General features: G+C 43.1%; 45 protein-coding genes (2 of these 45 running past the window's edge). 20 read left to right on the top strand and 25 right to left on the bottom strand.

The features are described from left to right. The 6 genes from amrB to GJV22_RS17120 all read right to left on the bottom strand — a co-directional run. On the bottom strand, positions 1-478 hold the beginning of the coding sequence (amrB, locus tag GJV22_RS17145; protein WP_163716692.1) for an AmmeMemoRadiSam system protein B. The gene continues 1,052 nt to the left of window position 1, outside the view; the window shows 478 of its 1,530 coding nt (coding positions 1-478); it begins with the start codon at positions 476-478; the stop codon falls past the left edge of the window. A gap of 202 nt (positions 479-680) precedes the next feature. Then, positions 681-1,511, bottom strand: a complete 831-nt coding sequence (locus tag GJV22_RS17140) for a mechanosensitive ion channel family protein (protein WP_163716688.1) — start codon at positions 1,509-1,511, stop codon at positions 681-683. Positions 1,512-1,644: 133 nt separating this feature from the next. After that, positions 1,645-2,535 carry a 3-keto-disaccharide hydrolase gene (locus GJV22_RS17135; protein WP_163716684.1) on the bottom strand — a complete coding sequence of 297 codons (891 nt, stop codon included), beginning with the start codon at positions 2,533-2,535 and terminating at the stop codon, positions 1,645-1,647. Positions 2,536-2,703: 168 nt separating this feature from the next. Then, positions 2,704-5,202 carry a CoA-disulfide reductase gene (locus GJV22_RS17130; RefSeq protein WP_163716682.1) on the bottom strand — a complete coding sequence of 833 codons (2,499 nt, stop codon included), beginning with the start codon at positions 5,200-5,202 and terminating at the stop codon, positions 2,704-2,706. A gap of 199 nt (positions 5,203-5,401) precedes the next feature. Then, complete coding sequence (locus tag GJV22_RS17125; RefSeq protein ID WP_163716679.1) at positions 5,402-6,340, bottom strand: YeiH family protein; 939 nt, start codon at positions 6,338-6,340, stop codon at positions 5,402-5,404. A gap of 77 nt (positions 6,341-6,417) precedes the next feature. Continuing rightward, positions 6,418-7,305, bottom strand: a complete 888-nt coding sequence (locus GJV22_RS17120) for a LysR family transcriptional regulator (protein WP_163716676.1) — start codon at positions 7,303-7,305, stop codon at positions 6,418-6,420. 135 nt (positions 7,306-7,440) lie between these two features. On the opposite strand from GJV22_RS17120, the gene GJV22_RS17115 reads away from it, so the two are divergent. Continuing rightward, positions 7,441-8,178 carry a 1-acyl-sn-glycerol-3-phosphate acyltransferase gene (locus tag GJV22_RS17115; protein WP_163716673.1) on the top strand — a complete coding sequence of 246 codons (738 nt, stop codon included), beginning with the start codon at positions 7,441-7,443 and terminating at the stop codon, positions 8,176-8,178. Positions 8,179-8,599: 421 nt separating this feature from the next. On the opposite strand, the gene GJV22_RS17110 is transcribed toward GJV22_RS17115, so the two are convergent. Both GJV22_RS17110 and GJV22_RS17105 read right to left on the bottom strand, forming a co-directional pair. Then, the gene (locus tag GJV22_RS17110) at positions 8,600-11,083 is read right to left on the bottom strand and encodes a bifunctional UDP-N-acetylmuramoyl-tripeptide:D-alanyl-D-alanine ligase/alanine racemase (protein WP_163716670.1); all 2,484 of its coding nucleotides are present in this window, start codon (positions 11,081-11,083) and stop codon (positions 8,600-8,602) included. A 38-nt stretch (positions 11,084-11,121) separates the two neighbouring features. Then, positions 11,122-11,691, bottom strand: a complete 570-nt coding sequence (locus GJV22_RS17105) for a thymidine kinase (RefSeq protein ID WP_163716667.1) — start codon at positions 11,689-11,691, stop codon at positions 11,122-11,124. 168 nt (positions 11,692-11,859) lie between these two features. On the opposite strand from GJV22_RS17105, the gene GJV22_RS17100 reads away from it, so the two are divergent. From GJV22_RS17100 to GJV22_RS17080, 5 genes are all read left to right on the top strand, one after another. Beyond that, positions 11,860-12,711: a hypothetical protein gene (locus GJV22_RS17100; protein WP_163716665.1), complete on the top strand. Its 852-nt coding sequence runs from the start codon at positions 11,860-11,862 to the stop codon at positions 12,709-12,711. A 38-nt stretch (positions 12,712-12,749) separates the two neighbouring features. Beyond that, positions 12,750-13,427, top strand: coding sequence for a 16S rRNA (cytidine(1402)-2'-O)-methyltransferase (rsmI, locus tag GJV22_RS17095; protein WP_163716663.1), 678 nt, complete (start codon positions 12,750-12,752; stop codon positions 13,425-13,427). Next, on the top strand, positions 13,427-14,188 hold the full coding sequence (locus GJV22_RS17090) for a YjjG family noncanonical pyrimidine nucleotidase (protein WP_163716659.1): 762 nt from the start codon (positions 13,427-13,429) through the stop codon (positions 14,186-14,188). The genes rsmI and GJV22_RS17090 overlap by 1 nt, the downstream gene beginning before the upstream one ends. Positions 14,189-14,565: 377 nt before the next feature. Then, complete coding sequence (locus GJV22_RS17085) at positions 14,566-17,820, top strand: SusC/RagA family TonB-linked outer membrane protein (protein ID WP_163716656.1); 3,255 nt, start codon at positions 14,566-14,568, stop codon at positions 17,818-17,820. 18 nt (positions 17,821-17,838) lie between these two features. Then, the gene (locus GJV22_RS17080) at positions 17,839-19,284 is read left to right on the top strand and encodes a SusD/RagB family nutrient-binding outer membrane lipoprotein (RefSeq protein WP_163716652.1); all 1,446 of its coding nucleotides are present in this window, start codon (positions 17,839-17,841) and stop codon (positions 19,282-19,284) included. A gap of 462 nt (positions 19,285-19,746) precedes the next feature. Here GJV22_RS17080 and GJV22_RS17075 read toward each other — a convergent pair whose 3' ends face one another. Then, complete coding sequence (locus GJV22_RS17075; protein ID WP_163716649.1) at positions 19,747-20,451, bottom strand: hypothetical protein; 705 nt, start codon at positions 20,449-20,451, stop codon at positions 19,747-19,749. Positions 20,452-21,568: 1,117 nt separating this feature from the next. On the opposite strand from GJV22_RS17075, the gene GJV22_RS17065 reads away from it, so the two are divergent. The 3 genes from GJV22_RS17065 to GJV22_RS17055 are packed head-to-tail and all read left to right on the top strand — an operon-like array spanning position 21,569 to position 26,977. Continuing rightward, positions 21,569-24,676, top strand: coding sequence for a SusC/RagA family TonB-linked outer membrane protein (locus tag GJV22_RS17065; protein ID WP_163716645.1), 3,108 nt, complete (start codon positions 21,569-21,571; stop codon positions 24,674-24,676). A gap of 21 nt (positions 24,677-24,697) precedes the next feature. Next, positions 24,698-26,128, top strand: a complete 1,431-nt coding sequence (locus tag GJV22_RS17060) for a RagB/SusD family nutrient uptake outer membrane protein (protein WP_163716642.1) — start codon at positions 24,698-24,700, stop codon at positions 26,126-26,128. Positions 26,129-26,149: 21 nt separating this feature from the next. Beyond that, positions 26,150-26,977, top strand: coding sequence for a DUF4843 domain-containing protein (locus tag GJV22_RS17055; RefSeq protein ID WP_163716638.1), 828 nt, complete (start codon positions 26,150-26,152; stop codon positions 26,975-26,977). A 410-nt stretch (positions 26,978-27,387) separates the two neighbouring features. Here GJV22_RS17055 and GJV22_RS17050 read toward each other — a convergent pair whose 3' ends face one another. Continuing rightward, entirely contained in the window at positions 27,388-27,774 is a 387-nt protein-coding gene (locus GJV22_RS17050) for an HU family DNA-binding protein (RefSeq protein WP_163716635.1), read from the bottom strand. 501 nt (positions 27,775-28,275) lie between these two features. Here GJV22_RS17050 and GJV22_RS17045 point away from each other — a divergent pair. The 3 genes from GJV22_RS17045 to GJV22_RS17035 are packed head-to-tail and all read left to right on the top strand — an operon-like array spanning position 28,276 to position 33,671. After that, positions 28,276-31,425: a SusC/RagA family TonB-linked outer membrane protein gene (locus tag GJV22_RS17045; RefSeq protein WP_163716632.1), complete on the top strand. Its 3,150-nt coding sequence runs from the start codon at positions 28,276-28,278 to the stop codon at positions 31,423-31,425. Positions 31,426-31,443: 18 nt separating this feature from the next. After that, entirely contained in the window at positions 31,444-32,844 is a 1,401-nt protein-coding gene (locus tag GJV22_RS17040) for a SusD/RagB family nutrient-binding outer membrane lipoprotein (protein WP_163716629.1), read from the top strand. Positions 32,845-32,855: 11 nt separating this feature from the next. Further along, positions 32,856-33,671: a hypothetical protein gene (locus GJV22_RS17035; protein WP_163716627.1), complete on the top strand. Its 816-nt coding sequence runs from the start codon at positions 32,856-32,858 to the stop codon at positions 33,669-33,671. Between the two features lie 148 nt (positions 33,672-33,819). Here GJV22_RS17035 and GJV22_RS17030 read toward each other — a convergent pair whose 3' ends face one another. From GJV22_RS17030 to GJV22_RS16990, 9 genes are all read right to left on the bottom strand, one after another. After that, entirely contained in the window at positions 33,820-35,118 is a 1,299-nt protein-coding gene (locus GJV22_RS17030; RefSeq protein ID WP_205461925.1) for a hypothetical protein, read from the bottom strand. Further along, positions 35,084-36,643, bottom strand: a complete 1,560-nt coding sequence (gene dnaB, locus GJV22_RS17025; RefSeq protein WP_163716625.1) for a replicative DNA helicase — start codon at positions 36,641-36,643, stop codon at positions 35,084-35,086. Before dnaB ends, GJV22_RS17030 begins: the two co-directional genes overlap by 35 nt. A 128-nt stretch (positions 36,644-36,771) precedes the next feature. Beyond that, positions 36,772-37,749, bottom strand: a complete 978-nt coding sequence (locus GJV22_RS17020; protein WP_163716622.1) for a D-alanine--D-alanine ligase — start codon at positions 37,747-37,749, stop codon at positions 36,772-36,774. Positions 37,750-37,862: 113 nt separating this feature from the next. After that, positions 37,863-38,927 (bottom strand): RluA family pseudouridine synthase, encoded by a 1,065-nt coding sequence (locus tag GJV22_RS17015; RefSeq protein WP_163716619.1) that lies wholly within the window; start codon positions 38,925-38,927, stop codon positions 37,863-37,865. Continuing rightward, complete coding sequence (locus tag GJV22_RS17010) at positions 38,927-39,757, bottom strand: PASTA domain-containing protein (protein ID WP_163716616.1); 831 nt, start codon at positions 39,755-39,757, stop codon at positions 38,927-38,929. The genes GJV22_RS17015 and GJV22_RS17010 overlap by 1 nt, the downstream gene beginning before the upstream one ends. A 190-nt stretch (positions 39,758-39,947) precedes the next feature. Next, positions 39,948-40,106 (bottom strand): 50S ribosomal protein L34, encoded by a 159-nt coding sequence (rpmH, locus tag GJV22_RS17005; RefSeq protein ID WP_107822540.1) that lies wholly within the window; start codon positions 40,104-40,106, stop codon positions 39,948-39,950. An 89-nt stretch (positions 40,107-40,195) separates the two neighbouring features. Continuing rightward, on the bottom strand, positions 40,196-40,831 hold the full coding sequence (rsmG, locus tag GJV22_RS17000) for a 16S rRNA (guanine(527)-N(7))-methyltransferase RsmG (protein WP_163716613.1): 636 nt from the start codon (positions 40,829-40,831) through the stop codon (positions 40,196-40,198). Positions 40,832-40,888: 57 nt separating this feature from the next. Beyond that, positions 40,889-41,500: an RNA polymerase sigma factor gene (locus GJV22_RS16995; RefSeq protein WP_163716607.1), complete on the bottom strand. Its 612-nt coding sequence runs from the start codon at positions 41,498-41,500 to the stop codon at positions 40,889-40,891. After that, positions 41,491-42,624 (bottom strand): glycosyltransferase, encoded by a 1,134-nt coding sequence (locus GJV22_RS16990; RefSeq protein WP_163716605.1) that lies wholly within the window; start codon positions 42,622-42,624, stop codon positions 41,491-41,493. Before GJV22_RS16990 ends, GJV22_RS16995 begins: the two co-directional genes overlap by 10 nt. 140 nt (positions 42,625-42,764) lie before the next feature. Between GJV22_RS16990 and tgt the strand changes: the two genes are divergently transcribed. From tgt to GJV22_RS16970, 4 genes are all read left to right on the top strand, one after another. Further along, a complete protein-coding gene (tgt, locus tag GJV22_RS16985) occupies positions 42,765-43,895 on the top strand; it encodes a tRNA guanosine(34) transglycosylase Tgt (protein WP_163716600.1) in 1,131 nt (376 codons plus the stop codon). Then, entirely contained in the window at positions 43,892-44,986 is a 1,095-nt protein-coding gene (locus GJV22_RS16980; protein WP_205461924.1) for an LptF/LptG family permease, read from the top strand. Before tgt ends, GJV22_RS16980 begins: the two co-directional genes overlap by 4 nt. A 200-nt stretch (positions 44,987-45,186) precedes the next feature. After that, a complete protein-coding gene (locus GJV22_RS16975; RefSeq protein ID WP_163716599.1) occupies positions 45,187-46,731 on the top strand; it encodes an acyl-CoA carboxylase subunit beta in 1,545 nt (514 codons plus the stop codon). A 17-nt stretch (positions 46,732-46,748) separates the two neighbouring features. Further along, positions 46,749-47,069, top strand: a complete 321-nt coding sequence (locus GJV22_RS16970) for an acetyl-CoA carboxylase biotin carboxyl carrier protein subunit (RefSeq protein WP_163716596.1) — start codon at positions 46,749-46,751, stop codon at positions 47,067-47,069. A gap of 53 nt (positions 47,070-47,122) precedes the next feature. Here GJV22_RS16970 and ispE read toward each other — a convergent pair whose 3' ends face one another. From ispE to GJV22_RS16950, 4 genes are all read right to left on the bottom strand, one after another. Beyond that, on the bottom strand, positions 47,123-47,935 hold the full coding sequence (gene ispE / locus GJV22_RS16965; RefSeq protein WP_163716593.1) for a 4-(cytidine 5'-diphospho)-2-C-methyl-D-erythritol kinase: 813 nt from the start codon (positions 47,933-47,935) through the stop codon (positions 47,123-47,125). Positions 47,936-47,988: 53 nt separating this feature from the next. Further along, positions 47,989-50,853 (bottom strand): aminomethyl-transferring glycine dehydrogenase, encoded by a 2,865-nt coding sequence (gene gcvP / locus GJV22_RS16960; protein WP_163716590.1) that lies wholly within the window; start codon positions 50,851-50,853, stop codon positions 47,989-47,991. 145 nt (positions 50,854-50,998) lie between these two features. Further along, the gene (locus tag GJV22_RS16955) at positions 50,999-51,637 is read right to left on the bottom strand and encodes an MBL fold metallo-hydrolase (protein WP_163716587.1); all 639 of its coding nucleotides are present in this window, start codon (positions 51,635-51,637) and stop codon (positions 50,999-51,001) included. 66 nt (positions 51,638-51,703) lie between these two features. Further along, on the bottom strand, positions 51,704-52,354 hold the full coding sequence (locus GJV22_RS16950) for a protein-L-isoaspartate(D-aspartate) O-methyltransferase (RefSeq protein WP_163716585.1): 651 nt from the start codon (positions 52,352-52,354) through the stop codon (positions 51,704-51,706). A 188-nt stretch (positions 52,355-52,542) separates the two neighbouring features. Here GJV22_RS16950 and GJV22_RS16945 point away from each other — a divergent pair, with 188 nt between their 5' ends. Beyond that, the gene (locus tag GJV22_RS16945; protein WP_163716581.1) at positions 52,543-53,349 is read left to right on the top strand and encodes a hypothetical protein; all 807 of its coding nucleotides are present in this window, start codon (positions 52,543-52,545) and stop codon (positions 53,347-53,349) included. A 70-nt stretch (positions 53,350-53,419) separates the two neighbouring features. Next, positions 53,420-54,835: a sugar transferase gene (locus GJV22_RS16940; RefSeq protein ID WP_163716578.1), complete on the top strand. Its 1,416-nt coding sequence runs from the start codon at positions 53,420-53,422 to the stop codon at positions 54,833-54,835. A gap of 4 nt (positions 54,836-54,839) precedes the next feature. On the opposite strand, the gene thpR is transcribed toward GJV22_RS16940, so the two are convergent. Both thpR and GJV22_RS16930 read right to left on the bottom strand, forming a co-directional pair. Next, positions 54,840-55,400: an RNA 2',3'-cyclic phosphodiesterase gene (gene thpR / locus GJV22_RS16935; protein ID WP_163716575.1), complete on the bottom strand. Its 561-nt coding sequence runs from the start codon at positions 55,398-55,400 to the stop codon at positions 54,840-54,842. After that, positions 55,400-55,993 carry a DUF4294 domain-containing protein gene (locus tag GJV22_RS16930; RefSeq protein WP_163716572.1) on the bottom strand — a complete coding sequence of 198 codons (594 nt, stop codon included), beginning with the start codon at positions 55,991-55,993 and terminating at the stop codon, positions 55,400-55,402. Before GJV22_RS16930 ends, thpR begins: the two co-directional genes overlap by 1 nt. A 109-nt stretch (positions 55,994-56,102) precedes the next feature. Here GJV22_RS16930 and GJV22_RS16925 point away from each other — a divergent pair, with 109 nt between their 5' ends. Both GJV22_RS16925 and GJV22_RS16920 read left to right on the top strand, forming a co-directional pair. After that, the gene (locus GJV22_RS16925) at positions 56,103-57,374 is read left to right on the top strand and encodes an arginine deiminase (RefSeq protein WP_163716569.1); all 1,272 of its coding nucleotides are present in this window, start codon (positions 56,103-56,105) and stop codon (positions 57,372-57,374) included. An 11-nt stretch (positions 57,375-57,385) separates the two neighbouring features. After that, a protein-coding gene (locus GJV22_RS16920) for an RNA methyltransferase (protein WP_163716566.1) crosses the window boundary here: on the top strand, positions 57,386-57,671 show its 5' portion. It continues 263 nt past the right edge of the window; 286 of the gene's 549 nt are visible here — the first part of the coding sequence; the start codon lies at positions 57,386-57,388; its stop codon lies off the right edge, out of view.

Below are 57,671 nucleotides of genomic sequence, written 5' to 3'. Positions count from 1 at the left end.
TGTGCTCCTGAGTGTGCGCTTCGGGTACATATTCGAAAAACGGGTACTTGCCAATCAGCTCGTTGGCCAGATCCAGATCTACCTCGACCTTCCCCAATGGCGTTTTATAGTTCCCGTGGTTGTATATTGATGCCCCTTTAAGGTAAACATGATGACTGGTTCCCAACAGGAACACCCGATCGTAACTTTGCTCCTTATTTAGCTGAGCATAGGCCGAAGCCGCCACTTTGCCTGAAAATACATAGCCTGCATGCGGAGCAATAAGAGCGGCTACATGTTGGTTTGCAGTCCCACTTTCCGCCTCTTGAAAGAATTCGGACAATTGCGCTTTGAGCTCAAGCGGATCGGATGAATAAAACGATCCAGCCACTGCGGGTTGGCGACAGGGAATTTCTTCCTCGCTATTCTGCCCCTCAGAAACATGTGGAATGAACAACAGATTGACCACCAGACACGGTATAATAGCAGATCGGTTCATCAACTTTTGGTTTATACACTACCCTAAAGCAGCTATCTGTAGTTTACCTGCAAATTAGAAATTAAGTTCCTTTCTTGCCTGATTTTTTACTCACCGGAACTTTCGTCGCGTGGGCATGGAGCAAAATCGATAAAAGCCACGCAGATAGTTGCAAAAAAAGGGAAGCTTGTTCGGCTCCCCTCTCTCGTCATCTTATAATGTGTTAATTTGTTACTAAGCTATTTTTATCGAAGTGAATATCCATTTGTGGGAATGGAATGGTAATACCACCTTCATCTAAAGCTATTTTTCCGGCTTCATACACGTCAAAATACACCGCCCAATAATCTTCGGGTTTAGCATGAGGGCGCACAGCCAGATTAACCGAGCTATCACCCAACTCTTTTACACCGACAAACGGAGCCGGATCTTTCAATACTTTGGGATGATTGATCAAAATATTCATCAAAATCTCTTTGGCTTTTTTGATGTTCGATTCATATGAAATACCAAAAACCATATCCACCCTGATTTTTCCCTCAGTTGTAAAGTTGGTGATATCTCCATTCGAGATTGCGCCGTTAGGAATAATAATCGTCTTGCTTTCGGGCGACAACATGATGGTCACGAAAATATGAATCTCTTTTACAACTCCAAGATGGCCCTGTGCCTGAATGAGATCGCCGACTTGGTACGGTTTGAATATGAGTACCATTACACCACCGGCAAAGTTAGCCAGTGTTCCCTGAAGGGCCAGACCAACAGCTAAACCGGCAGCACCCAAAACAGCAATAAAAGAAGTCGTTTGAATGCCAATCATTCCGGCGACACTAATCAACAAGAGGGCTTTCAGACCAAGATTCGCTAAACTTGAAACAAAGCCAATCAATGACACATTTACGTTTCGGGCCGTCATCACCTTCCGCGACACTTTCGTAAACCTGTTGATGATCCATAAACCGACAACCAAAACGATGATTGCTAACACAATTTTGGGGCCGTACACAAGAATCAATTCATAGGCCTTCTCAATTAGATTTTGATAATTTTCCATTGGTGAATATTTAAATTGATGAAATTATGATTGAAAAAGATACGTGAAAATTCACAGCCAGACAAGAGGGGGCGCTTGTTTTATAAAATACAAAGCCATCCATCTCACCCGCTAAATCTTCCATTCAGCTCTCCTATTTACCTTCAAAATAAACTGAATAGCCAGAAGGAATTTCAGTAAGAGGTTCCAGTTCAATGTCCTTGAAGAAAACCTCAGCCGCTTCGCTTTGCAATTGTATTTTCCCTTTAGTTAACGGAACCGATTCTCCATCATTCACATACCGTGAGTTCTGTAAAACCATCACCACATGCCCGTTGACAACGTGCATACTTTTATCACCAAAACAAATCAATTCCAAGGCCGTCCATTCTCCCGGAGCACTCTCGTAGTTCGCCGAACGCAAACAAAAGCCATCGCGCCCCGTTCCGAGACCAATCGGCAGAAAATCCTGCGAAACATCAGCGACCGTATTCATCATTCCCTCCGGTAAAAAAGCCCGAACATCGATAGCAGAATTGGCAATGCCCCAATAATCGCCCATGTGCCCCTCCATAATCTGGAATTCCTGCGACAACATCCACGAGCGCCAGTAATCAACACCACACTCCCCTTGCGAATGATACAGCAGGCCTGAATCTCTCAGTTTATCAAGTCGCGGCTCATATTTACTGGTACCCCATCTCACTTTTAGGGTCAGGTGGTAATTTTCGAATTCCTGTTTGGTAAAAATGCACCCGTAAATCTCTCCACTGATCTGTAAAACAACTGTTCCGTTTTCTTCAATTACCGAAAAAACATCCGCCACATTTTTGTTATAGCCAATCGGTTCAATCAACTCTCCGGAAGCGTTAACCGGCTGTTGCCCGTTATAGTTGTTCTTATGTCGGTAACTTTGATAGATTTCCCATTGCGACAAATCTTTGTCGAGTAGATTGATGGTTTGACCTGATGCTGCAGTAAAAACACTCACAAATAATGCGACCAGAACAGTTGAAAAGAATTGACTCGTTAGAAAGCGTCTCATGATTCTGAAGGTTATTGGTTTAGGAATATCTTCCTAAAGTTAGTTTTCTTTGCCGAAATGACGACGCCCAAAAAAACATGCGATCAGCAGAACAACCACTTATAAACAAAAAATCGCCACTGGCGAAAAGGCACAGTGACGATCAGTATTTTGGAGTATTATTTTATACTAGATAAACAGGTTCAGATTTGATTTTTCTGCTTCTTCCAAATAAGTGGCAACGCCACCAATTTCAACGCCGTCGATCAACTCATCTTTATTCACGCCCATTACGTCCATCGACATTTGGCAGGCAATCATGCGAATGCCATTGTCGAGCGCGGTTTTGATCATATCCTCTACCGAATCGACTTTCTTGGAAAGCATGCGTTTCTTCATCATCATAGACCCCATGCCCATCATGTTCATTTTCGAAAGCTTCAGTTTTCCGGCACTCTCCGGCATCATTTTGCCAAACATATTGCCCATGAAGTCTTTCTCCACCTTCGGCTTTTCTGTCTTTTTAATCACATTCAATCCCCAGAAAGTGAAGAACAGGGTCACCTGTTTTCCCATTGAAGCGGCACCGTTTGCAATAACCATCGACGCCAAAGCGCGATCCAAATCATCACTAAAAACCACCATTGTTTTATTGGTCGGTAAATTGGCTAACGAAGCACCGTTAACAGGTGAAAGCTTCTTTTCACCTCCTTTTTCGATCACTGCCGAAATAATTCCAGCCTCGCTGTCGAGTGAAACAAGCTTGTTGCCCGTCATGTTACACCACGATTGCACATCTTTCAGGAAGCCTGGGTCGTTGGCCTTTTGCAAAAGACGTTCACCGGTTTGCAGTTTACCAATTTCGGTTTTCAACTTCAAAATCGGTCCAGGGCATTGCAGTCCACAAGCGTCAACTTCAATGGTTTTAATGTTGGCAGCGGCCGGAATCACTTCCACCTTCGGAGCCGGTTTCCCGCGGTAAATATGACTGTCGTGCCCAATATAGCTTGATTCGAAAATATCTTCGTTACTCTGCTTGCAGGTTGTGTGCTCATAAGTTTTGTAGCCGCCGCTCAGGTTGTACACCTCGCTAAAACCATTTTGCATCAGAATTCGCGAAGCAAAATAACCGCGAATCCCCACGCCGCAATAAACGATGATCTTTTTGTCGCGCGGAATTTCAGCCAAACGCTCGCGGATTTTATCGACCTCAACATTCAACGAACCTTCGATGTGCCCAAGCTCATGTTCTTCAGGAGTACGCACATCTAGCAAGCAGATATTGCGGGAATCGAGACTGCTCACCTCTTTCCAGTTGGTAATTTTCAACCGGCCGGTGATAATATTTTCAGCAACGAACCCCGCCTGATTAACCGGATCTTTTGCCGAAGAATACGGTGGTGCGTAAGCGTGTTCAATTTCCTGCAGATCGTAAATGGTTCCATTATGCATCAACACCGTTGCAATCAAATCGATGCGCTTATCAATGCCACTGTAACCAATCATTTGCGCACCATACAATTTTCCGGTTTTAGGCTGAAACAAAATTTTCAGTGTGTATGGCATGGCGCCGGGATAATACCCAGCGTGCGACGATCCGTGGATAATACTTGAAATATATTCAATCCCTTCCTTCTTCAGCGCTTTTGCCGCTAAGCCCGTTGACGCGACAGTAATGTCGAAGACTTTGGCAATGGCAGTCGCAATAGCACCTTTATAAACACGGGTATTTCCAAGTACGATATTATCCGCAACCATACGGCCTTGCTTGTTAGCAGGACCTGCCAGGTAGGTATTCACATATTTTTTAGTGATTGGGTGAGGAAAGGCAATCGCATCGCCTAGGGCATAAATATCTTCATCGTTTGTTTGCAAGTACTCGTTCACCTTGATGCCACCATTTTCAGCCAACTCCAAGCCAGCTTCGCGCACCAATTTGGTTTCAGGGCGAACCCCAATCGACAAAATCACCAATTCTGTTTCAATCTCGCGTCCCGACTGCAACACCACTTTTAAATAATCGCCAACCGGTTCAAACGCGTTCACCCCATCTTTTAAATAAAACTCTACTTTTTTGGTTTTCAAGTGTTGGTGAACTTCGGCAGCCATCTCATAATCAAGTGGTGCCATCACCTGATTAGCCATCTCCACGATGGTCACATCCATACCAAGGGCATGCAGGTTTTCGGCCATTTCCAAACCGATGAAACCGGCACCAATAACTACAGCACGACGTGGTTTGTTATCATCGCAATACGATTTAATTTTATCGGTATCGTGTACATTGCGCAAGGTAAAAATTGAAGGGTGATTAATTCCCTGAATCGGCGGTTTTACAGGCTCTGCACCCGGCGAGACAACCAGTTTGTCGTAACTTTCGGTGTACGACTCGCCTGTCTTGTGATTCAGAATATCAACTGTTTTCTCTTCCCGGTTAATTTTAACCACTTCCTGCAACACGCGAACATCAACATTCAAACGTGCTTTAAAACTCTCGGGAGTTTGTACCAACAGCTTTTCGCGCTCCTTAATGGTGTTGCCAATGTAATAAGGCAAGCCACAGTTCGCATACGAAATGTACTGTCCGCGCTCGAACATGACGATCTCTGCTTGTTCATTTAATCTTCTTAATCGGGCGGCAGCTGTTGCTCCTCCGGCAACACCACCTATAATAACATACTTTGCCATTTCTATTATCCTATTGTTTAATCACTTCATCTCTATAAATAGATATGCAAATATCTGCATATTTATTTAAAACCGAATTCGAACCTTACAAATTTAACTTCTTATTAGGAAGATTTAACATCTGGTTTTTATGAAAAAAAGATGCTGTAATCCAATATTAACGCGACTTCTGCATCTGTGATGAGAAACAAAATCAAACCTAATAGTTTACCAGGTGATGCTGAATGGCCAGGAATGAAATTGAAGCGATTGACAACCAAAGCGCAATCCCCAGCACAAAACTTTTTGTACCCGCCTGGCGAGAGTCCGCAATCGAAATATTGGACCCAATGAGTAACAACGCAACAACCATTCCGCGTTTTCCTAACCAATTCAAATGGCCGAATGTCGTATCCAATTGGGGAACAAAATGCGCAACCAGCAAGGCCAACACAAACAAACCAATAAACCAGGGAATCCGGATTTTTCCTTTTTCACTTTTACGATCGAAGACAGCAAATGCGATTGAAACGGGAATGATCCACAAAGCACGGGTAAGCTTAACGGTTGTGGCAATTTCAAGTGCTTTGGTACCGTACGATGCTCCTGCTCCGACTACTGAGCTGGTATCGTGAATGGCAATGGCCGCCCAATAACCAAAAGCTTCCTGGCTGAGGTGAAAAAAGTGACCGATAGCCGGGAAAAGCAAGAGCGCTAAGGCATTTAAAATGAATACAACGATCAACGAGAACGAAATCTGAAAGTTCCGGGCGCGAATAACCGGAGCCAAAGCAGCGATGGCACTTCCGCCGCAGATTGCCGTTCCGGCAGCAATAAGCACACTGATTTTATGATCGACTTTTAGCAGTTTTCCCAACAAAAGCCCCAGCGAAATCGTCGCAACTACCGAAATGGCTGTAAGCTCGAAACCACTTTTCGACGCCTTAACCACTTGTGTCAGGTTCATTCCAAATCCCATCAACACAATGGACGCTTGCAAAACCACCGCTGTAAAACCCGACATTCTCTCATGCTTCAACCCTAACAAGGAGAGCCCAATGCCGATAAGCAGCGCCAAAGCCGGAGACATAAACGGCATAAAACAGGCCGCCACGAAAACGAAGTAAATCAATTGGATTTTTTGTTGACTGATATGCATAGCGTATTCTTTTTATCTGCAACAAAGCTACGCCAGAACTATAACTCAGTCAAATCTTCATTTATTATTCACTATAACTACATATTATACCCGGTCAGGAAATTCCGAAACAAATCGGGCACACTTTTTTCGGGCCCTTGCCGCATAGCCAGCCTGAACTGGCGGTGAATAGCAAAATCTTTCACCTTTATTTTCACCAGCTGTTTCAATTGTAATTCTTTCTCGATTGACTTTTCGGAGACCAACGCCAGACCGTCAAAATTAAGCAGGAAGTTTTTGATCGCCTCCGTACTTCCCAGATGAATAAAAATGTTGAGTTTCTCTAAATCAATTTGTTGTTTGGAAAGGGCATGCTGAATGACCTCGAGGGTTCCCGACCCTTTCTCGCGCAATACAATCGGGATCTCCTGCAAGTCGGAAACGGTCAGTAATTTCTGTTTCGCAATCAACTGATTGGATGCGGCGACAACCACAATCTCATCGTCCATGAAATTGACGTACCGGATATTGGCCTGCGAACTGTCGTTTTCAACCAAAGCCAAATCAATTTCATTATTGAGCAGCTTTTGCTCCATATCGAAGGAGTTGCCATTGAACAGATCGAGCTTAATTTGCGGATAGCGTTGGTGAAAAGCCGCGAGCACGGCTGGAATCACATATTGCGAGATCGTTGAGCTGGCGCCAATCTGCAACAAGCCACGGTGCGCATCGTTCAGCCTTCCCAATTCAAAATCCATATCGCGGTACTGCTGCCGAATTTGCTTTAAGTGCTGATACGCCAATTTCCCGGCTTGCGTCAGGTAAATCTTGTTGCCCTTGCGGTCGAAAAGCGCAGCATTCAGTCTATTTTCCAGCTCTTTGATGTGCTTGGTTACAGCAGGCTGACTGATAAACAACTCCTCTGCCGCCTTCGAAAAACTTAACTTTTCGGCTACCGCCATAAAAACCTCATCCCTGTAATCCATTGGTATATTCGTTGACGTTTTGGATGTTTAAAACTACATATTTTCGAACAATTAATTTAACACCAATGAAATCCGGTCAATTCCGGAATTGCTTATTTTTTTGTTCTTTTGTGGTCGCAACAAAAAAAGACATTTATGAAGACCATTTTAAACTATATACTATCCCCGATTTACCTGCTGGTTTTTGGATTACTGCTGGTTATCTTTCACCCCATTCAGATCGTTTGTCGCTATTTGGGAGGTTATCCCTTGCGTAAGAAATCGGTCGATGTGTTGAATTTCTTTTTGATTTACACCCAGATGATCATGGGAGCCCGCATTCGTTTTTACGGACTGGATCGAATTCCGCAAGGTCGCCCGCTGATTATTGTATCCAATCACCAAAGCACTTTTGATATTCCGCCGATTGTGTGGGCCTTCCGCAAAAACCATCCGAAATTTGTGTCGAAACAAGAGTTGGGCAAAGGTATTCCGAGCATTTCATATAACCTTCGCCATGGCGGTTCGGCATTGATTGACCGCAAAAATGGCCGGCAATCGATTGTTGAAATCAACAAGTTGGGGAAGCATATTGAGAAGGAAAACTACAGCGCCAGCATTTTCCCCGAAGGAACCCGCAGCAAGGACGGAATGGTCAAAAAATTCCAGCACCCGGGAATCGCCTCTTTGCTGAGAGCAGCACCATCGGCCTGCATTGTTCCGTTTGTAATTGACGGCAACAGCCGCTTAATGCTGAAAGGTTATTTCCCTTTACAGGTTGGCGTGAAACTGAACTACACGGTACTTGATCCGATTGAGCCCGCAGGCCGCGACGTAAAAGAACTTACCGAAGAAATTGAATTGAAAATCAAACAACATTTAGGCCAGGCATAGTCGCCCGCTGATTCAGACAATTAGCAATTGCTTATGGGGAGGAATTGCGTTTTTTCAGCCTCTAACGGTTCTGAAACGAGCCGGATTTCGCGTGTTTCATTCAACTATGACAGCATAATTAGCCAGAAACAACGGCATCGACCAATTATGACAGCATGTTTGGCCGGCTCTGATGGAGCAAACAAGATATGACAGCATATTTCAATGACTCCGGCGATTCCAACATGATATGATATCATATTTAAATGACTCCAGCGATTCCAATAAGATATGATACCATATTTCAGCGTTTCCTACGAAATGCACCAGATATGCTGTCATATTTTAGTACCTCAATCTGAAGCAGTCGAATATGATAGCATATCCGATTCAAACAAAAAAGAATTGATTGTCGATTAAGAAGAAAAACAGTGCACCTGATTTATTCCTGCACGTAAACCCGGCGTACACGTTGAGAAATTCCGGTAAGCACTTCGTAAGGAATAGTCCCCATCCAAGCGGCGAGTTCGTTAAGCGAAATATTTTCACCCATCAATTCAACCGGGTCGCCGGCCTGTACATTGGAGCCCGTCACATCAATCATGCTCATATCCATGCAAATATTCCCAATAATCGGATACTGCTTTCCGGCAATCCACACCTTTCCAACACCATTGCTCAGTCGGCGGTCATAACCATCAGCGTAACCAACCGGAATTATGGCAACCTGCCTGGGATTGCTCACCTCACCTTTCCGGCCGTAGCCAACCGTTTCCCCTTCGGCAACCGGCTTCACTTGCGAAATAACAGTCGTCCAGCGTGCCACCGTTTCAACCTGCAACCTATCCGACTGCGCCAGTCCGTACAAGCCAATTCCGAGGCGCACCATCTCCATCTGGTAATCCGTAAAACGTTCAATTCCGGCCGAATTCAAGATATGCCGCAGCACTTTATTGGGTTGATTCGCAATTACCGGCGTGCTCAGTTTCATGAACCGCTTGTATTGCCGGGCTGTAAAATCGTCGTGCTCGGGACTATCGCTTCCAGCCAAATGCGAAAAGACCGATTGAATGCGCAAGCGTCCTTCGCGGGGAACACGAATGGCAATCGCTTCGAGTTCATCGGACGACGAAAAGCCCAAACGGTGCATTCCCGTTTCAAGTTTCAGGTGAATCGGGAAATCACTCACCGCCATACTTCGCGCAGCCCGGTCAAATTTCTCGAATACCTGTGTGGAATAAATATTGGGTTCGAGGCGATATTCCAGCATCATTTCGAAGCTGTGTTCCTCGGGATTCATCACAATAATCGGGGTGCTGATACCCGCCTGACGCAACTCCAAACCTTCGTCGGCAACCGCAACTGCCAGGTAATCGACCTGCTGAAACTCCAATGCCCGGGCAATTTCCACTGTTCCGCTGCCATACGAAAATGCCTTCACCATGATGGTTATTTTGGTATCGGGACGCAAATGAGCACGGTAGCGATTCAGGTTTTCAACCAGCGCATTCAGGTTGATTTCCAATTGGGTTTGATGGTATTTTTTCTGCAAAACCGAGGCAATCCGCTCAAAACGAAAATCGCGGGCACCCTTCAGCAGGATATGTTCATTTCTGAATTCAGATGAATCGAAAGCAGTCAAAAACGCTTCAGTCGATTGAAAAAACTTCGCTTGCCCGCCAAACAACTGCCGATGCTGGCACAAATTCGGACCAATAGCCACAAAATGATCGAGCTCGTATACGTCGAGCAAGCGCTTCACCTCTTCTGCGAGTTCCTTCCCCGAAAAGCCCGACTGCGCGATGTCTGACAAAATCAGGCAACGCGACTGCTTCCCGCTCAACGATTGACTTCTCAGAAATTGCAGCGCAATGGTCAGCGAGTTAATGTCCGAATTATAATAGTCGTTGATCAGCACACAATTGTTAATGCCCTGCTTCAATTCAAGTCGCATGGCAACGGCCTGCAACTTTTCGAAAGCCGCAAACACCGCATCGGTTCCGTAACCGGCAGCCAGGATAAAAGCCAGGCAGTGCCCGATATTCTCCAGCGACGCAGCATCGGTAAACGGCAATTGGAGCTGTTGCGCTTTCCCTTGCCAGTTAAATTGAAGTTGGGTTGAAGCGCCCTCCCGGCTAAACCGAAGGAACAAGTCGGCCTTCTCGTCGGCCGTAGACCAGGCAAAAAGCTGCTTCCCGCTTTGTCCGAAAGCCGCCTGAATCTTTTGATGAACGGCCTTCTGATCGTTGCAGTAAATAATTGTTTGGCACGAGGTGAAGAGCTTCAGTTTCTCCGCCAGCTTCTGATCTTTACCGGCAAAATTTTCCTGGTGAGCTTCACCCAAATTGGTCAAAATCCCTATTGTAGGTTGAATAACCGCGGCGAGCTTTTCCATTTCTCCGGGAAGCGAAATACCCGCTTCGAAAATCGCCAGCTCGAATTTGTCGGTCATGTTCCAAACCGAAAGCGGAACACCAACCTGTGAGTTGTAACTTTTCGGGCTGCGAATAATTTTCACCGACTCATGCAGTAAATCGTACAACCATTCCTTCAAAATGGTTTTTCCGTTACTCCCGGTAATGGCCAAAACGGGGTAGCTGAATTGCGAACGAACTGCCGCTGCTACTTGCTGAAGTGCGACCTGCGAATCGTCGACCTGTATAACTATTGCACCCGGAAACTGATCCAAACGAATTGGCTCCGACACCACAAAGCAGCGAACGCCTTTTTGATAAAGCTCGCCCAGGTACTGGTGCCCGTTATGACGAACGCCTCGCAAAGCAAAAAACAAACAGGAGTTTACATCAGCAATGGTGCGGCTATCGATGGAAATACTCTGAATCAACGGATCATTAATCGAATCGGTTGCAGCATGAATGGTTCCGCCAATCAATCCGGCAATTTCATTCAACCTAAAGTTGGCCATGGTTATTTAAATTTCGGGCAAAACCCGTTTTTACGTTTCTACTTCTTGGCGTAACAAAGCCGGCAAAGCGGTTCGTATTCATTCCTTTCTCCCAGCATCACCTGCTTTTCGTTAGGCGAAAACCGGTGCGAAAACTGCGCAATATTGCCACAACGAACACATATCGCATGCACTTTCGTTACATACTCTGCGACAGCCATCAGCTCGGGCATCGGGCCAAAAGGCTTTCCTTTAAAATCCATATCAAGCCCGGCAACAATTACGCGAACCCCCTGGTCTGCCAATTTCACACAAACCTCAACCAGGCCTTTATCAAAAAATTGCGCCTCATCGATACCGACCACTTCGTAGCCGCCCGACAACAGCAAAATAGCCGCCGAATTGTCAACCGATGTGCTTGGGATTGCATTTTCATCGTGCGAAACCACCGCGCTATCCGAATAGCGGGTATCGATCACCGGTTTGAAAATCTCCACTTTCTGGTGAGCAAATTGCGCCCGACGCATACGCCGAATCAATTCTTCGGTTTTACCCGAAAACATAGATCCGGCAATCACTTCTATGCTTCCTCCTGGTTTCCGGTGACTTAAATCTCTTTCCAAAAACATTTAATTCGATTCAATGTAGTTTTTAGTACTTTTACAAAAATAACCAAATACTTGGGTTAAACAGATTGGCAGGTCACAGACCTATTGATTATTTTTCGGGGCGATCCGGTTTCAGATCGTCTGAAATTTGAAAGAGAACAACACTTATTTTTACGTACCAAAGAAACTATGGACCGGAACAAATTACTTCATATTATACAGAAGAACCTGGCAGAGCTGAGCGAGATTAATCAGGAACTGAGTCAAAACAATCAGCTGTCGAAGTTTGAGATCGAGCTGGCACTGAACAAGTCGAAGTTGATTTTTCAGGAATATGAGTTTCTGCTTGAAATCTACCAGCGGGGAGAAAATGTCGTTGAAACTCCAGCCCAAATTGAAGTGAAACAAGCGGTAGTCGAAGAAGTAACTCAACCGAAACCGAAGGAAACAGAGCAGGCGGAAACTCCTGTAATCGAAAATAGTCCGGCTCCAATCCAGCTTGAAGAAACAGTAGAGGAAGAAACGGCAGCCGCTATCATCGAGACAGATGTGAATGAAGATCCGGTTGAGGTTGAAATCCCAAAACCGGAACCCATCGCGCAAAAGACTCCGAACCGGGAAGAACCGGTAGCTCAACCTGAAGAAGTAGTCATGGCCACAACACCGATAACTCCGCCCCGGGAAAAAGCTCCCTTAAAAACGAGCAGCACAAACGGGCATTCGGAAAAGAGAACCCTGGTTGATCAGTTTCAATCCAGATCGCTGAATGACTTATTAACGAGCACCGGCAAATTAGATCAACGCCTGGCCAGCAGCCCGATTCAAAAACTGGAGAATGCCATTGGACTGAATGATCGCTTTCAATATATTCGCGAGCTCTTTCAAAACGACAGCGACAAGTTTCGTGAAACAGTTGGTAAAATTGACAAACTTCACACCCTGGAGGATGCGATTAGCTATTTGGACGGCCAGTTCAACTGGAAGGAAAGTGAAACCAGCCTTCAGTTTCTCCATTTGGTAAAACGCCGTTTCTCGAATTAACTATTTCCAAATTTAAAACGCACCATACTATTATATATATGGCAAAACTATATTTAGTACCCACTCCCATTGGCAACTTAGATGACATGACTTTTCGTGCCATTAAAATTCTGAAAGAAGTTGACCAGATTTTTGCGGAGGATACCCGCACATCATCGAAATTATTGCACCATTTCGAGATACAGAATAAGATGAGCTCGCACCATAAGTTCAACGAACATCAAACAGCGGCGAACATCGCTAAGCGCATTGAAGCCGGTGAAAACATTGCCTTGATTTCCGATGCCGGCACACCAGGCATTAGCGATCCGGGGTTTTTATTGGTTAAAAACTGTCTGGCAATGGGAGTTGCCGTTGAATGTTTACCCGGAGCTACGGCCTTAATTCCGGCTTTGGTAAACTCAGGCTTGCCATGCGACCGGTTTTGTTTTGAAGGTTTCTTGCCCCAAAAAAAGGGACGACAAAAGAAAATTCAATCTTTACTGGAAGAAGAACGCACCATGATCTTTTACGAATCGCCCTATCGGTTACTCAAATCACTAGAGCAGTTCATCGAACATTTTGGAGAAGAGCGGCTGGTATCGGTATCGCGTGAACTTTCGAAATTGCACGAAGAGAACTACCAGGGAACTTTAAAGGAAGCGCTGGAACACTTCAAAGCCAAGCCTTCCATAAAAGGTGAAATTGTAATTGTACTGGAAGGAAAAACGAGCTAATGTCATTCACGCCCAAATACACCCACCTGTTTTTCGATCTGGACAACACCATTTGGGATTTCGACCGAAATGCCAAACTTGCCATGCGGGAAACAGTGAACCTATTGAAGCTTGATCAACAGATTGCAAGTTTTGACACATTCTATGATTCTTATGAAACGCTGAACAACAAACTTTGGGATGGCTACCGTAAACAAGAGATTCAGAAAAAAGAACTGATTACCAAAAGATTTGCGGACACACTCGCTGCGTTCGAAATCAACGAGGTCGATCCGATTGCCATGAATGACTTGTATCTGGAATGCATGAGCGAGCAAACTGCGCTTATCGAGGGAGCATTAGATGTCCTAAAAACACTCAAACAAAGAAACTTCCATCTACAAATTATCACAAACGGGTTCCGAAAAGTTCAGCTCAACAAACTCAAGAACTGTGGAATTAGCCACTTTTTTGATCACGTTTTCATTTCCGAAGATATCAGCTATCCCAAACCAGACGAACATATTTTCAAACATGCCATACGCAGCAGCAACGCCAAAAAATCAAAATGTATTATGATTGGCGACAATTGGGAAACAGATATCCTTGGTGCACGGAACTATGGAATAGATCAAATCTTTCTAACAAAAAGCTCAAAAATCAATCCTACCCCTACCCAAAAACAACCCACCAATTCATCTTCTAGCATTTTTTCACCCCAGACCCCGTATACAAATACATTTTGTATCGAAAAGTTAACAAATATTTTACTCATTGTTTGATTTACAAACAGCAGACAAAAACCGCTGCAAACATCTTATTTGAAGCTTCATAAACGCATCATTTTTTTAGTTAACCTATCGCAACTCCTTCAATACATGACATCTGTCATATTTCGTAAACCAAAAAAAGGTGGGAGTTTGCTACATCATATCTATAAATTTCTATTTTTGTATTCGTTAGTCATTTTTAACACTTGTTAAAGTTTTACCAAAAGCATAGTCAAGCGACAAAAATGACAACAACGGCAACCGACTGTTTGGGGGAATAGAGAGAGCCGTTTATATCCAAATTTCTAAAAAGGGGAATATACACTTATATTTTGCTGATCGTATTTCTGAAGAAGAATTGATGCTGTTTAATTATTAAAATTATTTCTATGAAAAAAATCGCATTATTGCTTGCAATTTTTGCAATTGGTTTGCAGTCTGTTTTGGCTCAAACTAAGGAAATTACGGGTACTGTGACCTCCGCCGACGACGGAATGACAATACCTGGTGTTTCTGTATCAGTAAAGGGGACAACCCTTGGAACGATTACCGACCTGGACGGTAAATACGTTTTGAAAGTTACGTCGGATGCTAAGGCGTTAGTATTCTCATTTGTGGGAATGCAAACTTTGGAATTACCGATTGAAGGTTCAACTGTGGATGCTACACTTGAATCTGATGTAGTTGGTATCAACGAAGTAGTTGTAACCGCCTTGGGTATTTCCAAAGAGAAAAAATCACTGGGATATTCAGTTTCTGACTTGGGGGGAGATGCTGTTTCTACAGTGAAACAACAAAACCTGGTAAGTTCACTTTCAGGTAAAGTTGCCGGTGTTCAGATTAAGCAATCGAACAACTTCGGTGGTTCTGCGAACATGACCATCCGTGGTAACTCTTCCATTTATGGAGGAAACCAGCCATTATTCGTTGTTGACGGAGTCCCAATTTCGGGTGCATCTTACAACTCGGCTGCTCAGCGTAATGGTCGTACAGCTTATGACTACGGTAATGCATTGTCAGACATCAACCCTGATGACATTGAGAACATGAGTATCCTTAAGGGCGCTGCTGCAACCGCCGTTTACGGTTCTCGTGGAGCAAACGGTGTTGTAATGATCACCACAAAAAAAGGTAAAGTACGCAAAGGTATCGGCGTAAGTATTAACTCTAGTGTTACTGTTGGTAAAATTGACAAAAACACATTCGCTGAGTACCAAAGTGAATATGGTGCTGGTTACGGTGCTTACTACGGCCCTAACGAAGACGGTTACTTTGAAGAATGGGACGTTGACGGAGACGGTGTTGACGACTTAATTGTACCGACTTATGAAGATGCTTCTTACGGATTCAAATTCGATGGAACTTCTGTTTATCAGTGGGACTCATTTGTGCCTGAGTCTGATAACTACATGAAGAAATACGAGTACAAAGCTGCTGAACATACTCCCGTTGACTTCTTTGAAACTGAGGTAGGTTTCAGCAACAACGTTGAATTAAAAGGTGGCGACGAAGACGGAACATTCCGTTTAAGCTACACCAACTTCAAAACAACCGGTATTTTACCTAACTCTGAGTTGAAACGTAACACCTTCTCTTTAAACGGTGACCAAAAGATCAACGAAAAACTGAAAGCAGGTGCTTCCGTCAACTTCTCTTTCCAGGAAACAACCGGACGTAACTCAACTGGTTACTCTGACAACTTGATGTCGCAAATGCGTCAATGGTGGGAAGTAAACGTAGATGTTAAAGCCCAGGAAGCTATCTACAAATCAACCAAGAAAAACTATTCCTGGAACCACCAGGCTTCTTACGGAGGTCCTCTTGAGACTCCATTATACTGGGATAACCCATATTGGACACGTTACGAAAACTACCAGTCTGACGAACGTAACCGTTTGTATGGTAATGCCTATTTCAACTTCACGGCTACTGATTGGATGTCAATCATGGGACGTGTATCGGTTGATACATACAATGAACTGCGTGAAGAACGCAGAGCTGTTGGTTCTGTTGCTGCAGAGTTCGGTGTATTGCGTGCTGATGAAACTTCTGGTTACCAACGTTACGAAATCGGCTTCCGCGAATTCAACTACGACTTGATGGCTAACTTCGACAAAGATCTGACTGAAGATCTCAACTTGAGTGGAACCATTGGTCTGAACGTTAGAAACGAAGTAAACAGCCGCTACCAGGCTTCTACACTAGGGGGGTTGGTTGTTCCGGGTCTTTACTCTCTGAGCAACTCAGTTAACACACCTTCTGCTCCTGTTGAAGCATTACTGAAAAAGAGAGTTTACGGTTTGTATGCTCAAGCAACATTAGGGTACAAGAATTTCTTATACTTGAACTTGACTGACCGTGTTGACAAATCATCTACTCTTCCGGTAGACAACAATACATATAACTATTACTCTGCTGCCGGTAACTTTATCTTCTCAACTTTTACCAACGACAATATGCCATGGTTAGATTTGGGTAAAGTTCGTGTAAGTTACGCAGAAGTAGGTAGTGATACTGACCCACTGAACGTATTCGACACCTATGTAAAATTGGATAACTTCGGAGATTACACCCTATTCTCTTATCCAAGTACCAAAAACAACGAAGAATTGAAGCCAGAACGTTCTAAAGAATTGGAAATCGGTTTGGAATCAAAAATGTTTAAAAACCGCATAGGATTCGACATCTCTTATTACACTAAAACAACTGAAGACATGTTGATCCCCGTTGAAGTTTCGAAAGCAACCGGTTACTCATACCGTTGGGTAAACGCTGCAACAGTTGACAACAAAGGGGTCGAAATTGGTTTATACTTGACTCCGGTAAAAGGAAAAGATTTCACTTGGGATATTAACGCCAACTGGGCTAGAAACCGCAACGAAGTTGTTGACTTGTACCAGGACGTTGATAACATCGTAATCAACTCTTACCAAGGTGGTATTACAATCAACGCTACTAAAGGAGAGCCACTGGGTACTATTAGAGGAACAGGTTATAGCTACGATGACAATGGTAACAAAATTGTAGATGCAAACGGTTACTATGTGTCTGAGTCAGACCAGATCATCGGTGATCAAAACCCAGACTGGACCGGTGGTGTTACCAACACCCTACGTTACAAAGACCTGAGCTTAAGCTTCCTGATCGACGTTCAAAAAGGTGGTGATGTCTACTCTTTGGATATGCACTACGGACAAGGTACTGGTGTATTGAAGCACACAGCTGGCTTAAACGAACTGGGTAACCCAATCCGCGACGCTGTAGCCGACGGTGGTGGTGTACTTAACGAAGGTGTTACTGCTGACGGAAGCCCAAATACTGTAAGAGCACGTGCTAATTCATACAGTGGCGCATTCTACTGGGGTAACTCTTCTCGCAACCCGGGTCAGATGACTGTTTACGATGCATCATTCGTAAAACTGAGAGAAATGGCATTGACTTATAACTTGCCAACCAACCTGGTTAAGAGTTTCGCTCAAAACGTTTCATTCTCATTGGTTGGTCGTAACCTTTGGATTATCCACAAAAACGTACCTTATGCAGACCCTGAATCAGGATTATCTTCTGGTTTGTCACAAGGGTACCTGTCAGGTTCTTACCCAACCGTAAGAAGCTTTGGTTTTAACCTGAAAATTAATTTCTAATTTTAAGCAGAAGTGAACATGAAAAAATTCATATATACAATCAGTGTCTTTTTCTTGATTGGCTTAGTTGTTAGCTGCGACCTGAACGACAAGCTTGAAGAACTGAACATCGACGAAAAGAACCCATCTGAGGTTCCAGGAGAGCCGTTATTCACGAACGGTGTGCGCAACATGTTTGACCTTATGCTGGAAACAAACGTAAACCGTAACGTTTTCAGATTGTATGCTCAATACTGGGCTCAAACAACCTACCCGGACGAAAGTCAGTACAACCAGGTAACCCGTAATATTCCTGATAACATGTGGTTGATTCTTTACCGCGATGTATTGAAAGACTTGAACGGAGCAAAATTGATCATCTCTCCTGAAGAGACTGTTACCGATGAAGCAGCAGCGATTAAAGCCAACAAACTGGCTTGTATCAAAATTGCTGAAGTATATGCTTATTCTACTCTAGTAGACATATTCGGTGACATCCCTTATACTGACGCCATGGACGCCACAAACGCATCTCCAACATACGATGATGCTGCAACAGTTTACGCTGCAGTTTTAGACTCATTGAACGCTGCAATCTCAGCAATCGATGTTGACTATGAAGGATTCTCTGGCCAGGACCCAATTTACGAAGGTGATATGGAAGGATGGTTGAAAGCTGCAAACTCATTGAAACTGAGAATGGCTTTACGTTTGGCTGATACGAACTCAAGCACTGCGGAATCATTGGCTGTAGCTGCAGCTGCTGGCGTTATCGACTCAAACGACGACAACTTCACCATCACTTATACATCTGCATCTCCAAATACACACCCGCTGTGGGTTGACCTGGTACAGAGCGGTCGTAACGACTTCGTACCTGCCAATACTTTGGTTGATGTGATGAATGATTTATCGGATCCACGCCGTCCGATCTATTTCACAGATGTTGACGGGGCTTACGATGGTGGTACCTATGGTTCAGCCAATGCCTACTCAACTTACTCTCACATTGGCGACCTATTGCTGGAACCAGCACTTCCTGGTACTTTAATTTCTTATGCTGAGACTGAATTTTTGCTGGCTGAAGCCGCTGCAAGAGGCTATGCCGTTGGTGGGACAGCAGAAGAACACTACAATGCAGGTATCGAAGCTTCAATGGGAGAATGGGGAGTTGATGACGCTGATGTGACAACTTATTTAGCAGAAGCTGATGTTGCCTATGACGCATCTGATTGGAAACAATCAATTGGTGTTCAAAAATGGCTGGCCATGTACAATCTTCCATTCGAAGGATGGACTGCCTACCGTTTGCTCGATTTCACCGGGATCCTGCAAGCTCCTGAAGATATGACATTAAGCGACATTCCTGTTCGTTTCTTGTATCCTATCGAAGAAGCAACCTTAAACGGCGCCAGCTACGATGCAGCAGCAGCGGCAATTGGTGGCGATAAAAAAACGACCAAATTATTCTGGGACGCCAACTAAGGTCCCGACGAACAGAACAAAAATTGATCGGATTAAATCAATCCGACCAGATAAAAGATAAAGAGGTAGCCTTGCGGTTACCTCTTTTATTTTTTGCTTTTGTCTCGCTCTGAAATAACGTTCCGGAAAAGTGTCATAATAGGGAAAATCAGCAATCCAGTATGTTAACACACACGCAAGGATTAATAACAATTGTACCAACGTGTTACTTTCTTATGGAGAAGAATCCGGCAATCCGAGCTAAAAACAAGCACCGGTAGCGTTAAATTCCTCTATCTTCACCTTTCTTAAACTTCTACACTGCACAACAAAGGAAGATCTGCGACCAACACACATATACCTTCACTGGTTAATTCCGACTGATCAGAACAAAAGCACTCCTTAGAGAAAAGATCACATAAAAAAGCAGCTTAGTGTTTCAATGATACACTAAGCTGCTTTTACTGTCGGCAAGGGTTTGCTCTATTGTAACGAATTGTAATAGGCAACGAGTTTTTTGAGATCCTCCGCTTTGTCTATTTTAATTTTCTCAGACTTAATAAATCCAGCAACTTCTGATTTTGAATCAGAAAAAATACTCATCACATCATTTTTATTTGAAAGTTCTGTTGCTTCCCCGCCAGGCACAGACTGTATGTAGTAGTCCGAATTCAAGGACCTAAACGAGGGACGCTTTGCAGCTTGATAACCACTTGCCGGTTTGGCATCATTGTACTTTATTTTCATTTTTTCAACCAAATATACCTTCCCGGTAGATACAACCCGGAAAAAACCATCTTTATCCTCCGCCTTAACAAAAATATCGTCACCGATCACTGCATACAACAGCGGGAAGTTCGGATTTAGCTCAATGGCCAAATCGCCTTTTTCGAATTCAATTGCGTCATTATAGATATTGTACCGCAATTTTAACCCGGCGTACTGGACACTGTCCTTAGTAACTATGTCACCAGTCACAAACTCATTATTCAGGTAAGGAGAACCGTCAACAAGCGAAAGGTCAAAACTCTCCATCGCCTTATTTCGGGCAACCTCATTGTAGAAGTTCATCACATCGCCGCTATACAATCCGAGTCCGGATCTTAAATCATCTCCGGCTCTTTCTTGCGCCGAAACAGACAATATTCCGCTAAAAGCAATTACTGTAATTAAAAAAATTGTTTTCATAGATACATTGTTTTACAAATTGCCCTTTAAGTTATTAAAAAAATTCCATTGGTTTATGTTTACACCTAAGATAACGAGTTTCTTGATTCAAAATTTATTCTCACCTAAAATTCTCCAAAACTCGCATTACTACCAATCTCAATAAGAGTTTCACGAAGCAACCTCTCCAAAAATTTGCCAATAATCAAACGTCTAATGATTTCGCCCGAACTTTGAAAACACACTGGTTAGAGACCTCTCCATCTCCCTTATCTTTCATCGCTAAGTAAACAATGCAAATGGCTTGAGTTGTTATATACAACCGTGCATGCTAATACTATTTTTAGAGGCAAAATCAGCGAAGGGAAAGATGAACGAACAGCGGTCATTACACTCTAGCCAAGTTCTGACATATCCCAATTCAGGCTAAATCAGGTATATTGACACTAGGATACCCATGTCTTTAAAAAGCTAATAATATTACTTGCCATCCTTACAACTATTATTGTTCCAATAGAACAGAAACAAGAAATTATAAGGACCGCGATTTATCCTGGAGATGAAGTTATATTTCTGATGGTTTCACCTCGACGCAAGGGTAACGATTGGTATCCCTGCTTACATCAACAGCTACATTTACCTTTACTATAATTGGTAGATTAACCGATGTTCCTGGCCGTAACAAATACCTGCTGAATGAAGCCAGTATCAATGAAGCAAATGTTGATGCTGCCTCTACAGCAATTGGTGGTGACGAACAAAGTACCAAACTTTGGTGGGCTAACTAAAGTTTAAAACTCAAAAATACAGTTAAAAGGCTGTCCATTTACGGACAGCCTTTTTTTTGCAAAAAAAATACGAATGGCTATCTAACTATGCGTTGAAGAAAATCTGGCAACAGAACTAAACAAAAGATACAAATTGATGTTTTTCATAAAATTTTACTATTGTTTACAATTTTTAACTATTTTTGATACTAACACTGCATAAAAAGGGAATTCACCTTTGGGGGAAGGTGAAATGCTCCATGAATTTTACGAAAACTTTTGATTGATTTAGGCTATTTAGACCTGAATCTGGTTCGAGATTATTAATCATTTGTAAAACAATTTTCTACACTTTAACAATTAATAATTCTATGAAAAAACTCACATTATTGCTTGCAATTTTTGCAATCGGGTTTTATGCTGCAATGGCTCAAACCCGCGAAATTACAGGTACTGTGACTTATTCAGGAGATGGTAGTTCTCTTCCTGGAGTCTCTGTCTCAGTAAAAGGGACAACAATCGGTACCATTTCGGATATTGATGGGAAATACACCATCAGGGTACCTGAAACTGCAACAATCCTTGTCTACTCTTTTATCGGTATGCAGACATTGGAGCAACCAATTACCGGCTCGGTCATGAACATATCCCTTCAACAAGAAACTGTGGGAGTAGATGAGGTGATTGTAGTTGCTTACGGTACAAAGACCAAAAGAGCATTAACCGGAGCTGTAACCAGTGTCGGCTCTGAGGTACTGGATAACCAAACTGCGATTTCACCACTTCGGGCCATTCAAGGATCTGCTCCTGGTGTAAATATCCTGACTTCAGGTGGACAACCAGGAGAAAACCCAACAATCCGTATTCGTGGTATTGGTAGTGTTAACCTGTCAAACGATCCCTTGATTGTTGTTGACGGAATTGTATTCTCCGGAAACCTCAACTCAATTACCGCCAATCAAATCGAATCGATCAACGTATTGAAAGATGCATCCGCATCTGCACTCTACGGCTCACGTGCCTCAAACGGAGTAATCCTAATCACAACGAAAAGTGGGAAATATGGTGCCAAAGAAGCGAAACTAACATTCAATGCAAAAGTCGGTTTTTCAAACCCGGCTGTCGACACATATGATCTGGTTGGCGCTGAAGATTACATGAAGTATTCGTGGGAATCGATTAAAAATACCGGTATCTACCGCAATGGGAAATCAGAAGCTGTTGCAGCATCAGATGCGACAAGCAGCTTAATTAGTACATTGAGATACAACCCATACAATGTGGCAAATCCCGTTGGAACTAACGGTCAAATTGTTGACGGAGCAGAATTGATGTGGGACACAGACTGGTACGATGAATTAACCAATGACAACGCTTTCTATAACGAATATAACTTAAGCGCTACCGGCGGATCCTCCGACATTAACTACTTCGTTAGTGGTAGTTACCTGAACCAGGATGGAGCCGTTATAGAATCGAATTTTGAACGCTATTCAGGCCGTGTAAACCTGAACGCTAAATTGAAGGACTGGTTAGAATTATCAACAAATAATTCGTTTTCAAAATCACTCCAAAATTACCCAAATCAGGCAGGGACCTCCTATACAAGTTCGTTACAATGGGTCTATGTTGTCCCCAATATTTATCCCCTTTATGCGAGAGATGCCCAAGGTAATCTAAAGCTTGACTCTGCAGGAAATCCTATTTATGACTATGGTAATGCCGGTGGAGGACAATCGATCAACGCTGTCCGACCCGCTTTAGGGGGAGAGAATGCTGTTTCTTCCAATATGATCAACGACATACTTTACACCCGATCAAACTTACTGTCTTCATCGTCTTTAAAATTCAACTTGTATGAAGGGCTTACTTTTAGAACCACTTTTGGTTATGAAAGATATCTTTATGACTCATATGAATATGATCACAACCAATATGGTTCAGCCGCATCAGTAAATGGCCGCGTATCTCAACAACGGTCAATCACGGAGTCAACAACATGGACCAATCTGTTGAATTATACAAAATCGATCAATGACCATTCTTTTAGCGTCGATTTAATTACCGAAACTTTCGATTACAAATATGACTACCTGAATGCGCAGGCAACCGGCTTTCTGCCCAATGTAAAAGTGATTTCCGGAAGTACTGTTCCTGAATCAGTTGGTGGTTACGTGAACCAGGAAAGATTAGTCAGTTACCTGGCTCGTGCTGATTACAATTATAAGTCGAAATATTACATCGACTTTAGCTTCCGCCGCGACGCTTCAACCAGATTCTCTAAAGATAACCGTTGGGGTAACTTCTTTTCGGTAGGTGGTAGCTGGATTCTTTCCGATGAAGGATTCCTTGCTGGTTCCGAAGATATCTCCTTACTTAAAATACGCAGTTCCTATGGCGAATTAGGCAACAACCAGGGAATTGGCTATTTCCCCTACTTAGAAGGCTACGATACCGGTTGGAGCAACGGCGACAACAGTGGTGTTCTTCAGGGAGGAGTTGTAGATCCCAACATTAAATGGGAAAAAACGGGACTATTCAACGTTGCATTGGACTTTGGATTCCTGAATAACCGAATTAACGGAACGATTGAATACTACAATAAAAAATCGATCGATTTGTTATTTGACAAACCATTGGCACCATCTCTGGGAGACCCTTCTATCTTTACCAACGTCGGTACGGTTCGGAACACTGGTCTCGAGTTTTTGATTAACACCGTGAATGTCCACAAAGGTGACATCTACTGGACGTCTTCATTTAATGTTTCGACGAATAAAAACAAGCTTCTAAAACTGCCACAAGAGGAGATTGTCAACGGTACAAAAAAATGGATGGTCGGTAAATCAATCTATGATTTCTTTATTCGTGAATACGCCGGCGTAAATCCTGCTGATGGAAATGCCTTATGGTACACAGATGGGGACGAAGAGGGAACCAAGGTCGTTACCGATGATTACTCTGAAGCAACTGAATACTACCAGGGATCTGCGTTGCCTGATGTTATTGGAGGTGTATCATCCTACTTCAAGTACAAAGGTTTTGATATAAATATCATGTTTAATTATAGCTTTGGTGGTCAAATTTATGATTCTTCATACGCCGGGTTAATGGGCAGCCTGGAGTCTGCCGGAGATCAACTATCCGTTGACATTGCCGATAGATGGCAGCAACCGGGAGACATTACCGATGTACCAAAATTATTGAACAGCAATAATGACTACAACGCGACTTCTACCCGTTTCTTATTTGACAATGACTATGTCCGTTTAAAAGCCCTTACCATTGGCTATAACCTACCTACATCTGTCCTTGATAAAGTCAATGTTCAAAGTCTCCGAATCTTTATGCAGGCAGACAATATCTGGACATACCAATCGCACAAAGGAATTGATCCGGAACAAAATATTGCGGGTACTACCAACAACCGTTCGAACCTGATGAAAACCATTTCATTTGGTGTCAACATTGAATTATAATCATCTATGAAAATGAGGAATATGAAAAACATAAGTAAATTTTTGATCGGAGTTTGGGTCTTGTTTGCCTTCTCCGGCTGTGAGTCATTTTTGGATGAGCCCAAACCTACTGACAGTTTGACTTCTGATGCTATCTACTCGTCCACCGAAGGAGTCGATGCCTATTTGTCTGGTATTTACCGAAATATGCGTGCTCAATACGAATACTCAACAGATGTAGCGACAACAGACGTCGGTGGTATTTACTCCATGTATTTTGCCAGAACAGTTAAAGGAAGTGATCTCATCCAAAATTCATGGTATAACTTCGACTATGAAAACGACAATAGGGAACCCACATACCGACGTGTAAGAGTTACCTGGCAGTTTCTATTCGACTTGGTGAATCATGCAAATACGCTGATTGAAGGAGTCACCAATAGTGACTTACCTGACGCGGATAAACAGATTTATATTGCTCACGGTAAAGCATTACGCGCCTATTTCTATTTCCAATTAGCACTCGAATACCAATTGTCCTATGCCGTTGCCCCAAATGCCCCCGCTCCTCCGCTTTACGATCAGGTTTCATACGAGCCTAAAGGAATGAGTACATTGGAGGAAGTGTACACACTTATTGTTTCGGACATTAATGATGCAATTGCAGGCTTACCTGATACCCGGATCAATAAATCTTACATCAATAAGTCTGTGGCTTATGGATTAAAGGCCCGGATTTTGATGGCTATGAACAAAGATTGGGACCAGGTAGAAGCTGCAGCCAATGCTGCTTACGGCGGCAACCCGGCAGCCGCATTAGCCGCCGGTGAGTATTCTGATGGATTTGATGATATTGAAGCAACCGAATGGATGTGGGGCATGGATCAACAAGCCGACCAAAGCAACTACTACTATGTAGCTCCTCATGCGTTTACCGATCACTACCACGACGCCTATTATGGCACTTATGTAGATGCCAATTTTGTCAGTGACTTCTCTGCATCTGATGTTCGTAACCTGTTTCAAAAGCTGTACGATGTACCTGAAGGTGACTTTCAGGAATGGGTAACTTCAAAATTTGTTTTCTCCTTTGAAGCAGATATTCCAATGATGCGGACACCGGAAATGATCCTCATGGAAGCTGAGGCACTGTATCACCAAAGCCAGGAAACTGAAGCTCATGACTTATTGTTTGTGCTTCAGTCAAACAGAGACCCGAATGCGGTTAAATCATCTGCTACTGGTGCTGCGCTGCTGGAAGAAATTCTGTTGGAACGCAGAAAAGAAATGTACGGTGAGAACGGAATTCAATGGTTTGACGCCAAACGCCTTCAACGCGGAATCACCAGAGGACCAAATCACCGCGTAGTCGTGAATCTGGAACCGAACGATAAGCGTTTTTACCTGAAGATTCCTAAAACAGAAATTGATTCAAATCCCAACATTGAAGAGTCTGTCAATGATGGCCGTTAAAAACATTTTATCCTTTAAGTTATGAGAAAACTAACATACATTTTGATTCTACTGACCACTGCAGCACTCTTGAACAGCTGTGCCGACGATCAGGAATTCACAAAGAATCTCAATTTTATTTCCTTTGAAGTGAATACACCAACAATAGTCGTTGAAAAAGATGGCTCCACCGATATCGATGTGCGTGTTTATACAACGCAAATGAGCGGTACTGACAGAACCTTCAACATAGAAATCGTTGAGTCAGCAACGACGGCTAATACAGAGAGCTACACAATCCCAACAACGGTTACCGTGCCGGCAAATTCAAACGTAGGCATATTACCAATAACAGTTGCCGATAACAACCTGGGAGAAGAAGCTGTGTATATTGGGCTGCAAATTGAAAGTAGTGAAGGACTGTATACGGGAAACACGGCTGAGTTGACCATACAAAAACACTGCCAGTTAGACATCAATGAATTCGTGGGAACATACTCTGGAAACACATTGGGTGACTGGGGCCCCACGCAAGTTGTTACCTCTCTGGACGGTGATGGCAATCTCCAAATTACGGGAGTCGGAGTTGCTTTTTTAACAGGCCCATGGGGTGAAGTAATTACGTCTATGGAGACCCTCCCCGTAAACCTTGACTTGGAAACAGGAGAATTCACAGTCGAAGAAGCTCCCTATATCACAACAACCTATAACGGAGCTCCACAGCCAACTTACTACTTATCCGCCCATGGATTGCTAAATGCATGTTCGGGTACCATGTATTTGTACTATGATTTCAATCAAGAAGGCTTCGGTTCATATGTCGAATATTATAATCAAGACTATTTCACAGAAATAATCTCAATTAACTAAGTGAATATCTAATGGTACATTTTGCGATTTAGTATCCAAGCTAACCGATATCGAGTTTTACGCCGACAGGAAAATACTCCGGCTAAATTACGTGAACCTACTCGGACGTTCTGCTACCAAATTCGCAAGTTAAACGACCTGGATCATACGAAAGAGGCTGTCCTAAAAATAAAATTGGGCAGCCTCTTTTTTGGGCGCATCAACGAAGTACCGTTTCTTTGGTAAAAACCCACTGCATTTCAAGATGAATTACCTTTCTCAAAAAGGCTATAGCCTTTTACCAAAGAGCTCCCATCCTTTTGGATAAAAGGATGGGAGCTCTTTAACAACTGCTCCGGGAGCTTTTTTTTCAAAAAAAGACTATGCTTTTAAAAACCGCTCATAGAGCATTTAGGGACTTACTGCTGTTCTTAGTTTAATTTTTCGTACTTGAGGTTATTCAACATCTCTTTCAGATCGATTCCGGGACGGAAGTTAACTTTCGGATCCTTGATCAATGAGCTGTGAAATCCCTCTTCCGTTTCGGCACCTTCGCTCTTAATTGCGATCTGGAACGAACCAAAATCACCAAAACGGACGATCTCTCCATTCGACAAATGTCGCTTCAGCACTTTGGTCAAATCATTTAAAACAGCCATCACATCGGTATCGCTTACCGTTGTGGAGCCCTCCGCTATTTCCTTGCCTAAATTCCGAAAGGTTAAGTCGCCCCGACTCTCAGCTTGTGCATAAAATTTAGGAGCTGCTTCCCGATCCTGTGGATTCGGTTTTGGGATAATTACATAAGTCACTGCCATTTTTAGTTCTAATTAAATTTAGTCTTACTAATATAATTAATTCGAACGTCAGTATTAAAAACGAACACCGATCAAATTAGCAGCCAACTAAATAAACGTGTATACAATCGTATATACCAATCCTAAAATGCAAACTCATACATCAATATCGATCAATTATTCCGAAAACGAAACGAACAATACTTCACAACCGGAAAGCGAAGAATAACCTAATATAAAGAGATAATGAATGATAATTTACTTCAACGACAAAAGCCCGCGTCAAAAAACTGAGTTAGCAAAGGCCAGTACTTACAATATTAACCAATAGAGACTCTTACATCTTCATTCGATCTTCGAAACTCTTAAAAGAATTTTTCTTACATTATTTACATTTATTTACATTTTTTAACTATTTTTGATAGTATCGTCTGGGGGAGACGTACTTTCTATCCAAACAAACAACGTGGTTCATATACCTGATTGTGATGAAACCTTTTACACCTAACAATCAATATTTATATGAAAAAAATCACGTTATTACTTGTAATTCTTGCAATTGGCTTGCAACCCATATGGGCGCAAACCAGAGAAATTGCAGGCGTTGTAACTTCTTCTGAAGATGGAAGTACAATACCGGGTGTTTCTGTATCGGTCAAGGGGACAACCCTGGGGACCATAACTAATCTGGATGGCAAATATGTCATCTCTACGCCTGAGGATGCTCAGATTCTGGTATTTTCGTTCGTTGGAATGCAGACTCTGGAAATTGAAATCACAGGGAATGTAATCAACGCAACATTAAGTCCGGACGTAATTGGCCTAAATGAGGTCGTCGTTACTGCGATGGGGATACAACGGGAACGAAAGGCTCTTGACTATGCAACGCAATCTGTAACATCCGAGTCCTTAACGATTGCGTCTCAGCCGAATCTATCCAACGCACTTCAAGGTAAGATTGCCGGTGTTACCGTTAGCCAGTCGAGCGGTATGCCGGGCGCTTCTTCGTACATGACAATCAGGGGTGCAACATCCCTATCCGGCAACAACCAACCACTCTTTGTTGTCGACGGAGTGCCGATTGAGTCAGGCTCCATTTTTGTAAATGCCGCAACGGTCGATCGGGTTTCCGGAACCGACGCATCAAGCCGGTCTCTGGACATTGATCCGGACGATATCGAATCTATCGAAGTACTTAAAGGTGCAACGGCGTCGGCTCTGTACGGCTTACGAGCCAGCAACGGGGTAATACTTATCACGACAAAAAGTGGGAAAGACATAAAAACCGGTAAAGGTGTAATCACTTTTTCAACTTCATTAACCGTTGACATTGTTACCAGAACACCAAGTTTACAGAGCACTTACGCTCAGGGAGCGAATGGAAACTTTAATCAGTCCACATCACTCTCCTGGGGACCTAAAATCTCAGAACTTGGGACTTATACCAACATTGCGGGACAAGAGGTACAAGGGAAAGTTTACAACAATGTCGATCCATTCTTCGAAAATGGACTCACATCAACAAATAATATAAACTTTTCAAATGGAACCGAAACGGGCAATTATTCGATCAGCTTCGGTTACACTGACCAAAACGGTGTGATTCCGACTACCGGAATGAAGAGATACACCGGAAAAATCACCGGAGATTTCGAAATCAGCGACAAACTCAAAGTAGGTGGCTCGGCCATGTTTTCAGACATGGAGGTGAATAAGCTTGCAAGTGGAAGTAACCTTTCCAACCCTCTCTTTACAACTTACTTTGCGCCCAGGAGCTTTGACCTGTGGGGAATTCCTTATGCAAAGGAAGACGACCCTTACTCTCAAATACACTACCGGTCGGCAATGGATAACCCAAGATGGTCATTAGCGCATAACAAGTTTGAAGAATTTAATGATCGTGTCATTGGGAACATCCATCTCAATTATAAGATATTAGACTACCTAAGTTTAAACTACCAACTAGGTATTGACTATGTAACTAACCATCAAAAAGAAGTTTACGAGTTAGGGGCAGGAGAGACAGGAGGTAGAACCAGTCCTCCTTCCGGAGGTCAAATTACCGATTTCGCTTACATACAGCGCCAATACAACTCAAACCTGAGCTTAATGTTCAACAAGACTATAAACGAGTTTAATGTTAGTGCAACGATCGGTAGCGAGATCTACGATGTTTACTCTCGTGAACTAAGCGTAACTGGTACCGGGTTCGACATTGGCGGATATCACAACCTGGATAATACCTCTGCTCAAACGGAATATGAATACATCTCCAAACGGAGAGTTGCAGGTATTTATGGCAGCATGTCTGTTGGTTGGAAATCGATGTTATACCTGAATGCCACTGGTCGTAACGATCGGGTATCTAACTTAGCAAGAGGTAACCGGGATTTCTTTTATCCATCTGTCGGAGTTAGTTGGCTGTTTACCGAAACATTTAAAGATCTCCAGGAAGTATTAAGCTATGGCAAGGTTAGGGCATCCTACGCACAAGTGGGACAAGCCGTCGACGATTCCTACCCAACCACCAATATATATATCAAAGGTGGTGCCGGAAGCGGCTTCCTAAGTGACGGCATTGAACTTCCGTTACAGGGGGTGAATGGATTTACACAATCAACCATATTACGCAGTCCCGCTTTAAAACCACAGAACACACGGACGCTGGAAGTAGGTGCCGAACTTAAATTTTTTAATAATCGTTTTGGTATTGACTATACCTACTTCAACTCAAATGTCGACGATCAGATATTCCAGGTTCCAATCGCCGCTTCAACCGGCTACCAGGCGGAATTTAGAAACGCCGGTAAACTGCAGAGTATTGGCCATGAAGCAATAATAAACATCAGCCCAATAAAGAATAAAGATTTCAGTTGGGACGTCATCGTCAACTTCACAAAGTACACCAACAGGGTGAAAAAACTTGCAGAAGGAGTCAGCGACATCTACCTGGGGGGCTTTACAACACCAAGTATCCGAGCGTTAGAAGGTGAAACCTATCCTTCAATTTTTGGGGTCGGATATCTCCGGGATGATAATGGAAATATTGCGCTACTTGACGATCCCGGCAATCCCTATCATGGAATGCCAATAGCAGACCAAAACTCCAAGAAAGTTGGCAATGTCCAACCAGACTTCATGATGGGCTTCATCAATACATTTAATGTCTATGGTGTAACAGTTACGGCACAGGTCGATTGGAAAAAAGGAGGACAGATGTACTCCGGGAACAATCGTTTAGGAAGGTTATATGGTATGCTGGATATTACCGAAGACAGAGAGACTCCAATGGTATTGGATGGCGTTAAAGGTTACCTGGACAGTAACGGAGATTTAGTCGTTACAGGAGACAATGATATCGCTATCCTTCGAGGACAGCAATACTGGAATGATGTTTTGGGCTCAATTGACGAAGCGCACGTTTACGAAACATCTTACGTTCGTTTCCGAGAGCTGTCAATCGGCTATACGATACCTAAAAAACTACTCAAAAACACATTCATCAATTCGATCAATGTATCCTTCATTGGCAGGAATTTAGGCTTATGGACATCTTATCCAAACTTTGACCCGGAGACAAGTACCACGGGTGCTGTTAACGGACAAGGCCTGGAATATGTAGCTTTTCCTCAAGCATCCAGCTTTGGAGGCAAATTTGTTTTCACATTTTAAAAACACAAAGCAAAAAGTATGAAAATTAAATATCTTTTAATCACATTGATGGGATTGTTTATCTATTCATCATGCTCTGAGGACAAAATGGATGAAATAGGTACAAACCCGAATAGTCCCACCGAGGTACCAATCAAACTTTTGATATCACAAGCAACTCTAACAACTGCTTTTGAAACCTTTGGGGTGGATCTAGCATGGTACTCATCCGTCTTTTGCGAACAGACAACAGGCGTACATGGGCAACTTGAAACAGCAGATAAACGAACCGGTATTAATTCGACGATTGGAAATAACAGTTGGAATGGGATATACTCCGGAACCTTAAACGATCTGAAAATAATTATCGCACAAGGTTCTGAAGGTGGTAGCGAAGAAGGTTATTGGACTGCCGTTGGAATTGCGAAAACGTTAACCGCACTCAACTACAGCGTACTAACCGACCTGTGGGGAGATATTCCATATACAGAGGCGTTGATGGGATCTGAAAACCGGACTCCTGTATTTGACAGTCAGGAATCTGTTTACGGAAACTTAATCACACTCCTGGATGCGGCCATTGTCGATTTAGGAAAAACATCATCGGGAACCCCGGGAAGTTCAGATTTTTTCTACGAAGGAGAATCCAGCCAATGGATAAAAGCTTCTTATGCAATTAAAGCCAGGCTGGAAAATCACCTTAGCAATATAGACTCGCAGGGCTCTGCAACAAAAACATTAGCTGCGTTATCTAATGCTTTCACAAGTGCTGACGACAATATGGTTTTTTCGAGTTACACAACTGATGCAACAGGAGAAAACCCATGGTTCCAGGAAGAGAACGATCGTAAACATCATGCCGTCAGCAATACAATTTTCTCACTTATGGACGGACTAAGTGACCCAAGAATACCTATATTCTTTGGCCAGATTGGTGGTCAGTATGTACCTGCCCCAAATGGAACTGCAGAAAACGACCAGGGAGGTACAATCTATTCCCGCCCTAGTTCAACCTATCTACAGGCAGACACACCACAGCCAATTGTCACCTACGATGAACTAAAATTCATCGAGGCGGAAGCAAACCTAAGACTCAGCAATACAACTGAAGCCTACGATGCTTATTTAATTGCTATAGAGGAAGCGCTCAACAGAGAAAATGTAGCTGCCGATGATATCGCCACTTATTTAGCTCAGAGCAATGTTGCTGTTGGTGCATCGAATTTGACGTTGGAAACAATTATAAAGCAAAAGTACATTTCGCTTTGGCTTTTCAACCCAATTGAAGCTTACAATGACTATCGGAGAACCAGATTCCCAACATTGCAAAATACAGTCGGACCTGCTCCTGAAAGATTCCCTTATCCAAATGATGAGGTTTCTTCCAATCCGAATACTCCAGATATTAGTTATACTCAAAAAACTTGGTGGGCTAAATAATTCGATAGACTATGAAAAATTTAAATCTAATTATATCAATATTGTCGCTCTTCATAATCACGTCATGTTTTGACAACGAAGAGGATATACTAAATCCTGCTGCGAAAAAGGAAGGACAGATACCAACGATATCGAACGTCAATCCTGGTGTTTTTGACTCTAACGATCTGCAGAACACTTACGTGGAATTTCAAGTTAGTGTAGATGATGCAAATGCAATTGAACAGGCGATCGTACAGGTATCTTATAATGAGCAATTCGAACGTGTCACATTTGATACATTTAATACATTCCCTGCAACAATAAGAGTTACTCTGGCAGACGTTGCAGCATCGCTGGGTTTAAGCTTGTCCGAAGTCCAATTAGGAGACCTGTTTACGATTGAAATTTTGACTGTATCCAACGGAGTGACAACAAGATCCAGTGCAAATGTCAATGCCTCAGTTGTATGTGCCTATAACCCAACTGCTGTAAGCGGAAGTTATCACTCTGTAAGTGCCGATTGGGCTTCTGAGGGCGATATCACCATTACTGTTGATGAAGATGATCCGTTTATTGTTTACGTCAGTGGTCTTGAGGAAATGGAAGGACTCGTAGAAGACCAAGGCCCACTAAAAATGGTAATCAATCCAGTCGACTATAGCATATCTGTTGATAGACAGGTATTGGCTTCTTCTCTGGATCCATGGGGATTATCATACACTAACCTTGCCTATGAGGGATCGGGTACTCTCAACACGTGCACCGGAACTTATGAGATGCTATTTGAGATCTCTGTAGATCAAGGGTCATGGGGCACAAATGCCTTTACTTTTACACCTAACTAGAAGAATAAGTCTTTCTTAGGTAAATTCCAAAATTGTTAATTACTAATCATACGAAAAGAGACAGTCACCACATGACTGTCTCTTTTCGTAGTACTTAAACAGCGATTAAACATAGTCAGTCTGATTAATACTCCAGAATACCCGCTCACTAAGTCTTTTGTTTCTTCTTCTTAGCCGCGGGAAAAAGGACATTATTCAGAATAAGGCGATAGCCCGGTGAATTGGGATATAAGTTGAGATCCGTTGGCGGGTCGCCAACCAGGTGTCGATAGTCTTCAGGGTCGTGACCGCCATAAAAAGTCCAAAATCCTTTACCCGACTCGCCGTGGATGTAACGAGCCTCACCGGCAGGTTTATTTTCACCCAATATCAACACATTCGACTTTATATATTGGCTGTTAAAGGCTGTTGTTTGTCCCATAAATCCGCGGATAACCCGCTGATGATCCTGCGTAAGCATCGTCGGAACCGGATCCCATTTTGCGGAGAAATCGAAAAGCGTAAAAAAGTCCTGATTTTGAGAAACACGACGCGTTGTGGTCACATCAATATTCGAGAAACGATAAACGTACGGGTTCATTTCAAGCGCAAAATCCTTGAAAGCAAGCGTTTCATTATAGTCTAACTTATCGTTGGCATCTTTATCCGCCGGATCACCATCAAACATCACATCGCAAATATCGATGCCATGCGCTGCCATGGCAATATCGTAAGTATCGGTAGCGGCACACATGGCAAACAGGAAACCTCCCCGATTGACATAGCTACGGATATTTTGAGCAACCACCCTTTTCATCTCCGACACCTTCACAAATCCATTTCGCAGAGCAGCTTCTTTGTTGGTACGTACCTCTTCCTGGTACCAGGGCATACTTCTGTAATTCGCATAAAACTTACCGAATTGCCCCGTAAAATCTTCATGATGAAGGTGAAGCCAATCGTAGTCGACCAACTTACCAGTCAAAATCTCATCGTCATAAATCAGATCGTACTTGATTTCGGCATACGTTAAAACCATGGTCACAGCATCGTCCCATGGCTGCTTGTTTTTGGGTGAATAGACCGCGATTTTGGGTGCTTTTTGCATGCTCACGGCATCCTGGTTGACATCGGGTCTGGAGATATCAGTGAGAATTAGGTTGGCTTTAGCATCGGCAATTTTCTCCACACTAACACCGCGAATCACGCATTCCGACTCGATTTCAGGTGCATACTGAATCAGAAAACTCCCCCCCCGATAGTTGAGCAGCCATTTTACTTCGATGGCTTTCTCGAGTGTCCAATAGGCAATTCCATATGCTTTCAAGTGATTTTTCTGCTGGTCATCCATCGGGACCAGCAAGTACAAAGCCTGCGTTTGCTTAACTAAAATTAAGCTAAAAAAAAGAAATAGGACAGTAATACTTAGCCTGTTAAAACGGGGCGTCGTTTGAGTCTGGTTTGCCATAATTCATACTGTTCTCTGTTTCGAAACCGATATTTGCAGGCATTCCTATATCACCAGGATCGTTATTCATTTTCGAACTGAAGGTCTGACCAAAGTTGCCTCCGCCAATTTCTTCGGGGATCGTACTTTCCAGGTCACAGAATTTAACCTGTTGTTTCTTAAATGCCAACTGCACATCGCCAACAGATCCGTTACGGTGCTTCGCGATAATGATTTCGGCAACACCCAGAAGCGAGTTTCCGTTTTCATCTTCGGTAATACCATAATACTCGGGACGGTGAATAAACAACACCAAGTCGGCATCCTGCTCAATCGCTCCCGATTCACGAAGGTCGGATAACTGCGGGCGTTTCCCTTCGCGGTTTTCAACGGCGCGGCTCAACTGCGACAGTGCCAAAATCGGAACATCCAACTCCTTAGCAATCGCTTTCAATGAGCGCGAAATCATACTTACTTCCTGCTCACGACTTCCGCGACCGGCGTCTCCGGCTGTCATCAACTGAAGGTAGTCAACAATAACGACTCCGATATTGTGCTGCATCTTTAAACGACGACATTTCGCGCGAAATTCAAAGATCGACAATGCCGGGGTATCATCAATAAACATGGGAGCATCTTCCAAAACTTTCAGTTTCCGGTTGAAGTTTTCCCACTCCCAATCAGCCAACCGGCCGTTCTTAATTTTTTCAGACCCCAACTCTGTTTCCGCGGCGATCAAACGATTGACCAGCTGAACCGATGCCATCTCCAGGGAGAACACAGCAACCGGAGCTCTATGATCGACCGCCATGTTTCTGGCCATCGATAATACGAACGCCGTTTTACCCATCGCCGGACGTGCTGCGATAATCACGAGGTCGGTCTTCTGCCATCCCGAAGTCATGCGGTCCAAAGCCACAAAACCGGTTGGTGTTCCGCTCAAACCATCTGCACGTTTCGATGCCTCCTCAATCAGCATAGCAGCCTGTTTCAAGATCGGTTTAATCGGCAAGGTTTCCTTTTTGATGTTTCCTTCAGCCACCTTGAACAAAGCAGTCTCCGAAAAATCAATCAGGTCATCCACGTCCATGTTGGCATCGTAAGCTTTTGTTTGAATTTCAGAAGAAACCCGAATCAATTCACGCTGAATATACTTTTGTGCTATAATACGGGCATGAAATTCAATGTGAGCAGCCGAGGCTACGCGACTTGTCAACTGAGTTATATAAAGCGGACCCCCGATTTCATCCAGCTGCTCGCGGTTTTTCATCTCCTGGGTAACCATCAACAAATCGACCGGCTTCTCGTGCGTTGAGAGGTATTTAATCGCTTCGAAAATCTTTTTGTGCTCGTCTTTATAGAAACTATTGGTGTCAATAATATCTGCCACGCTGACATAGGCATCACGTTCCAGCATTAAAGCTCCCAAAACAGCTTCTTCAACATCCACTGCCTGGGGTGGAAGTTTTCCGTACTGAGCATTGATTTGCTCAATTGTCGCGCTTGTTTTGTTGTTACCTCTGTTATAATTACGCTCTCCTGCCATCGAAAATTGGTGTAAACTGGTTGATTGTCAATGTATGTTTCATCTAAAAAAATTTAGCGAAACGAATTTTAAAGGTATAAAAAAAGGAGCCTTTTCAGCCCCTGTTTTTCGATTTTCAATATTAATTTTTACCCTATTTCGTCTAAGATAATGAGTGTCAGCATTTCTTTGAGGTTCTGCCCCATCGCAGCAATCTGTTGTGGAATAAAACTGGTCGCTGTCATACCCGGAGTCGTATTTACTTCCAAGAAATAGAATTGACCGTCTCTTAGAATGAAGTCGACACGCACAATGCCTTTGCAGTTACACAAGTCATAAATCCGGGACGCCAGTTGCTGAATAGTATGAGTCAATTCATCTGAAATTCTCGCCGGCGTAATTTCATCGGTCATACCTGCCGTGTACTTCGCTTCAAAATCGAAAAACTCATTTTTAGGTACAACTTCTGTCACCGGAAAAATGAATGTCTCGTTCTTCAACTTTACCAATCCGCAGGTAAATTCCTTCCCCTCAATAAATTCTTCCACCAAGGCTTCGTCGCTTTCAATCCAGGCTTTTTCAATTGCCGGAACCACCTCATCTAAGGTTTTCACCTTTGTGACCCCGAAACTGGAACCGCCTGCATTCGGTTTCACAAAAACAGGCAATTTAAGTCGGCTTACCAACAGATCAGCATCAATGGCAGTTCCCTTCATTAAGCGAGCTGATTTTGCCATTGGAATATCAAAATTACGCAGGTAATTGCTGCAGAAATATTTATTAAAGGTCAGAGAAGAAGCATGAACACCACATGTTGAGTAAGGCACTTTCAGTAATTCGAAGTAGCCCTGTAAAATACCGTCCTCGCCCGGAGTACCATGAATAATAATGTAGGCGAAATCAAACTTAACGGTTTGACCACCAAAAGTAAAGCTGAAGTTTCCTTTATCAACGTCGGCAATTTTTTGCCCTTCCAACATCACTGACCAGGTCGAATTCTTCATCTCGACCAACCACGGATTGAACTGCTCCTGATCGATATTCTGATAAACGTTCTTACCACTTTGTACTGAAACAACATATTCAGACGAATCACCTCCGTATACAACAGCAATATTTTTCTTCATAGTATGATTACAATTAACAAAATCCAAATATCTGCAATAATTGGCTAGAGTGGTACAAATGTTGCGAAAAAATGGCCTGATTTAAGTTGAATTAACCCGACGCGATTCCGAGGCTATTCTCCGATTTCCCGATTAGAAATATATTCGCGCCACTTGGCAATAACATCTTGCATATCCTGCGCCATCTCAGAATCAAAAAGCATTTCCTCGCCGGTTGTCGGATGCACGAAACCTAACGTTTTGGCGTGCAGTGCCTGACGTGGTAATATCTTAAAACAGTTGTTTACAAACTGTTTGTACTTCGAGAAGGTCGTTCCCCACAGCACTTTATTCCCGCCATAGTTTTCATCATTAAACAGCGGATGCCCGAGGTATTTCATATGAACACGGATCTGGTGTGTTCGACCGGTTTCCAACTGGCATTGAACCAGGCTGACATAGCCGATCTCTTCAATTAACTTATAGTGGGTTACTGCATGCTTGCCATGTTCTCCGTCAGTAAAAACGGTAAAGACCTGGCGATCTTTCACACTGCGACCAATATTTCCTTCAATCGTTCCTTCGGGTTCTTTCAAGCGCCCCCACACCAAAGCGACGTATTGGCGTTTGGTTGTTTTTTCAAAGAATTGCAACGACAGTTTGGTTTTCGCCAGTTCTGTTTTTGCCACCACCATCAAGCCTGAAGTATCTTTATCAATTCGATGGACCAATCCAGGACGAAGATCATTGGCGACATTAAAAAGTGGTAAATCCTTATAATGCCATGCAAGAGCATTCACCAAAGTTCCCGTATAATGTCCGTGTCCGGGATGAACAACAAGACCTGCAGGTTTATTGATGACAATCAATTGATCATCTTCGTAGACAATATCCAGCGGAATATCTTCGGCGATAATTTTCAGTTCCCTGCGCGGGAAGTCCATCACGATACTGATTTCATCGCCTGGCTTCACTTTATAGTTTGATTTGACCGATTTTCCGTTTACCAGAATATTTCCTCCATCCGCTGCAGCCTGTATCTTACTTCTCGAAGCACTGTCAATCCGGTTCACGATGAATTTATCAATCCGAACCTGTGACTGCCCCGCGTCAACGACTAGGTTGTAATGTTCAAAAAGACCAGATTCCTGATCTTCCTCTTCCTGCTCGTCAAAAATATCTTCAAAATCTTCTTGCATTAATTTTCCCCTGTTGAATCATTTTCCATTTCCAAATCGGAATCCTGAGTGAGTCTTTGCTCATCAATCGTCAGCCATACATCAATTGATGCACCCAACTCGACATTATCATAGCTGCTATATGAAGGACGTTGTTGCCAAACTTTTGCAGCCAGGCTATCCTCCTTGGTTTGGATCGTTGCATCGTAAATGATGGCTCCCAAATTCAAAAACAAGCTGGCAATTTCGCCGCGCGCCTGATTTAAAGTCTCGCCAAACAAATTAGGAACAACTGTCTTTTCGCCATTACTGGTTTTCCCAATCATCAAATCTATACGAGAACCTTTATTCACTAAAACCCCGCTTTCAATATCCTGACCATTTATCTTTTGCCCTAAAACCAAGTTCGAAAACTCTGAAGGAACATATTCGACCAACCCCACGTTTAACCCGGATGCCTGCATCAGATTAACAGCCTGTCGGAAAGAAATGTCTGTCAGTTTGGGCATGGCTACTTGCTCAGGAGCCGTAGCACAAATGCTTACAAAGATTGTTCTGTCTTCTTTCACGTAGTGGCCTGCAACCGGCACTTGTCCAATAACAGATCCCGGCTCGGCTGAATCCAGATAGGTTGAATCGGAGATCTCGTAAGTCAGATTTTTTTCCTCCAACAACTGTTCGGCTTGTTCAATAGACATACCTGCTAAATTCGGTACAGGGAATGATTCTCCATGGTTGGTATAAACCCGGATTCCCCACATCGCAAGCAACATTAGAACGACAACCAAGACAATTGCTATCGCTATTTGAATGAAAAAAGTTCTACTTATTAAAAATGATTTGAAGCTCATGATTAAATCGAATTGATTCGTTTGCAAGAAACAAAAATAGCTTAAAAATCAGATTTCGAAAGCCGAAAGTGAATCGCAGTTCTCATCCGTTTCAGATCGCATCCGCCTGACTAACGAAATGCCAAAACACACAAAAAGGTAAAGAATCGTAATTCTCTACCTTTCTATGCCGTAATACGTATTGGATTTCTTAACGTTTGTGTCTTGGTTCGTCAGAAACAGTCAATTTCTTTCTACCTTTGGCACGGCGACTCTTTAATACCAAGCGACCGCCCGGAGTAGACATTCTTTCGCGAAAACCATGTTTGTTTTTACGCTTTCTGTTCGATGGTTGAAATGTCCTTTTCATGGGTATATTTTTTTATATTATTTTTTTGCTCCAGTCAATTTTGGACTGCAAAAATATATCTTTTTTATTTCCTTCCAAAATATAATGCGTTATTTTCCTGTATTTTTCAACACAAGATGAATAACTTTCTTAGTTTCAAAGAATTCCTCCTCAAAATATTTATCCAAATCATACACTTTCACCTTATTTTTGAACCCTTCGAGTTCATCCTGAAAATCTCCTCCCTTAAGGTACAGGATACCATTCGCGAATTCGTTTCGTTGCACATTACTAATTTTAGACCGTACCAGCGAAACAAACTTTGGGAAAGCGGTCACTGCACGGCTAACAACAAAATCGAACTGACCTTTCACTTTTTCAGCCCGCTGCTGTTGTGCTTTTACATTGGTCAGGCCTAACTCGTCGGCAACAGCCTGAACCACCGAAATCTTCTTCGCGATGGAGTCAACCAACAAAAATTCGGTTTCCGGAAATAGAATTGCTAAGGGGATGCCAGGAAAACCGCCGCCGGTTCCTACATCCATGACACGCGACCCCGGAGCAAACCCGGTCACCTTTGCAATGCCGAGCGAATGTAACACATGGCGTTCATAAAGTTGATCAATATCTTTTCGCGATATCACATTAATTTTTTCATTCCATTCGGAATAAAGATCGCCTAACCGGGAGAAACGCGACTTCTGAGTTTCATCCAAATCAGGAAAATATTTGGTGATAAGTTCCATTGTGCAAATATAAATACAGTTTTTGGGAACCAGGCCGAATTTGAATAAGAGGAAGTATTAATCCTGATGATCGTCCATTTCGGTCGACTCGATCATTTTGAAAAGCATTTCCCGGGCTCTAAACAACTGCGCCTTTACTGTTCCAAGGGGCAAATTTAGTTCTTTTGCAATTTCTTCGTAGGAATATTCCCTGAAATAACGCAGTTCAACCAAAGTCCGGTAACGTGGTTTTAGTTTGTGTACAATACGACGCAACAAAATGGCCTTCTGAATACGGATAAGTTTCTGTTCCGGGTCCGGATCGACAGATTTCAATTTTATCGGAGGATCATTGTCGTTATTATCCTGGGTATTTTCAATTGATATGGTCACCCCCCTGCGTTTTCGCAAGAAGTCGATGCAATTATTCGACGCGATTTTAAACAGCCAGGTACTGAAAGCATAATTTGGAGAATACTGATGAAGGTTTTTAAAAGCCTTACCAAAAGCCTCAATGGTTAAATCCTCCGCATCGCTTTTATTATTGACCATTTTAAGGAGCATGTAATAAATCGCATCCTTGTATTTACCAAGTAACTTGGCGAAAGCCTTCTCCTCGCCACGTAATGCAGACTCTACCAAAGCATAATCCTGCTGTGCCTTATCTGATAAATTCGGATTTAATTCCATTTATGACGTTGTACTTGTAAATAAATTGAAGCTTTGTAAAAAAGATACAAAAAAGGTCGAATAAATACGTATATAAACGAAGATAAAAAGATTTTCTTTTCAGCCAAACGTTTCAATAGACTTTTAATCAACACGATTTGGATAAATATTGCGATAAACGGAATAGGCACATAAAAATACCAATACTGCAAATCAGTAAACAACAGTACCAACAGGCCAGACAGGACGAGTAGCTTGGAAAATCGTTCAAGCCAGACCAACCACTTTTTTGAAAAATTCAGACCACTGAAAATCCGAATGTGCTTGCAAATCAAATCCTCAAATTCATTTTTATTGGTTATCCGTTTTTCACGCAGGCTCGTTTGCGGGGAGAGGCAATACGTCACTTTAAGTCTCTCCATTTGGTTAAAAATGAGTTCCAGTCCTGCATAATGGTCATTCATTTTACCTTTAAATCCGCCATTGTCGAAATACAGCTTCTTATTGAAAAGCACGTTAACCTGCTGATAAAAAAGCGGGATTGACGCGCTCATATTCGCTGATGCCCTCCAAAACGCATCCAAACGTTCTACCCTGCACAGACGGTTTAAACGCTTCCCTTCTGCCTCGTAATTCACGTAACTAACCAGAACCTGAGAATCAGCATCCATCTCTTGGTTCATTCGTGCCAGGTAGTTCGGATCTTCCAGGTTTGCTTCCGGAGTCAAAATTAATACCCAATCATTTTTTGCTGCTTTCATTGCCAGGTTCATCGCCATTTTTTCGGAATAGCGATTTTCCTGATTCAATGAACTAAACTTAATTTTTGGATATTTTTGAGCCATCACCCCTAGAATAATCAGCGTGGAATCTGCAGAAAAGTCATCAACAACGACAATTTCAAAACTCGAGTAATTCTGATCGAGTAGTTTTAGTAAAAACTGCTCAATTCGCTCCGACTCGTTACGCACGTTTAACAATACACTAATTGGTCTTTCCTCCTGAATGTCTTCAGATACCTTTCTGACAGACAATATCCGCCGGTAAAAAAACAGTTGAATCACCAAGCTAAGAATAAAGCCAAAAAACAGGAAAAAATAACCGCTCCACTCGTAAACAGGGCGATCGAAAAACTCTTGGGTCATGGTCGAAATTTAATCACAAATTTAATAATCGCTCCGGTTTTGCATCAGCATTTTTAAATTAAATTAACGATTCTGAAATTAGGCCTATTCCTCAAGGTTTAACATTAATGTACTATCTTTGCTCGCTGAAAAAACAGAACATGGATTTTACACTGAAAAATACAGCCAGCAATTCTGAAGCCAGGGCTGGAATACTGAAAACTGACCACGGTACAATTGAAACACCTATTTTTATGCCTGTGGGCACTGCCGGTTCTGTTAAAGGAATCCATGTCAGAGATTTAAAAGATGATATTGAAGCCCAGATAATCCTGGGGAACACCTACCATTTATACCTTCGTCCCGGCACCGACATTATTGAACAAGCCGGAGGACTGCATAAATTTAACGGATGGGACGGCCCCATTTTGACGGACAGTGGCGGCTACCAGGTTTTTTCGCTGGGCGATATTCGAAAACTATCAGAGGAAGGTGCCAAGTTTCAGTCCCACATCGACGGATCATCTCATCTCTTTACCCCTGAAAGCGTCATCGACATTCAACGAAAAATCGGAGCCGATATCATCATGGCTTTCGACGAATGCACTCCAGGAGATGCCGATTTCGACTACGCTAAAAAGTCGCTGGCACTAACTCAGCGTTGGTTGGATCGCTGTGTCAACCAAATGGAAAAAACCAGCCCGCTGTACAGCCATCACCAGTCACTGTTTCCGATTATACAAGGTGGCGTCTACCCAGCACTGCGCGAAGAAGCTGCCCGCCATGTGACAAGCATCCCCAGTGATGGTTATGCAATTGGCGGACTATCGGTTGGCGAGCCGGAAAAAGACATGTATGCAATGATCGAAGTAGTGAATCCGATTCTCCCGAAAGATAAACCAAGATACCTGATGGGAGTAGGAACTCCGGTCAACATTCTGCAGGCAATCGACCGGGGAGTAGACATGTTCGATTGTGTCATGCCAACCCGCAATGGTCGCAACGGCATGCTTTTTACACGAAACGGAATTATCAATATACGAAATAAGAAGTGGGCTGATGACTTTTCTCCGGTTGATCCTGATGGCCCATCCTATGTTGATCTAAATTACAGCAAGGCGTTTTTACGTCACCTGACAATTTCGGGTGAAATGCTGGGTGCTCAAATTGCCAGTCAACACAATTTAGCTTTTTATCTTTGGCTCGTTAAAGAAGCTCGCCGGCAAATTTTGGCCGATACATTTAAAGAATGGAAAGAAGAAATGGTTGTTAAATTGGCTCAGCGCTTATGAAGTTGAAAATTCCAGGCATAGAAATAATTGACAGGTACATCATTGGCAAGTTCATGGCGACTTTCTTTGTTTCCATTGCCATGATTATCAGCATTGCTATGGTTTTCGATATTTCGGAAAATCTGGATGAGTTCCTGTCAAAGGATATTCCGGTCAACGAGATTATCTTTAGCTACTACTTGAATTTCATACCCTATTTCGCCAATCTTTTTAGTTCGCTCTTCAACTTTATTGCGGTCATTTTTTTCACCTCTAAAATGGCCTATGATTCCGAGATCATTGCCATTCTCAGCAGCGGTGTTTCCTTTCACCGTTTTGTAAGACCCTACATGATTGGAGCTGCCATTATTGCTTTGTTTTCATACCTGCTTGGCGACTATGTTATTCCGCCGGCCAACAAGGAAATGGTGGAATTCAAAAACACTTATATCAAAAACAAACGAAATACGCTTGAAAATAACATACACCGGCAAATAACACCCGGCACCTATATCTATATGAGAAGTTATAATACTTCGAACGATGTAGGTTATAAATTCACGATTGAACGATTTGAAGAGGGGAAATTGGTTTCGAAACTTTCGGCTGACTTTATAAAATGGGATCGGGAGCGAAAAGTATGGGAAATCAACAATTTCTACATTCGTGACATTGACGGTTACAACGAGACTATCACAACCGGTACGAAGCAAGACACAACGTTAAACATGGTGCCTGAAGATTACGTCACCATGAACAATATGGCAGAAACATTAGCCCTGCCTGACTTAAACAAAGAAATCGCATCTCTGAAACTGAGAGGAATCAATACAATTGAATACGAAGTGGAAAAACACAAACGACGTGCAAACCCATTTTCAGCATTTATTTTGACTATTATTGGTGTTTCTTTGGCTTCACGGAAGGTAAAAGGCGGACTGGGGCTCCATCTTGGATTGGGCATTCTGATTAGTTTCGCCTACATCATGTTCATGCAAATTTCGACTGTCTTCGCAATCTCCGGCTCTGTCCCTCCGTACATTGCAGTTTGGATACCAAACTTGATTTTCGGTGGTTTGGCTGCCTACTTATATAACAGGGCTCGACGCTAACCAAAATTTCAAACTCAACAGATAATTGTTCAAAACCAAGCATACACAGAAAAGTTCACAGAAACTTTAGAATGTTTTAAAAAACAGTATGCGATATGAAAAAATTATAATTTTGACACGTAAAACTTTCAACAGAAAGACCATTATGAAGTAAATTCTCCGGATCGACCGGAGCAAATTCTAATTAAAAATTACAAATTATGTCGTTGAAACGGAATATCCTGGACCTCAGAAAACGCAAAGACGAGGTACTCAAGGGTGGTGGTGAAAAGGCCATTGAGAAACAAATGGCTATGGGGAAACTTACCGCCCGTGAACGGATCCTTTACATCCTGGATGAGGGCTCATTCCACGAATATGATATGTTCGTAGAACATGTAGCCCGCGACTTCGATATGGACAAGATGAAGTTACACGGTGATGGCGTAATCATTGGGACAGGTACCATTTATGGTTCTCCGGTATGTATTTTCGCCCAAGACTTCACCGTTGCCGGTGGATCATTGGGTTTGATGCACGCTCGCAAAATCACGAAAATCATGGACCACTCGCTGAAAATGCGGGTTCCGTTAATCGGAATCAATGATTCAGGTGGTGCACGTATACAAGAAGGGGTTAACTCGTTGGCTGGCTACGGCGAGATTTTCTTCCGTAATACTCTGGCTTCAGGTGTTATCCCTCAAATTTCTGTAATTCTAGGACCTTGTGCCGGTGGCGCCGTTTATTCACCTGCTTTAACTGACTTTGTTTTCGTGGTGAATAATATCTCAAAAATGTTCATCACCGGACCAAGTGTTATTAAAACAGTTCTGGGTGAAGAAATCTCGATGGAAGACCTCGGTGGTGCAAAGGTACACGCTGAAGTTACCGGTAATGCGCACTTCTATGCGGAAAGTGAACTGGAGTGTTTCGAGCAGATTAAAAAACTGATCACTTACATTCCCTGGAACAACACCCAAAAAGCAAAGGCTATTGAACCAGCCAAGCCAACTTTCAAAAAGAAAATTGAGAACATCGTTCCTGTGGATGCCAAGATGCCTTACGATATTCGTGACATTATTAAGGCAATCACCGACAACTCTGATTTCTTCGAAGTTATGGAGTATTTCGCTCCAAACGTTGTGATCGGATTTGGACGCATGGAAGGAGAAACTGTCGGTTTCGTTTGTAACCAACCAAAAGTATTGGCTGGGGTATTGGACTGTGATAGTTCCGATAAAGCTGCTCGTTTCATCCGCTATTGCGATGCCTTCAACATTCCAATTATTACACTGGAAGACCTTCCGGGTTACTTGCCGGGCGTTGACCAGGAACACGCCGGCGTTATTCGTCACGGTGCAAAAATTCTGTACGCATACAGTGAAGCTACCGTTGCCCGAATTACAGTTATCATTCGCAAAGCTTACGGTGGTGGTTACATCGCAATGAACTCTCGTCACTTACGTGCCGACTTCGTATTTGCATGGCCAACGGCTGAAATCGCAGTTATGGGCCCTGAAGGTGCCGCCAACATTGTATTCCGCAAGGAGATTGCCGAAGCGGAAGATCCGGACGCGATGCGCCAGGTTAAAATTCAGGAATACAAAGATAAGTTCGCCAACCCATACGTTGCTGCCTCTAAAGGGTACATCGATGAGGTAATCGAGCCTCAGGATACACGAAGAATTCTGTTGCATGCCTTGAAAGTATCGGCTAACAAGTCGATCTCAGGACCTAAAAAGAAACATGGTATTCCTCCGTTTTAATCAAAATAAATCCGATCATGGAAGAAGAAAAATTTGAAACGATTATTGTACACAGTGCAGTATATAAAACCGAGTATACCGAAAAATACAGACGACGCATTAAATGGGAAAAACCGGATGAAAATCAATTGCATTCGTTTATTCCAGGAACAATCATCGATGTATTTGTAAAACCCGGAGATAAACTCAAAGAGGGAGATCCACTTTTAATCCTCGAAGCAATGAAAATGCACAACTTGGTGCAAATGCCATTCGATGGCAAAATTGCGACAATAAAGGTGAAAGCGGGAGATAAAATCCCTAAAGGAACTCTGATGATAGAGATCGCAGCTAAATAACAAAGGGGCCTTAACGGCCCCTTTTATTTTTTCATATTTAGCAATCCATGAAATTAAAGTCGTTGCCTGAATACCTGGTAATCATCCGGGAAAAAATTCTCAATTCCTCTTTTCTCAGAACGGAATAAGCCGAACACGGCAGACCCACTCCCCGACATCAAAGCAAAAGCCGCTCCCTGATCATAAAGTGTCTTTTTAATTTCCGCAACTTCAGGATATTCATGGAAAACGAACTTCTCAAAGTGATTCAGAATATTTCCTTTCCACTTACCGACAGAAAAGCTAACCAAGCCCTTCAATGACAGACGAGCCTTGTGTGGTGTAATCGCTTGATAGGCCAAAGCCGTTGAAACATGCACCGGAGGTTTCACCAGAATTAAGAAATATTCTTTTAGTTCAACCGAAACATCCTGCATTATCTCACCTCTCCCGGTTGCAAAAACAGGTCTTGCGTTCAGAAAGAAGGGACAGTCACTCCCTAATTGGAGTGCATATTCCATTAATTTATCCTGACTTATTTTCAGGCTGAAGAGCTCATTCAACAGCAAAAGCATTGAGGTCGCGTCTGACGAACCGCCCCCCAAACCAGCTCCTGAAGGAATGTTTTTATGTAGATGAACCCGCACTTCAGGAATAGGGTAATCATTCTTAATCAGTTGATAAGCTTTGACAACAAGATTTTCATTGGGATCACCGTCCAATGCTAACCCTGACATGCTAAACTCAAACTCATCTGCCTCAACTACCTCCAGAACATCCTGCATCTGAATCGGGTAAAAGATGGTCTCCAAATTATGGAAACCATCCGGGCGCTTTTCTGTAATAAGCAACCCGATGTTAATCTTTGCTATTGGATAAGTAATCATAGTATATAAATTCCTTACCCAAAGTTACGAAATGCGAACCATTAAATCGATACCTATTGATAACTCTCTATCGGAGCGCAGGTACAAACCAGGTTTCTGTCACCATATGCGTCGTCAATGCGACCTACCGGCGGCCAATATTTGTTTTCCTTTAACCACGTCAGCGGGAAAGCTGCCTGCTGGCGACTGTAAGAATGCGACCACTCATCAGCCGTAACAGAATCAGCTGTATGCGGAGCATTTTTCAGCGGATTGTCTGCCTTATCCGACTGACCTTCACTAATCGACTGAATCTCCAGATAAATTGAATTTAAGGCATCAATAAAGCGATCCAACTCTTGCTTCGATTCACTTTCGGTCGGCTCAATCATTAAAGTTCCGTGTACAGGGAAAGACAATGTTGGTGCGTGAAATCCATAATCCATCAACCGCTTAGCAATATCTGCTTCTGTTATTCCACTTGCTGTTTTAAAATGACGGCACTCCAATATCATTTCGTGCGCAACACGGCCGTTCTCGCCTGTGTACAAAATACCGTATGTATCCTTTAAGGCTGAAGCAATATAATTAGCATTCAAAATAGCAATTTCAGTTGCCTGCTTTAGCCCGTCTGCACCTAGCATTTTGATATATCCATAAGTAATTGGCAACACCGATGCACTCCCCCAAGGCGCAGCCGAAACGGCAGAAATACCGACATGTCCGTTGTTCATTACCGGATGCGATGGCAAAAAGTCAACCAAGTGCTCGGCCACACAAATCGGACCAACGCCGGGACCACCACCACCATGTGGGATCGCAAAAGTTTTATGCAGGTTCAGGTGACAAACATCCGCACCAATGCGTTTCGGGTTAGTCAATCCAACCTGAGCATTCATATTAGCACCATCCATATATACCTGTCCGCCGTTTTGGTGAATGATCTCACACATTTCAATGATCGACGATTCGAAAACACCATGCGTTGACGGATAAGTAACCATGAACGCCGACAATGTTTCTTTATATTCTTCTGCTTTTTTACGTAACACTTCTACATCCACATTCCCTTTCTCATCGCATGGAACAACCACCACTTTCATACCGGCCATTACGGCACTGGCTGGGTTCGTTCCGTGCGCCGACGAAGGAATAAGCACGACATCGCGCTGAACATCGCCACGACTCAAATGATACTCCCGGATGACCATTAAACCGGCGTATTCGCCTGCCGCACCGGAATTAGGTTGCAAGCTTACGTCAGCAAAACCGGTAATTTCCGACAAATCGCGACGAAGCTCTTCCATCATTTCCTGGTATCCTCGCGCCTGATTTTTAGGTACAAAAGGATGAATACCCCCAAACTCAATCCAACTCAACGGCAACATTTCAGTCGCAGCATTTAGTTTCATGGTACATGACCCCAACGGAATCATGGAGTGCGTCAGGGAAATATCACGATGTTCTAATCTTTTAATGTAGCGAACCATCTCCGTCTCGGAGCGGTACAAATTGAATACCTCCTGCTCAAGGAAGGCAGAATGACGCAATAGTCCCGAGTCTATTTTATCAACCTCGGGATAAACTTCAATTTCAGTATATCGTTTGTTAGCGGCTTTCGCAAAAACCTCAATAATCCAGTTAATGTCTTCCAGGTTGGTGGTCTCGTCGATGCTCAAGCCAACTTCTCCATTCCCGAAATAACGGAAATTCATTTCAAGCTCAAGCGACAACCACTCTATATCTTCTACTTTAACGTACTTTGGAAGTGCAAAACGAATGGTATCAAAATAATTCTCATTCAATTGCTGATAGCCCAAAGCGGTCACTTCGTTATCCAACAACACCGCAATTCGGTGAATGCGTTGTGCAATTTGCTGAATTCCTTCAGGCCCGTGGTAAACAGCATAGAACCCAGCCATATTAGCTAAAAGTGCCTGTGCTGTACAAATATTTGATGTCGCGCGTTCGCGTTTGATATGTTGTTCGCGGGTTTGCAGCGCCATACGTAATGCCCGGTTTCCGTGCACGTCTTTTGAAACACCAATGATACGGCCCGGCATTGTTCGCTTAAACTCGTCACGAGCAGCAAAGAAAGCTGCGTGAGGACCACCGTAGCCCATTGGAACACCAAAGCGCTGCGAGTTACCGAACACTATGTCGGCTCCCCACTCTCCCGGAGGGGTTAACAAGGCTAAACTCATCAAATCGGTCGCCACAGCCACTTTGGCATCAGCGGCGTGCGCCTGTTCTGCTAAGGATGCATAAGAGATTACCTCTCCGTTTGCATTCGGGTATTGCAACATGATACCGATCACATTCTCTTCGAACCGGAACTCAGTAGTTTCCGCAATTTTCAATTCGATATCTAAAGGAACGGCACGGGTTTTTATGACATCCAAGGTTTGCGGCCACATGTTTTTATCCACCCAAATCACATTCGCCCCGGCTTTCGCTTTCGCCCGGCTGCGCGAATTCAAAAGCATAATCATGGCTTCAGCAGCAGCCGTTGCTTCATCGAGCAGAGAAGCGTTCGCCAAGTCCATAGCAGTCATCTCACATACCATGGTTTGGTAATTCAGCAAAGCTTCCAAACGTCCTTGTGAAATCTCGGCCTGGTAAGGTGTATAAGATGTGTACCAAACCGGATTTTCAAGCACATTACGCAATATTACAGCGGGAGTGATGGTATCGTAATAGCCCATTCCGATGTAAGTATTGAATACTTTATTCTTTTTTGCCAATGCTAAAATCTTACGGAAATATTGCCGTTCGGTCAAACCGTCCTTCAATTGCAATGGGTTTTCCAGACGTATATTTTCGGGGATTGTTTGTTCAATCAGTTCCTCGAGTGAAGAAACGCCGATTTTATCCAACATTTCCCGGGTTTCCTGTCCCCGAGGCCCAATGTGCCGGGCTACAAATTTGTCACTTGCCATGCTGCTTATTTTTATTCTTTTAAATGTGCTCCAATATTAATTTGAAGTTTAAGAGTAAAAAATGATTTTTACTCTTTTTAGCTGAATTGAACGAATTTTATAGCGTTAATCATTTTTCAATAAATCGATTAACCCATTGCAATCCCTAGGTTAAGAATGGATTGGATTTTTTCTCAAAACCAATACTGGTCTCCGGACCGTGTCCGCTATAAATCAACGTTTCTTCGGGTAGGATAAGCAATTTTTGTTTGATATTACCAATGAGTTGCTCGTAGCTTCCTTTCGGCAAATCTGTCCGGCCGATGCTTCCGAAAAACAACACGTCGCCTACCAGCATAAAGTTTTGCTCTTTACAATACAAAACAAGGCTTCCCGGAGCGTGGCCCGGAACATGAATGAGCTCCAAGGCTGAATTTCCGAATTGAATGAGATCGCCTTCCTCGATATACTCATCGGGCCCGTCAACGGGCTCAGTAGGGATACCGAAACGATCTCCATGAGCGACAATATCTTCAACCAGAAATAAATCATCCTGATGTGCCAAAAACGGAATACTATAGGTTGTTCGACAATAAGTAACTCCAAAAATATGATCCAAATGGCAGTGCGTATTGACCAATTTCACCGGGTTCAATTGATTCTCCGCAATAAAATCCGACAGCTCCTTTTGTTCGTAATCAAAATAGCAACCGGCATCAACGATGATACATTCTTTGGTCTCATCGTAAAGCACATAGGTATTTTCCTGAATCGGATTAAACGTAAATTTCTTGACTTGTATCATTTTGCTAATTTCTGTATTCGATGCGGGCAAAAGCCTGCGGCTAAATTACCGGCCTGCCCCGCAGATTTACTTTTCTGTCCCCTTTAACATAGGGACAAAGACAAATGTTCCGTGTGTTTCTTTTTTAAACTCATTTTCACCTGTGCGCACCACTACGGTCATGGTTTGACGGTCGGTGGGACCAAGCGGAATAACCAGTCTTCCGCCAATTGTGAGCTGCTGCAACAGATCATCAGGGATGAAGGGAGCTCCTGCAGTCACGATAATTTTATCGAAAGGCCCGTAGGTCGGTAATCCTTTGTATCCGTCACCGTAAAAGAATTTGGGGAAATAACCTAACTGCGGTAGAAGCTGTTGCACGTTCAGATACAACTCGCGCTGCCGTTCGATAGTGAAAACATTCACCCCCATTTCAAGCAGCACGGCAGCCTGGTAACCGGAACCTGTTCCCACTTCCAGTACTTTTTCGTTTGGCTTAAGTTGAAGGAGCCAGGTTTGAAAAGCTACGGTATAAGGTTGCGAAATTGTTTGTCCAGCCCCAATTGGAAAGGCTTGATCTCTATAGGCAAACTGAATAAAACCGCTATCCATAAATAAATGGCGCGGTACTTTTGAAATGGCGTTCAGAACCTTTTCATCCTTTATTCCTTTTATTCGCAGCCCTTCTACCAGTCTTTTTCTCAATCCCTGATGTCTCAGGGTATCCAGAGGATTCATTGCGTCAATTTTTTGATGTAAAAATAGTGTAAATAGGTTTTTGATCCCGTCGAGTCAACCCACATTATCAACTATCGGCCGTTGAAAAGTTGTACCCGGATCAGAGCTTTAAAATAGCTTTTTATTTCTAATTTGCAGCTATGATCAACCTTGGGATTCTTTCTGGAGACGATACAGGCGGCAAAACGATGAAAATACTTCAAAGAATGAAGGACTTGAAGATCATCGGGCAATCGGTCGGGCACAATAAGCTCACCGAAAAAATGCTGCATTTCCAGATCGAAGCCTTGATAAATGAGTCAGAGGCGCTGTACCTGGATCATTTTTATCAACAGTTTGATCTGATCAAACAAGCCCTGAGACGTCGCAATCACATTTTCACCAACTCTCTCCCCGACTTCTCCGTTCCAGAACTGAAGCAACTCATCAGCCTGGCTCATGAAGCTGGTTCTGTCTACCAGATTTTTGTCCCGCTGGTTTTTCAAACAGAAAATTTGAAGCAAATCAAACAGATCTCCGGTCCTTTTTTGGCTAATATTCGTTTGCCGAACAATTCGGAAATTGATTTGGAAAATCAGTTCCTGAACTTCCTGCTTTTTTTGGTTTTAATTGATGACAGTGAATTCAAAAAGGCAGATCTGATGACCATTCCCGGACACGAAGGATACAATTTGCTTGAGGTTCGACTGGTATTTACTTCGGGATCTGTTGCCCGCATTTTGTTTTCAAATCAAATCGGTCCGAAAGATTCGGAAATTGAAATCTTCAGACAAAAAAAGCCCATTCTCCGGTTTCAAGCCGAGGACCTTTCTGCGTCAAAAGCATTTGAATCAGAGCAAAACGCTGCTGAGCATTTCCAGAAAGCCGTCCACCACAACGAGTGCATTTCGATTAACTTGAATCACATGCATCAAGCCCGATATATTTTGAATGATATCAAATCGAAACTAAATTACTCCGGCAACTTTTTCCCCGAAAAACGATATGCTGTATAATTAATTCCTAAAAAGCTCGTTTTTCTTCTCAAAGCCTATCTTTGCAAAGCGCTTAAAATTAGACCTTGGAATGAATAAAAAACAAACAGTAATTATATACTTGTTTTTTGATGTTTTGGCCACTTGCTTAAGTTGGTTTCTCTTCTATGTATACCGAAAATTATACATCGAACCAAGCCATACCGCAGATATACTTCACATCGAATATACTCCTCGTTTGTATTTGGCCCTGCTCACGCTCCCCCTTTTCTGGATAGGAATTTATTACGTTACCGGGTACTATAGCAATATCTGCCGAAAATCGCGGCTGATTGAATTCGGCCAAACATTTTTCACGACACTTATCGGCGTCGTTATTCTGTTTTTCAGTCTCTTGTTAGATGACTACATCAGCACCCACAACAACTACTACAGCCTTTTTTTCACCCTGTTTTGTCTTCATTTTGGCCTAACCTACTTTTTCAGGGTTATTCACACAACGAAAATAAATCGCCTGATACACAGCCGGAAAGTCGGTTTCAACACACTGCTAATTGGAGGCAATGCGAATGCCGTTCAACTTTTTCATGAAATGCAAACTCAAATTAAACCTTCCGGAAATAAACTCATCGGTTTTATTCAAACAAATCAGGACGCACAAAATCCATTGAACGCTTTCATCCCCTGCCTGGGAACTGCTGAAGACATTCCGCAAATAATCGAACAGCGGCAGGTTGAAGAAGTTATTGTCACTATCGATACATCGGAACACAAGCTATTAAGCCAGATCCTGATCCGGCTTCAGAGATTCAATGTTTTGGTCTGGGGAATTCCCGATCTGTACGACATCCTTTCCGGAAATCAAAAAGCCAACAACCTATACAGCCGTCCGCTTTTCAAAATTTCTAACGGCATCATGCCCGTCTGGGCTGTTAATGTCAAACGCATAATGGATGTTGTCTTGTCGATACTGGCACTGCTTATTTTCCTTCCTGCAAGTCTGCTTATCGTCGTACTCATCAAAATGGAATCGCGCGGTCCGATCATTTATACACAAACCCGAATTGGACGATACGGCAAGCCTTTCAATATTTATAAGTTCCGAAGCATGGTCACGGATGCCGAGACAAAAGGACCGGAACTTTCAAGCGACACCGACCCCCGCATCACCCGGATTGGCCTATTTCTGCGCAAAACCCATCTCGACGAAATTCCTCAATTTATCAATGTAATCATTGGTAATATGTCGTTGGTTGGCCCGAGACCCGAGCGACAATTCTATATTGACAAACTAATCCAAAAGGCTCCGCAATACAACTTGCTACACAAAATCAGGCCCGGAATGACGAGCTGGGGACAAGTAAAATACGGATATGCATCGAATGTTGATGAAATGCTCGAACGCCTGCCCTACGACTTGGTCTACATGAAAAATGCCTCCCTCTACCTCGACATCAAAATCATGATTTACAGCATCCTTGAAGTCATAAACGGGAATGGGAAGTAAACCCTCAACCATTCAATTCGAACGTCTTTATCGGTCTGTAAACAGGACCGTCGGGCCTTACCACACTTTCATAGAAAACCAGTTCAGTTGCTTCGACCAACTGCTCGGGGCTTTCACTAAATTGTTTCAATACCTGCAGAAAACGCTCCTTGTCGTCGAGGTGTTTAATGCGCGCAACTGTCAGGTGCGGGTGGAACGCGTGCTCAGCTTTCGCGAATCCCTTATCAACAAGAACCTCATGAAGCTTTTCGGCTAACTTCTCCAACTCATCGGCTTCGGCAACATCAACAAATAAAACCTTCGGCTGAAGCCTTTTTTTGAAGAAGCTGATCGCCTTCAGCTTAAAATTAATGGGCGGCTCTGCTTCCGCAAAATCCTGAAAAAGCTCAATTAAGACCGCTACATCGTCCGCTTCCGTGTTACCGAAAAAGTGCAGGGTCAGGTGAAAGTTTTCCGGAATCACCCACCGGATCTTTTCTCCGTCCAAAGACCGCTTCAACTTCCCAATCAATTCCTGAAAAGCTGGCTGAAGCTCAATTTTTATCGCAACAAAAGTCCTTTTCATCAGATTACACCGGCTTCAATAAAAAAAATAATCTCCTCAATCATCCGATCCTCTTCAACCGGATCATATTCATCTTTCAGATTATTCCCAAATAAACGAGCCATTCCCTGCCAGAAAAAGGCAGAAACACCGCCTTTCAAATCCTTGATCAGCTCGTAAGAGGTATGTTGAGTTTCCCGATCAATCAGCTTGATCAGAATTCGCCCTTCAGAGATGGAAAGTTTTTTCAGCTCCGGCCCATATTGATCGAAAAGCTTTTGCTCAACTTCCTTTAAATACTTCTTTCTCAATTTCGGATTATTGGCTGCCTCGTATTTTACTTCATACTCATCGAGAAGCTGAGCCGCAAGTTTGGCGTACGGGTAAACTTTCTTCACCTTGGCTGCCAGCCGCCAATATTTTCGCTGGAGTCGTTTCGATTTATACTTTCCACCCGGATATACCGGAATCGGATTTAAGGACACATGAGGTATGGTATCGCCATCGTATTTTATTCCCTCCAAATAATGAACAGAATCCTGCTCCTGTGCGCTAACTCGATCAACGCCACCCAAAGCAACTACCAGAACCAGTATTACAATTAGCTTTCTCATGACTCAACAACGAAGATAATGTGTTATTAATCGAAAATGAAAATCAGGATAAAGATTCTGCATTGAAGCGAGTTATTATCTTTGTTGAAAATAGTTGAAAGGGGTATTTATGACCGACAAAATGAAAGTGAATGTTACTTCCGAGTTTGGGGAACTTGAAGGAGTGATTGTTCATACACCAGGCCTTGAGGTGGAAGAAATGACACCGGAAACAGCCAAACGAGCACTTTACAGTGATATTTTAAACCTCTCGGTTGCCAGCGAAGAGTACAGCCAGTTGAAAGGTGTTTTATCGCAAGTAAGCAAATGCTACGAAGTGACGGATTTGCTGGCCGAGATTTTGAAAACAGACCAGGTCAGACAAGACCTCTTGCAAGAAATCTGTTTTCAGGAGAACGCCTATGAGATTCTACCGGATTTACTGGACTTAAAATCACCGGAACTGGCACGGCAACTGATACAAGGAGTGCCGATTAAACGCAATAACCTGACCCGCTATTTAAGTCAGGAACGGTTCAGCCTGTGGCCGCTGCACAATTTCCTGTTTACCCGCGACGCCTCCATGTCATTTTGCGACGAAGTGGTGATCGGGAAAATGGCCAATACCGTTCGGGACCGCGAAGCGCTGATCATGGAAGCGATCTTCAAAAACCACCCGGGAATTGAAGCCACGACGCTCAATTCGCAAAAGCCCGGGAACATTCCGGTCTCTAAAAACATTTCCATTGAAGGCGGCGATTTCCAGGTTGCCCGGAAGGATGTTCTGGTCATTGGGACAGGAATCAGAACGTCTACACAGGGAATCGATTTCATTCTGGAAAGTATCAAAGCGAAGAAAGAACCGATCCGTCATGTCTTGATTCAGGAACTTCCCGATATGCCCGAATCATTTATTCACCTCGATATGGTTTTCACCTTCCTGGACCGCGATGCCTGCATGGTTTACGAGCCCCTGATTTTGGGGACAACGCGCTACCATACCATCCATATTCAGATCGAAAATGGTGAAGTGACTAAAATAGAGGAAGAAAAAAACCTGGTGAAAGCCTTGAAGAAACTGGGAATTGACATGGAACCAATTTACTGCGGAGGGCGAAACGACAACTGGACGCAGGAACGGGAACAATGGCATAGCGGTGCTAATTTCTTCGCGATTGCCCCGGGACAGATCATCGGTTACGAGCGCAATGTAAACACGGTCGAGGAACTGAACAAGCACGGCTTCGAGGTCATCAAGGCCAAAAACATTATCGACGGAACATCTCAAATTCCAACCAACAAAAAATGTGTGATCACCATTGCCGGTTCTGAACTGGCGCGCGGAGGCGGCGGTGCACGGTGTATGACTATGCCGTTCCGCCGTAAAAATGTGCAGTGGTAAACGACTTTAATATGCGAAAACTTCGAACAAACGAACTAAACCGGTTAAATCCGGAAGAATACCAGGAGACCGGCAAAATGCCAATCGTTGTCGTTTTAGACAATGTCAGAAGCTGCAACAACATCGGCTCTTTTTTCCGAACCGCTGATGCCTTGCTGATTAACGCAATTTACCTGTGCGGCATTACCGCAACACCTCCGAATAAGGAAATCCACAAGACTGCTTTGGATGCCGAAAAGACCGTCGACTGGAAATACCTGGAAAAAACAGCGGATGCGGTTAACGAGCTGAAAGAAC

The organism is Mangrovibacterium lignilyticum, from assembly GCF_010882175.1.
Classification (GTDB): domain Bacteria; phylum Bacteroidota; class Bacteroidia; order Bacteroidales; family Prolixibacteraceae; genus Mangrovibacterium; species Mangrovibacterium lignilyticum.
Note: the sequence above shows the minus strand (reverse complement) of the source record. Positions and strands in the feature narration are given on the sequence as shown.

What these genes read in the sequence shown, in the direction of transcription:
- GJV22_RS17140 (WP_163716688.1), bottom strand. Translation starts at nt 1,511, where the DNA reads ATGGAAAATTATCAAAATCTAATTGAGAAGGCCTATGAATTGATTCTT.
- GJV22_RS17135 (WP_163716684.1), bottom strand. Translation starts at nt 2,535, where the DNA reads ATGAGACGCTTTCTAACGAGTCAATTCTTTTCAACTGTTCTGGTCGCA.
- GJV22_RS17130 (WP_163716682.1), bottom strand. Translation starts at nt 5,202, where the DNA reads ATGGCAAAGTATGTTATTATAGGTGGTGTTGCCGGAGGAGCAACAGCT.
- GJV22_RS17125 (WP_163716679.1), bottom strand. Translation starts at nt 6,340, where the DNA reads ATGCATATCAGTCAACAAAAAATCCAATTGATTTACTTCGTTTTCGTG.
- GJV22_RS17120 (WP_163716676.1), bottom strand. Translation starts at nt 7,305, where the DNA reads ATGGATTACAGGGATGAGGTTTTTATGGCGGTAGCCGAAAAGTTAAGT.
- GJV22_RS17115 (WP_163716673.1), top strand. Translation starts at nt 7,441, where the DNA reads ATGAAGACCATTTTAAACTATATACTATCCCCGATTTACCTGCTGGTT.
- GJV22_RS17110 (WP_163716670.1), bottom strand. Translation starts at nt 11,083, where the DNA reads ATGGCCAACTTTAGGTTGAATGAAATTGCCGGATTGATTGGCGGAACC.
- GJV22_RS17105 (WP_163716667.1), bottom strand. Translation starts at nt 11,691, where the DNA reads ATGTTTTTGGAAAGAGATTTAAGTCACCGGAAACCAGGAGGAAGCATA.
- GJV22_RS17100 (WP_163716665.1), top strand. Translation starts at nt 11,860, where the DNA reads ATGGACCGGAACAAATTACTTCATATTATACAGAAGAACCTGGCAGAG.
- rsmI (WP_163716663.1), top strand. Translation starts at nt 12,750, where the DNA reads ATGGCAAAACTATATTTAGTACCCACTCCCATTGGCAACTTAGATGAC.
- GJV22_RS17090 (WP_163716659.1), top strand. Translation starts at nt 13,427, where the DNA reads ATGTCATTCACGCCCAAATACACCCACCTGTTTTTCGATCTGGACAAC.
- GJV22_RS17085 (WP_163716656.1), top strand. Translation starts at nt 14,566, where the DNA reads ATGAAAAAAATCGCATTATTGCTTGCAATTTTTGCAATTGGTTTGCAG.
- GJV22_RS17080 (WP_163716652.1), top strand. Translation starts at nt 17,839, where the DNA reads ATGAAAAAATTCATATATACAATCAGTGTCTTTTTCTTGATTGGCTTA.
- GJV22_RS17075 (WP_163716649.1), bottom strand. Translation starts at nt 20,451, where the DNA reads ATGAAAACAATTTTTTTAATTACAGTAATTGCTTTTAGCGGAATATTG.
- GJV22_RS17065 (WP_163716645.1), top strand. Translation starts at nt 21,569, where the DNA reads ATGAAAAAACTCACATTATTGCTTGCAATTTTTGCAATCGGGTTTTAT.
- GJV22_RS17060 (WP_163716642.1), top strand. Translation starts at nt 24,698, where the DNA reads ATGAAAAACATAAGTAAATTTTTGATCGGAGTTTGGGTCTTGTTTGCC.
- GJV22_RS17055 (WP_163716638.1), top strand. Translation starts at nt 26,150, where the DNA reads ATGAGAAAACTAACATACATTTTGATTCTACTGACCACTGCAGCACTC.
- GJV22_RS17050 (WP_163716635.1), bottom strand. Translation starts at nt 27,774, where the DNA reads ATGGCAGTGACTTATGTAATTATCCCAAAACCGAATCCACAGGATCGG.
- GJV22_RS17045 (WP_163716632.1), top strand. Translation starts at nt 28,276, where the DNA reads ATGAAAAAAATCACGTTATTACTTGTAATTCTTGCAATTGGCTTGCAA.
- GJV22_RS17040 (WP_163716629.1), top strand. Translation starts at nt 31,444, where the DNA reads ATGAAAATTAAATATCTTTTAATCACATTGATGGGATTGTTTATCTAT.
- GJV22_RS17035 (WP_163716627.1), top strand. Translation starts at nt 32,856, where the DNA reads ATGAAAAATTTAAATCTAATTATATCAATATTGTCGCTCTTCATAATC.
- GJV22_RS17030 (WP_205461925.1), bottom strand. Translation starts at nt 35,118, where the DNA reads ATGGCAAACCAGACTCAAACGACGCCCCGTTTTAACAGGCTAAGTATT.
- dnaB (WP_163716625.1), bottom strand. Translation starts at nt 36,643, where the DNA reads ATGGCAGGAGAGCGTAATTATAACAGAGGTAACAACAAAACAAGCGCG.
- GJV22_RS17020 (WP_163716622.1), bottom strand. Translation starts at nt 37,749, where the DNA reads ATGAAGAAAAATATTGCTGTTGTATACGGAGGTGATTCGTCTGAATAT.
- GJV22_RS17015 (WP_163716619.1), bottom strand. Translation starts at nt 38,927, where the DNA reads ATGCAAGAAGATTTTGAAGATATTTTTGACGAGCAGGAAGAGGAAGAT.
- GJV22_RS17010 (WP_163716616.1), bottom strand. Translation starts at nt 39,757, where the DNA reads ATGAGCTTCAAATCATTTTTAATAAGTAGAACTTTTTTCATTCAAATA.
- rpmH (WP_107822540.1), bottom strand. Translation starts at nt 40,106, where the DNA reads ATGAAAAGGACATTTCAACCATCGAACAGAAAGCGTAAAAACAAACAT.
- rsmG (WP_163716613.1), bottom strand. Translation starts at nt 40,831, where the DNA reads ATGGAACTTATCACCAAATATTTTCCTGATTTGGATGAAACTCAGAAG.
- GJV22_RS16995 (WP_163716607.1), bottom strand. Translation starts at nt 41,500, where the DNA reads ATGGAATTAAATCCGAATTTATCAGATAAGGCACAGCAGGATTATGCT.
- GJV22_RS16990 (WP_163716605.1), bottom strand. Translation starts at nt 42,624, where the DNA reads ATGACCCAAGAGTTTTTCGATCGCCCTGTTTACGAGTGGAGCGGTTAT.
- tgt (WP_163716600.1), top strand. Translation starts at nt 42,765, where the DNA reads ATGGATTTTACACTGAAAAATACAGCCAGCAATTCTGAAGCCAGGGCT.
- GJV22_RS16980 (WP_205461924.1), top strand. Translation starts at nt 43,892, where the DNA reads ATGAAGTTGAAAATTCCAGGCATAGAAATAATTGACAGGTACATCATT.
- GJV22_RS16975 (WP_163716599.1), top strand. Translation starts at nt 45,187, where the DNA reads ATGTCGTTGAAACGGAATATCCTGGACCTCAGAAAACGCAAAGACGAG.
- GJV22_RS16970 (WP_163716596.1), top strand. Translation starts at nt 46,749, where the DNA reads ATGGAAGAAGAAAAATTTGAAACGATTATTGTACACAGTGCAGTATAT.
- ispE (WP_163716593.1), bottom strand. Translation starts at nt 47,935, where the DNA reads ATGATTACTTATCCAATAGCAAAGATTAACATCGGGTTGCTTATTACA.
- gcvP (WP_163716590.1), bottom strand. Translation starts at nt 50,853, where the DNA reads ATGGCAAGTGACAAATTTGTAGCCCGGCACATTGGGCCTCGGGGACAG.
- GJV22_RS16955 (WP_163716587.1), bottom strand. Translation starts at nt 51,637, where the DNA reads ATGATACAAGTCAAGAAATTTACGTTTAATCCGATTCAGGAAAATACC.
- GJV22_RS16950 (WP_163716585.1), bottom strand. Translation starts at nt 52,354, where the DNA reads ATGAATCCTCTGGATACCCTGAGACATCAGGGATTGAGAAAAAGACTG.
- GJV22_RS16945 (WP_163716581.1), top strand. Translation starts at nt 52,543, where the DNA reads ATGAAAATACTTCAAAGAATGAAGGACTTGAAGATCATCGGGCAATCG.
- GJV22_RS16940 (WP_163716578.1), top strand. Translation starts at nt 53,420, where the DNA reads ATGAATAAAAAACAAACAGTAATTATATACTTGTTTTTTGATGTTTTG.
- thpR (WP_163716575.1), bottom strand. Translation starts at nt 55,400, where the DNA reads ATGAAAAGGACTTTTGTTGCGATAAAAATTGAGCTTCAGCCAGCTTTT.
- GJV22_RS16930 (WP_163716572.1), bottom strand. Translation starts at nt 55,993, where the DNA reads ATGAGAAAGCTAATTGTAATACTGGTTCTGGTAGTTGCTTTGGGTGGC.
- GJV22_RS16925 (WP_163716569.1), top strand. Translation starts at nt 56,103, where the DNA reads ATGACCGACAAAATGAAAGTGAATGTTACTTCCGAGTTTGGGGAACTT.